Origin of the sequence: Arthrobacter sp. NPDC057388 (assembly GCF_042668165.1) — a bacterium.
Classification (GTDB): domain Bacteria; phylum Actinomycetota; class Actinomycetes; order Actinomycetales; family Micrococcaceae; genus Arthrobacter.
In genome coordinates this window covers 64045-106289 of sequence record NZ_JBHVBL010000013.1, presented here as the reverse complement: position 1 = coordinate 106289, position 42245 = coordinate 64045, and the positions used below count along the sequence as shown (strand labels likewise).

At 65.5% G+C, this 42245-nt stretch carries 37 protein-coding genes; 26 read left to right on the top strand and 11 right to left on the bottom strand.

Features of this window, described 5'->3' with window-relative positions; genetic code table 11:
- The first annotated feature begins 149 nt into the window (after nucleotides 1–149).
- From ACFUTU_RS08920 to ACFUTU_RS08895, 6 genes are all read left to right on the top strand, one after another.
- Nucleotides 150–1397 (top strand): S1C family serine protease, encoded by a 1248-nt coding sequence (locus ACFUTU_RS08920; protein ID WP_377963296.1) that lies wholly within the window; start codon nucleotides 150–152, stop codon nucleotides 1395–1397.
- Nucleotides 1398–1552: 155 nt separating this feature from the next.
- On the top strand, nucleotides 1553–2143 hold the full coding sequence (locus ACFUTU_RS08915; RefSeq protein WP_377963294.1) for a hypothetical protein: 591 nt from the start codon (nucleotides 1553–1555) through the stop codon (nucleotides 2141–2143).
- Nucleotides 2144–2394: 251 nt separating this feature from the next.
- Nucleotides 2395–3387, top strand: coding sequence for a hypothetical protein (locus ACFUTU_RS08910; RefSeq protein WP_377963292.1), 993 nt, complete (start codon nucleotides 2395–2397; stop codon nucleotides 3385–3387).
- A 234-nt stretch (nucleotides 3388–3621) separates the two neighbouring features.
- A complete protein-coding gene (locus ACFUTU_RS08905; protein WP_377963290.1) occupies nucleotides 3622–5913 on the top strand; it encodes a bifunctional polysaccharide deacetylase/glycosyltransferase family 2 protein in 2292 nt (763 codons plus the stop codon).
- An 80-nt stretch (nucleotides 5914–5993) separates the two neighbouring features.
- Nucleotides 5994–6638 carry a LysE family translocator gene (locus ACFUTU_RS08900; RefSeq protein ID WP_377963288.1) on the top strand — a complete coding sequence of 215 codons (645 nt, stop codon included), beginning with the start codon at nucleotides 5994–5996 and terminating at the stop codon, nucleotides 6636–6638.
- A 594-nt stretch (nucleotides 6639–7232) separates the two neighbouring features.
- Nucleotides 7233–7961: a helix-turn-helix transcriptional regulator gene (locus tag ACFUTU_RS08895; protein ID WP_377963286.1), complete on the top strand. Its 729-nt coding sequence runs from the start codon at nucleotides 7233–7235 to the stop codon at nucleotides 7959–7961.
- A gap of 563 nt (nucleotides 7962–8524) precedes the next feature.
- Here the strand turns inward: ACFUTU_RS08895 and rox are convergent.
- Nucleotides 8525–9958: a rifampin monooxygenase gene (gene rox / locus ACFUTU_RS08890; RefSeq protein WP_377963284.1), complete on the bottom strand. Its 1434-nt coding sequence runs from the start codon at nucleotides 9956–9958 to the stop codon at nucleotides 8525–8527.
- Between the two features lie 196 nt (nucleotides 9959–10154).
- Between rox and ACFUTU_RS08885 the strand changes: the two genes are divergently transcribed.
- Nucleotides 10155–10751, top strand: coding sequence for a TetR/AcrR family transcriptional regulator (locus ACFUTU_RS08885; RefSeq protein WP_377963282.1), 597 nt, complete (start codon nucleotides 10155–10157; stop codon nucleotides 10749–10751).
- Nucleotides 10752–10774: 23 nt separating this feature from the next.
- On the opposite strand, the gene ACFUTU_RS08880 is transcribed toward ACFUTU_RS08885, so the two are convergent.
- Nucleotides 10775–11185: a hypothetical protein gene (locus tag ACFUTU_RS08880; RefSeq protein WP_377963280.1), complete on the bottom strand. Its 411-nt coding sequence runs from the start codon at nucleotides 11183–11185 to the stop codon at nucleotides 10775–10777.
- Between the two features lie 158 nt (nucleotides 11186–11343).
- Nucleotides 11344–11763, bottom strand: a complete 420-nt coding sequence (locus ACFUTU_RS08875) for a hypothetical protein (protein WP_377963278.1) — start codon at nucleotides 11761–11763, stop codon at nucleotides 11344–11346.
- Nucleotides 11764–11942: 179 nt separating this feature from the next.
- Between ACFUTU_RS08875 and ACFUTU_RS08870 the strand changes: the two genes are divergently transcribed.
- The 7 genes from ACFUTU_RS08870 (at nucleotide 11943) to ACFUTU_RS08840 (ending at nucleotide 17149) form a co-directional block, all read left to right on the top strand.
- Entirely contained in the window at nucleotides 11943–12872 is a 930-nt protein-coding gene (locus ACFUTU_RS08870) for an ABC transporter ATP-binding protein (protein ID WP_377963276.1), read from the top strand.
- A gap of 79 nt (nucleotides 12873–12951) precedes the next feature.
- A complete protein-coding gene (locus ACFUTU_RS08865) occupies nucleotides 12952–14142 on the top strand; it encodes an ABC transporter permease (RefSeq protein ID WP_377963302.1) in 1191 nt (396 codons plus the stop codon).
- Between the two features lie 100 nt (nucleotides 14143–14242).
- Nucleotides 14243–14815 (top strand): GNAT family N-acetyltransferase, encoded by a 573-nt coding sequence (locus ACFUTU_RS08860; RefSeq protein ID WP_377963274.1) that lies wholly within the window; start codon nucleotides 14243–14245, stop codon nucleotides 14813–14815.
- 80 nt (nucleotides 14816–14895) lie between these two features.
- A complete protein-coding gene (locus ACFUTU_RS08855) occupies nucleotides 14896–15246 on the top strand; it encodes a metalloregulator ArsR/SmtB family transcription factor (RefSeq protein ID WP_377963272.1) in 351 nt (116 codons plus the stop codon).
- The gene (locus ACFUTU_RS08850; RefSeq protein WP_377963270.1) at nucleotides 15243–15959 is read left to right on the top strand and encodes an aquaporin; all 717 of its coding nucleotides are present in this window, start codon (nucleotides 15243–15245) and stop codon (nucleotides 15957–15959) included. Before ACFUTU_RS08855 ends, ACFUTU_RS08850 begins: the two co-directional genes overlap by 4 nt.
- Nucleotides 15956–16366, top strand: coding sequence for an arsenate reductase ArsC (locus tag ACFUTU_RS08845; RefSeq protein WP_377963268.1), 411 nt, complete (start codon nucleotides 15956–15958; stop codon nucleotides 16364–16366). The genes ACFUTU_RS08850 and ACFUTU_RS08845 overlap by 4 nt, the downstream gene beginning before the upstream one ends.
- Nucleotides 16367–16726: 360 nt before the next feature.
- Nucleotides 16727–17149: an Hsp20/alpha crystallin family protein gene (locus tag ACFUTU_RS08840; protein ID WP_377963266.1), complete on the top strand. Its 423-nt coding sequence runs from the start codon at nucleotides 16727–16729 to the stop codon at nucleotides 17147–17149.
- Nucleotides 17150–17237: 88 nt separating this feature from the next.
- Here ACFUTU_RS08840 and ACFUTU_RS08835 read toward each other — a convergent pair whose 3' ends face one another.
- Complete coding sequence (locus ACFUTU_RS08835; RefSeq protein ID WP_377963264.1) at nucleotides 17238–20450, bottom strand: bifunctional cytochrome P450/NADPH--P450 reductase; 3213 nt, start codon at nucleotides 20448–20450, stop codon at nucleotides 17238–17240.
- A 415-nt stretch (nucleotides 20451–20865) separates the two neighbouring features.
- Between ACFUTU_RS08835 and ACFUTU_RS08830 the strand changes: the two genes are divergently transcribed.
- From ACFUTU_RS08830 to ACFUTU_RS08795, 8 genes are all read left to right on the top strand, one after another.
- Complete coding sequence (locus ACFUTU_RS08830; protein ID WP_377963262.1) at nucleotides 20866–22503, top strand: M23 family metallopeptidase; 1638 nt, start codon at nucleotides 20866–20868, stop codon at nucleotides 22501–22503.
- Between the two features lie 592 nt (nucleotides 22504–23095).
- Nucleotides 23096–23269, top strand: a complete 174-nt coding sequence (locus tag ACFUTU_RS08825; RefSeq protein ID WP_377963260.1) for a hypothetical protein — start codon at nucleotides 23096–23098, stop codon at nucleotides 23267–23269.
- Between the two features lie 98 nt (nucleotides 23270–23367).
- Nucleotides 23368–24648: an ABC transporter substrate-binding protein gene (locus ACFUTU_RS08820; RefSeq protein ID WP_377963258.1), complete on the top strand. Its 1281-nt coding sequence runs from the start codon at nucleotides 23368–23370 to the stop codon at nucleotides 24646–24648.
- Between the two features lie 80 nt (nucleotides 24649–24728).
- Entirely contained in the window at nucleotides 24729–25616 is an 888-nt protein-coding gene (locus ACFUTU_RS08815) for a carbohydrate ABC transporter permease (protein ID WP_377963256.1), read from the top strand.
- A complete protein-coding gene (locus ACFUTU_RS08810) occupies nucleotides 25616–26566 on the top strand; it encodes a carbohydrate ABC transporter permease (RefSeq protein WP_377963254.1) in 951 nt (316 codons plus the stop codon). The genes ACFUTU_RS08815 and ACFUTU_RS08810 overlap by 1 nt, the downstream gene beginning before the upstream one ends.
- A gap of 84 nt (nucleotides 26567–26650) precedes the next feature.
- Complete coding sequence (locus ACFUTU_RS08805; protein ID WP_377963252.1) at nucleotides 26651–27703, top strand: LacI family DNA-binding transcriptional regulator; 1053 nt, start codon at nucleotides 26651–26653, stop codon at nucleotides 27701–27703.
- A gap of 60 nt (nucleotides 27704–27763) precedes the next feature.
- Nucleotides 27764–29344: a glycoside hydrolase family 32 protein gene (locus tag ACFUTU_RS08800; RefSeq protein ID WP_377963250.1), complete on the top strand. Its 1581-nt coding sequence runs from the start codon at nucleotides 27764–27766 to the stop codon at nucleotides 29342–29344.
- Between the two features lie 23 nt (nucleotides 29345–29367).
- On the top strand, nucleotides 29368–30708 hold the full coding sequence (locus ACFUTU_RS08795) for a right-handed parallel beta-helix repeat-containing protein (protein WP_377963248.1): 1341 nt from the start codon (nucleotides 29368–29370) through the stop codon (nucleotides 30706–30708).
- A gap of 51 nt (nucleotides 30709–30759) precedes the next feature.
- Here ACFUTU_RS08795 and ACFUTU_RS08790 read toward each other — a convergent pair whose 3' ends face one another.
- The 3 genes from ACFUTU_RS08790 to ACFUTU_RS08780 all read right to left on the bottom strand — a co-directional run bounded on the left by ACFUTU_RS08790 (nucleotide 30760) and on the right by ACFUTU_RS08780 (nucleotide 34471).
- Complete coding sequence (locus ACFUTU_RS08790) at nucleotides 30760–31623, bottom strand: IclR family transcriptional regulator (RefSeq protein WP_377963246.1); 864 nt, start codon at nucleotides 31621–31623, stop codon at nucleotides 30760–30762.
- 174 nt (nucleotides 31624–31797) lie between these two features.
- Nucleotides 31798–33069, bottom strand: a complete 1272-nt coding sequence (locus ACFUTU_RS08785; protein ID WP_377963244.1) for an aminopeptidase P family protein — start codon at nucleotides 33067–33069, stop codon at nucleotides 31798–31800.
- 37 nt (nucleotides 33070–33106) lie between these two features.
- Nucleotides 33107–34471 (bottom strand): MFS transporter, encoded by a 1365-nt coding sequence (locus tag ACFUTU_RS08780; RefSeq protein WP_377963242.1) that lies wholly within the window; start codon nucleotides 34469–34471, stop codon nucleotides 33107–33109.
- 428 nt (nucleotides 34472–34899) lie between these two features.
- Between ACFUTU_RS08780 and ACFUTU_RS08775 the strand changes: the two genes are divergently transcribed.
- On the top strand, nucleotides 34900–35457 hold the full coding sequence (locus tag ACFUTU_RS08775; RefSeq protein ID WP_377963240.1) for an NADPH-dependent FMN reductase: 558 nt from the start codon (nucleotides 34900–34902) through the stop codon (nucleotides 35455–35457).
- 38 nt (nucleotides 35458–35495) lie between these two features.
- Nucleotides 35496–35966, top strand: a complete 471-nt coding sequence (locus tag ACFUTU_RS08770; protein ID WP_377963238.1) for a hypothetical protein — start codon at nucleotides 35496–35498, stop codon at nucleotides 35964–35966.
- Nucleotides 35967–36339: 373 nt separating this feature from the next.
- Here ACFUTU_RS08770 and ACFUTU_RS08765 read toward each other — a convergent pair whose 3' ends face one another.
- The 4 genes from ACFUTU_RS08765 to ACFUTU_RS08750 form a co-directional block, all read right to left on the bottom strand.
- Nucleotides 36340–36468: an FAD-dependent oxidoreductase gene (locus ACFUTU_RS08765; protein WP_377963236.1), complete on the bottom strand. Its 129-nt coding sequence runs from the start codon at nucleotides 36466–36468 to the stop codon at nucleotides 36340–36342.
- A gap of 50 nt (nucleotides 36469–36518) precedes the next feature.
- Nucleotides 36519–36962, bottom strand: coding sequence for a universal stress protein (locus ACFUTU_RS08760; RefSeq protein WP_377963234.1), 444 nt, complete (start codon nucleotides 36960–36962; stop codon nucleotides 36519–36521).
- 80 nt (nucleotides 36963–37042) lie between these two features.
- Nucleotides 37043–37738 carry a maleylpyruvate isomerase family mycothiol-dependent enzyme gene (locus tag ACFUTU_RS08755; RefSeq protein WP_377963232.1) on the bottom strand — a complete coding sequence of 232 codons (696 nt, stop codon included), beginning with the start codon at nucleotides 37736–37738 and terminating at the stop codon, nucleotides 37043–37045.
- A 171-nt stretch (nucleotides 37739–37909) separates the two neighbouring features.
- The gene (locus ACFUTU_RS08750; protein ID WP_377963230.1) at nucleotides 37910–39487 is read right to left on the bottom strand and encodes a PucR family transcriptional regulator; all 1578 of its coding nucleotides are present in this window, start codon (nucleotides 39485–39487) and stop codon (nucleotides 37910–37912) included.
- A gap of 133 nt (nucleotides 39488–39620) precedes the next feature.
- On the opposite strand from ACFUTU_RS08750, the gene ACFUTU_RS08745 reads away from it, so the two are divergent.
- On the top strand, nucleotides 39621–41153 hold the full coding sequence (locus ACFUTU_RS08745; RefSeq protein WP_377963228.1) for a purine-cytosine permease family protein: 1533 nt from the start codon (nucleotides 39621–39623) through the stop codon (nucleotides 41151–41153).
- A 29-nt stretch (nucleotides 41154–41182) separates the two neighbouring features.
- The gene (locus ACFUTU_RS08740; protein ID WP_377963226.1) at nucleotides 41183–42151 is read left to right on the top strand and encodes a polysaccharide deacetylase; all 969 of its coding nucleotides are present in this window, start codon (nucleotides 41183–41185) and stop codon (nucleotides 42149–42151) included.
- Nucleotides 42152–42245: the final 94 nt, after the last annotated feature.

The following is a 42245-nucleotide window of genomic DNA, read 5'->3' as shown; positions in this document are numbered from 1 at the left end:
GCCTCTGTCCTCATCTGCTTCTGTTGAGAATGCCGGGCCGGCCTTCACAGCTTCATCACAGCATCGGGACAGACGGGCGAAAGGCCCCGTGGACAGGATGGGAGGAACGCTCCGGGAAACGCCGGAGCACACCGCCAGAGGAGCCACCCATGCACACGGACACCCGCCCCACGCCCGCCATCCCCGCCGCAGCACCCGCGGTCCAGGCGGCTCCCGAGGCCGGGCCGCGGGATCGGAAACAGGGGGACAGGAAGCGGGTGGGTCCGGGCGTCTTTGTCACATGCCTGGTGGCGGCCGGGCTGCTGGGCGGCGGCGCGGCCACCGGCGTTGCGGCCCTGTGGCCCGGCGCGCCGGAGCAGACCACCACCACGGCGCAGGCCGCGATCAGCCCGGTCATCGTCAACAACACGGAGAGCGTCAACGCCGTCACGGCCGCGGCGCAAAAGGCTTCGCCCAGCGTGGTGACCATCAGCGTCAGCTCAGGCAGCTCAGGCGGCACCGGCTCGGGCATCATCCTGGACGCCGAAGGCCACATCCTCACCAACACCCACGTGGTGACCCTGGACGGCTCGGCCACGGATCCCGCCGTCGAGGTCCGGACCAGCGACGGGAAGGTCTACACGGCCACAGTCGTGGGCACCGACCCGCTCTCCGACCTGGCCGTGATCAAGATCGACGCCGAGGGGCTCACCCCGGCAACACTCGGGGATTCCGGCGCGGTGAACGTCGGCGATACCGCCATCGCCATCGGTGCGCCCCTGGGACTTAGCGGCACCGTCACGGACGGCATCGTCTCCGCCGTGAACCGCACCATCGAGACGGAGTCCTCCGCCACATCCGACGGCGCCTCCTCCAGGTCCGGCATATCCGCCTCGGCGCAGGACTCCATCAGCATCAACGTCATCCAGACCGACGTTGCCATCAACCCCGGCAACTCGGGCGGCGCCCTGGTCAACGCGCAGGGCGAAATCATCGGGGTCAACGTGGCCATCGCCTCGGCGGGATCGTCGTCCTCCTCTTCGGCGCAGAGCGGCAACATCGGCGTCGGATTTTCCATCCCGATCAACCAGTCCAAGCGGGTGGCGGAGGAAATCATCTCCACGGGTAAGGCGACCCATGGCCGGCTGGGACTGTCCGTGCAGGACAAAACGCAGGGATCGTCGTCGGACTTCACCGCCGGCGCAGAGGTGGCCTCGGTGACCTCCGGGTCCGCGGCGGACAAGGCCGGGCTGCAGGCCGGCGACGTGGTCACCGGCCTGGCAGGCCGCACCGTCACCGACGCCTCCGAACTGACGGCGGCCGCGCGCGAACAGGCCGCCGGATCCACCGTGAAGATCACCTTCCAGCGGGACGGCCAGGAGCAGTCCGCGGACATCACGCTGGACGCCGCGTCCTAATCCGCCCCCCGAAGCGCCGGGCGCCGTTCCATGGGGGAGCGGCGTCCGGTTCCTCCGAATAGTCTGTGAAACCACTGCCGCGTGTAGCGCGCCCGGGCGGCCGACTGTACCGTTCATTGTGGGTCCACAGCAGCGGTGGAAGAGGCAGATGCCCGATGCGCAAAATGGCGGTGCTGGCGGCGGGGGTGTTTTCCCTGGTCCTGGCCTCCGCCTGCGCGCCGCCACCGCCGCAGCCATCGGACGAGAAAGTTGTGACCGACGCGTACATGACCGCCTACACATGGTTCGACAACACGCCCCCGGGTTCCCTCGAGATCAGCAACCCCGTCTTGCACGCGAAGGCCGGGGGGACCGGGACGTACGAGGATCCGGTGACCATCGCCGTCGGGCATTCATTGGAAACAGGGAAGGATGTCCTGGACATTCCCGCCGGCACGCGGATTTATGTCCCGAACGTGCGGCGGTACTTCATCGTGGAGGACACCTGCGGTGACGGACCCACCCCGGAGAACAAGCCCTGCCATTCCAGGGCAAAGGCGCAGGACGGAGCGTCGATCTGGGTGGACCTGTGGATCGGCGGCGAGGGCGGAACCAAGTCGTCCACCCGGCGGTGTGCGCGGAAAGTGACCACCGTGGGGACTGCGGTCTTCAACCCCCGCCCGGACTACGCCGTGGCATCCGGAGGCGGCGTCATCCATGGCGGCAAGTGTGACACTGGCTATGGGAACGAACTGCTGACGAAGTAGCCGGTTCGCGTAACCACACCTTCCATGCCGCGGGGGCGGGGCACGCCGTGAATTGGCGCCCCGCCCTGCCAACAATGTAACGTTTGGGTCACCGGTCGGCGCACACGCCCCTTAGAACGCCCTGAATTCTGTTTCGTGTGGTAAGTCCCTCGACGGCGTTGCTTTGCTATGCCCCAGACCGCGACCCCGTCGGGCAGGACCTGGTTCGCATCGGACTGCCCGTTTCGCACGCCCGAAGAGGATTTAGTTCCATGCGCAGGAAATATCTGCCGTCCGCCGCCATGCTCTCGGTTCTGCTCGTCACGTCGGCGTGCGGGACTGCAACCGTCGCCCCGACGGCATCGCCGCAGGCTGCGGGTCTGGCAACCGCCGGCGTTGAGGCCGGCTTCGGCAGCGGACCGGAAGTCGGCGTCTCGCAGCGGGTGGCAGCTGAGAACCTCAAGGCCGCCAAAGCTGCCAAGGTTAAGGCCGCGAAGGCAGGAGCGGCAGCCAAAGTCAAGGCCGCCAAGACCAAGGCAAACGCAGCGGCCAAGGCAGCAGCATCCAAGGCGGCCGCGGCCGGGAAAAAGGCCGCGGCTACGTCCGCCGCAGCCGCGTCCGCGGCGGCCAAGCAGAAAGCCGCAGCCAAGCAGAAGGCGGAGCAGGCTGCGGGGAAGGCGGCCGCGGCCGCCCGCAAGCATGTGGCGCCAGTGCCTGCCGTTCCGAAGCCGGCCCCCGCACCGGTCCAGACGTCCTCGGAAAAGATCGTCAGGACTGCCTACACCACGGCTTACACCTGGTACGACAACACTCCGCAGGGGTCGGCGTCGATCAGCCATCCGGTGCTGCACAAGACCGCGGGCGGCACCGGCACCTACGCGGACCCGATCACCATTGCCGTGGGACACTCCCTGGCATCCGGCCAGGATGTTCTCGACTTCCCGGCCGGCACCCGGATCTACCTGCCGGACGTACGCCGCTACTTCATCGTTGAGGACACCTGCGGTGACGGCAATGATCCGGAGAACGGCCCCTGCCACCAGGGCACCAACGCGGAGGGCACCAACTCCACCATCTGGATCGACATGTGGATCGGCGGCCAGAGCGTGGATTCCGACGGCGCCGACGAGTGCGCCAGCCGGGTGACCGACGTGCACACGGCGGTCTTCAACCCGGCGGGCAACTATGCGGTGGCGCCCGGTGCAGGGGTCATCCATGACGGCAAGTGCGACGCCGGATACGGAGACTCCCTCGTCAGGAGGTAGCCCGTCAGGAAGTAGCCGCCGGGGGGCAGAATGAACCCGCTCGGAGTCGGGTAGACAAGTATCCGGCAGGCAGCGGAATTGAGTAGGCACCACTCGTGCGCTCCCGGCCCGGGATTCATACTCTCGTAGGATGCAAGGCCGACATGTGTCGGTTCAGCGGCTGAGGCTGGGTGGGCCAACCGGAACTCACGTTCCGGAACCATCAATACCGGAACTCGTATTTTGGGTACGCGCATGTCAGAGCCGACTTCGCAAACTATCCGTGCTTCAGCCCCAGTCTTCTTCGATGCCAGCGGCAAACGGTGGCGACGAATCCTGCAGTGCCTCGCAGCAGCGATTTTGGCTGTCTCGCTGGCCGTGGCCTGGGTCCTGCCGCAGGCCACGTCTCCGCTGTGGCAGCCGCAACTGAACCAGTCGGCCAAGTACCCGCGCAGGCTCCTGGCCACCGGATACCGCCACAACATTCCGGTTCTGGGCGATGACACGGATTTTGCCTTCGACCGCATTGCACTGGTGGAGCGCAGCGGGAACAGGGTCCTGCTCAAGGATCCCTTCAGCGAGACCGTGTACCGGGAGGCCACCGACGACGAAAAGAAGCTGATCGAGAACCGCTCCTTTGTCATTGACAAGTACGGAAAGCCGGCAGACCACCAGCTGATGCTGACCTTCGACGACGGGCCCGATCCTCGCTTCACGCCGGAACTGCTGGACCTGCTCTCCAAGGAAAAGGTGCCGGCGACGTTCTTCATGATCGGAGAGGACGTGGTGAAGTTCCCGGACGTTTTCAAGCGGGTCATCCGTGAGGGCCACATGGTGGGCAACCACACCATGTTCCATTCCGACTTCTGGGCGCACGACGACTACTACAACCGGGAAGCGATCATCGGAACCGACCGGGTCATGCGCGCAACCGACAATTACGCCACCCGGCTATTCCGGATCCCCACCGGTGACCCGGAAAACAACACACTGGCCCTCCTTCAGGCCCAGCAACTGGGCTTCCTGCACGTCGACATGGACCTGGACACGCTGGATTGGGAACGCGCGCCGGGAGAACCGGTGCCGGTCCCCACCCTGGACGGCAAGGGCCACATCGTCCTCCTGCACGACGGCGGCGGCGACCGGAGTGCGACGATCAACATGCTGAAAACCCTGATTCCCCGGGCAAGGGCACTGGGTTACACGTTCAGCACCGTCCAGCCGCTGCTGGCCGGTGAATACGTGCCGCAGCGGACCACGCCTGAGGCAGACGACTACCTGACCCTGACCACCTATACCGCCGTTCTTGTGGCCCCCGATGTGGTCATCACCTGGCTGTTCTGGTTCGGCATCGGGTCCCTGACGGTCCTGACGTTCCTTTACGTGGTCCTGGCAATGGTTAACAACCGCCGCCAAAAACGCCGCCGCTGGGACGCCATTCCCGAGGAGGACTGGCCGTTGGTCAGTGTGGTCCTGCCCGTGTACAACGAGGAACGCGTCGTGGAAAAGACCCTGGCCGCCCTCCAGGTCAGCGACTATCCGCGTTTCGAGGTGGTGGCCATCAATGACGGATCCACGGACAACACCCTCGCCGTCCTCAGGGACTATGCGAGCACGTGGCCACAGCTGAAGGTGCTGGACCAGCCCAACGGGGGCAAATCCGAGGCCAGCAACAATGGCATTTCGCACTCCCGCGGCGACGTTGTGGTCACCCTGGACGGCGACACCCTGTTTGAGCGGCAGACCATCCGGATGTTCGCCCGCCATTTCTGCGTGGACGACGGCGGCAAGAAGCTGGGTGCCGTTGCCGGCCACGTGAAGGTGGGCAACAGGCGCAGCCTGCTCACTTCCTGGCAAAGCCTGGAATACCTGTCCGGGATCTGTGTCACCCGCATGGCGGAAGGACTGATGGGGGCGATCTCCATCGTCCCCGGCGCCTGTGCCGCGTGGCGGAGGGACGCGCTGATCCAGGCAGGCGGTTACTCCACGGACACGCTCGCCGAAGACGCCGACCTGACGCTGTCCCTGCAGCAGCTCGGCTACAGGATTGTCCAGGAGAACAAGGCGGTTGCGTGGACCGAGGCTCCGATGACCGTGGCGGGACTGGCCAGGCAGCGGCTCCGCTGGACCTACGGCAACATCCAGACGATCTACAAACACCGCCGCATGATCGGCAATGCCCGCTACGGGGCGCTGGGCCTGCTCACCCTGCCCTACGCGCTGCTCTCGGTGATCGTGCCGCTGATTTTCATGCCCATGACCATCGTTGTGGCTGCCGTGGATCTGTCCCGCGGCGAATGGCAGGCCATCGCCGTCTTCGCGGTCTTCGTCGCGGGCACCCACATGGTCATCTCGACCGTGGCCGTCATCATGGTGCGGGAAGACCCCAGCCACCTGCTCATGGTCCCCATCTACCGGCTGATCTACGAACCGCTCCGTGCCTACGTGATTTTTGGCGCCACGATTCAGGCCCTGCGCGGGCGGGTTGTGGGCTGGTACCGGCCGGAGCGCACCAACAGTGTCCTGCTCGCCGTCGCCACCGAATAAGAGGGTCGCCGGCGAATAGGAGGGCCGCCGCCGAACAGGGCGGCAGGAACGCTCCCTGGCTTTCAGGGATAATCGTTCCCATGACCCTCGCCTCACTCGCCGCCTTTGCGGGACTGTGCCTCATCCTGTCCCTGACGCCCGGACCGGACACGTTCCTGGTGCTCCGCATCGCCCTGAACCGGCCAAGCGCCGGGATTGCGGCTGCGGCGGGCTCGGCGCTTGCCGCCATCGCCTGGGCGGCCCTGGTCGGCGTCGGGCTGGCCGCGGTTCTGGAGCAGTCCGCGGAGGTGTTCCGCTGGCTCAAGATCGCGGGCGGCCTGTACCTGCTGTACCTCGGCATTTCGTCCTTCCTGAAGACGCGGAAGGCAGCCAAGGAGGGCCTGGCGGGCGGCGGCGAAGAAGCAGCCGCGCCGCGGCACAGCAACCTGGCCGGCCTCGGCGCAGGGGCGCTGTCCACGCTGCTCAACCCGAAGGTTGGCCTCTTCTTCCTGGCGGTGGTTCCCCAATTCATCCCGCCGGGCGGCGACACCATGGCCACGGCGATGGTCCTGGGTGCGGTGGAAGCGGTCATCGCCTTTGCCTACCTGGCCGTCGTCGCGCTCATTGCCTACAAGGCGATGGGGTGGCTGCGGCGCCCCAAGGTGAGCACCGCCGTCGAACGCGTCAGCAGCGGCATCATCGCCGGCCTCGGCGCCGGCGTCATCGCCTCGAGCGCGAACAGCTAACTAGCCGCCGCGAGCGCGAACGTGCAGTTGTGGCCCCAAATCCGCGTGGAATTGGGGCCTCTAGCGGGCCCCCAATAGCCGCGGAATTAATTCGCCGGAATTTCCAGAGCTCTGGCGCTCCGCCGAGGGGTGTGGTGAGAAGTTTGTCGACGCCTGTCTGTACCGGTTCAGTGCCCGCCACTGCGGCAGAGTCAGGTGCACTAAGCCGGATCCCGCCGGCGTACGGCTGCATCACCGCGCACAGCATGACGACCGCCAGTTGCATTGATACCCATCGCGTTACGAATTTGGTGCTCCTTGCGGCGGGTATGTGAATGCTGTGCTGATTAAAGTCAGACATCGCGACCCTGATTCTGAATGTCGCGGGGCCTCCCCCCAAAAGAGAACCGCGTGATTATCGGTTTGTTGAGGCCCCGCGAGCTACAGTGCCGCGAAAAATCCCGTGCATGCGATGCGGGAAGTTCTCAGCTACATCCTCCCGCCGGCCCAGAAGGGCGTATATACGCTCTTGTACGTAGAGGCACCCAGCCCTAACCTTCTTCTACACACGGGTGAGAAACGCCGTACCTCACCTAGCCGCTCTCAAGGGATGTCATGGACCCTGCAGCCGAATTTGCAGCGAATCTCCACGGTCTGGTCAACCGTAAGGCCTACCTGGACGCAGCCAGCCAGCTGCTTCTGAGGCTTATCCCGTCAGACCACGCAGCCTGGGGTTCCTTGGACGTGGAATCCGGCACGGCAGAGGTTGTGCCCTACCCTTACGAATCCCGCGCCGATGTGTCCAAGATGATGCTCGAAATGTATGGTGAGCATCCGGTCATCGGCAGTCTTCGAACCGGCAATACAGGCAGCGACCTGCAACCCCTTCGCCTCAGCGACTACATTTCCGACCTGGAATTATACGAAACCCGCACTTTCCAAGAAGGGCTCTCGCTCCTCGGCGTGAATCGGCAGCTCCTGCTTTTCACGGTCGGAAGCCGCTCTGACTTCTTCCACTGCTGGAGCCTGAACCGCTGGAACGATGACTTCAACGACACCGAGGTCGCACTCGTACAGCAGGTCCAGCCCATACTGCAGCTGCTCGACGTTGCGTACGCAGGAACTCCGCAACAGGCAGTGCATTCGGCCAATGCAGATGCCTATTCCCTGACCGCACGCGAACGAGAGGTGATGCGCCTGCTGGGTCAGGGGCTCAAGGTGACTTCGATCGGACGACTGCTCGGGTGCAGCCCGAGGACCGTTTCAAAGCACATCGAGCACGCCTACTCCAAGCTCGGGAGCAACAACCGCGTTGACGCTCTCCGACGCCTTAGGGGCGAGTGACCACAGCCATTGGGCTGGACTGCCGTCTTAGTGTCACGCGCTCCCCGGGTTGCCGCACCAGGAGAAACGGATGCCGGCAAACATTGTTTTCGAGGGGTTGTCCGCCGGGTCCGTAATGCAAGGGGGGAATGCGTTCCGGACCCGGCGATCTGAAGCGAAGGTTCGCGGCTACCTGTGCTTCAGCGACAAGATGAGTGTGCTGGGTGCGCATTGTGAAAAGCGGGGTGCACCTGAGAGCCTGCCTTCGGTTTAACCCCCCATTTGAGGGGTCAGACCGGCTTTTCCAAGGTTTAGAGCGGACCATCAGCTCACAATGATTGGGGTGGGGCGTTAGGACCTCATACATCGCTCCCCGCCTGGAGGTGTAGATCTGATGTTCAAAGCCCTGTTATGCAAGCTGAACATTCGCCACGAATGGCACGTCGAACATACCGAAGACGGAAGTCTCTATAAGCGCTGCCGTCGCTGCGGGAAAGACGATGACCGAGGCGGGGGCGGGACCGGTGCTCCCGGCGCCTGGGCCGGACCGGCGGGGATGGGATGACCTGATAGCGGCCCGGTCCTCAGTCGCCTGCCGAGGCTGCACCGAACCATCTCGGCAGGTGCCGGACCAGATCGTCCTGGTCGTCACCGATCCAGGCGACGTGTCCGTCCGGGCGGAGCAGGACCGCGGGCGCGTCCAGTTCCGCGCCCGTGTCCGCAACGTAGTCGACCCGGTCCGTCCACCCTTTGACCGAGAGGCTGCCTGTCTGGTCCAGCAGCAGCCCGCGGCCTTCGCGGGTGAGCTCGTAGATGCGGCTGCGTGACAGCGGGATGTCGCGCAGCCGCCTGCCGAGCAGCTCGGGCCCGCCGCCGAAGTCGTAGCGGATCCCGGTTGAGCTGATCCTCTCGGCCAGGAACCGGCTGACGCCGTCGATGTCCATCAGCTCGGCCAGCAGCCGGCGCACGGCCTGCGGCCCGGGTTCGGGGGAGATCAGCTCGCTTTGGGCGCGCGTTATGGTCAGGACATCGGCGGCCACCGAATGGCGCTCGGCGTGGTACGTGTCCAGCAGCCCCGGCGGTGCCCAGCCGTTGACCTCGGCGGCGAGCTTCCAGCCGAGGTTGAACGAGTCCTGGATGCCGAGGTTCAGCCCCTGCCCTCCCAGCGGCGGGTGGACGTGCGCGGCGTCCCCGGCGAGGAACACCCGGCCCGCGCGGTACTGTTCGGCGAGCCGGGTGGCGTCGCTGAAGCGGGTGATCCAGCGCGGTGAATGGGCTCCGAAGTCGGTGCCGGCATGGGCCCGCAGCTGCGCCTTCAGCTCGTCCAGCGACGGCGGGACCGTCCGGTCCTCGGCGACGGTCGCGGCAGGCACTACCGCGCGGAACAGCCCGTTCCCGGCCGGGCCGACGCCGAACCCCCGGTGCGTCTTGCGTACCTCGTCCACGACGGCGGCCAGTTCTTCCGGCGGCGTTGTCACCTCCATCTCGCTGTGGATCCACTCGGTGGTGGCGGGATCGCCCGGGAAACCGATGCCGAGCGTCCGGCGCACCAGGCTGCGCCCGCCGTCGCATCCCACCACCCACTTGGCCCGCACCTGGGTGCCGTCGGCAATCCCGACCGTCACGCCGTCGTCGTCCTGTTCCACCCCCGTGACCTCGCTGCCGCGGCGGATCTGCGCACCGAGCTCGGCGGCGCGCTCGGCGAGGAGCCGGTCGGTGACCGGCTGCGGGATGCCGAGGATGTAGGCGTGGGCGGTGTCCAGGTTCTCCGGCAGGGGCTTGTCGATCCCCGCGAAACGGCCGACGCCGGGATACTTCGTCCCGTGGGCGAGGAACCGGTCCAGCAGCCCGCGCTGGTCCATGATTTCAATGCTGCGCGGGTGCAGGCCGAGCGAACGGACCGCCTGGCTCGGCTGCGCGTCCTTCTCCAGCACGAGCACGTCTACGCCGTGCAGGCGCAGCTCGCTGGCCAGCATCATGCCCGTCGGCCCGCCGCCGCTGATGATTACGTCGACCATGAAAAATCCCCAATCCAAAACTGTGCAAGGCGACCCATTCTGGCGGATGGTGGGGGCCTTGCGGCAAGCCCCGGGGCAGGCGATATCCTGAAAATGCGGGGAGATGGTTTCCCTTGTCGAGGCCGAAATGAGGCAGGTCCGGAGCGTCAGACAGAACGTTCTGTCTACTCCCAGTTGCGCGATGTATGATCCGAATGTGGACACTTCAGAGGGGATCGAAAAGCAGGGACGCCCTGCGGGAACCAGCCCTTCGGAGAAGATCCTTGCCGTCGCCTACGATCTGTTCGCCCGGCGAGGGATCCGTGATGTCGGAGTGGACGAACTGATCCGCGAATCGGGCGTGGCCAAGGCAACCTTTTACCGGCACTTCCACTCCAAGGATGACGTCGTCCTGGCCTTCCTCGAGCAGTGGTACCAGGAACGCACGGCCGCGATCGAGGATGCCATCGCTCGCCGCGGGACCCTCAGCGAGGATGCCATGCTGACCATCTTCGACGTCTTTGACGACTGGTTCCGCCAGGGCGCGGTCCAGGTCAGCTCCTTCCTGCACGTGATGATGGAAATGGGCCCCGACCACCCGCTCGGGAAAGCAAGCATCCAGTACCTGGAGAAGACGCGGGAGCAGATCGCCGACCTCGCAAAGTCCGCCGGCCTCGGCAACCCGTACGACTTTTCCTGGTCCATGCACATCCTGATCAAGGGGGCCATCGTTGCCGCTGCCGAAGGCGACCCCCATGCGGCTGCCCGGGCCAAGGCCATGGCCAGCCTGCTCATGGACAGCCACCGGCAGTAGCAGGGAACCGGCGGCAGCCCGGGCTAGCTCCCGCGGGGCACCCTGTCCGGGTGCACCATGTCGCCGAAATGGTGCACCATCCAGCGGCCGTGGTCCGGGCGCCAGACGAGTGTGATCAGCAGCGGGTCGTCCAGCACTGTTGTGGGCGTGTGGTCCCTGGCTTCGCGGATAATCCGCATGTAGCAGACGTCGAGGTCGCCGTGCGCGTAGACAGCCTCCTGGAGCATGCCGGGATCTTCGATGCAGTCCAGCAGGGCGGCCGCCATTTCGAAGGATCCCCACAGCGGCCGGGACTCCGGCGTGACGATCAGGTGCAGGTCGTCCAGGTTCCGTGCCCTGTCGTGGAGCGCCCTGAAGAACCAGTAACCGATCCGGCGCGGATCGTCCGCGATTTCCTGCGTTTCTTCCGACTCCAGGTCGAAGTCCCTAGTCATGGCTCAAAGGTACTCGCGGGATCGGGCGGTGACGAGGGCTTGACTTGCCAAGCGGTTATCTGGCCGCGAGTCGGCCAATGGAATGGGGGTTTCTCCCCGACAAATCGGGCGGCTTGAAGCCCAGGCGATTTTCGGGCTGTGGGATAGGCAAGATGTGCCTAGCCGTTGCACTGCACTTTGAAAATGATGTCCGGAGAATCGGAAGAAAAGTGAAAAAGGACGCTTTGGTTGGGCGCAGCCCCCTTGCTGATCAGGGTGGTTTTTTCGTCATCGAGAGTCAAAAGTCCGGTAGAGGATCGGACCAACAGAAGGTTTAAGTGAATTACGTACTCGTTGCCCTGCGAGCCCGTTCCCGAGCCGTGAATGTTGAAGCTTGTCTTCACCGAGCCGTCGGCGTTTACCTTGTCTATGGTGACGGCGTTTCCCGTGAAAGTGACGAGCTCCTTAGCGCATGTGCTGAATAGCCCGCCCACGGCTTGGTTATGGCTTACCTCGGCCGGCGCAGCAGTTGCATGTCCGATGGGAAGGACCATGGCAGCCGCAAATGCTGCCGCGAAAAGGGATGAACTCCTCCGCATTTCAGACTCCTTGATGTGTGTGGCGCCAAGAACGAAGCCCCCGGGTCATCTGACAACGTCCGGATGGGTCCTGTACCGGCTGAATAGCAGAAAATTACTCGTGCACTGTCTGGGATGTCCATTCTTGACAAATTGCTCGCAACGCCGCCCGCCGCATCGTTTCGGCTAGGCTGACTCTTATGACGTTGGGGGACGCGGTGGAACCGCTTGTGCACATCAAAAACTTTCGGATGGACTTCGGGGAGACGACTGTCGTCAGGGACCTGTCCTTCGATGTCCGGGCCGGTGAAACCTTCGGGTTCCTGGGCAGCAACGGGTCCGGAAAGACCACCACGCTGCGGGCGCTGCTGGGCATCTACAAGCCCACCGCCGGGACCCTGCACATCGGAGGGAAGGCCTTCGAACCGCGGGACGGGGCGCGGCTGGGGTACCTGCCGGAGGAGCGGGGCCTGTACAAGAAGGAAGCCGTCCTTGACGTGATGGTCTACTTTGGCCGGCTCAAGGGCCTGGGCAAGCACAAGGCCCGGGCCTGGTCCCAGACCTACCTGGAGCGGGTAGGCCTGGCGGACAAGGCAGCGGTGCGCCTGGACAAGCTCTCCGGCGGCCAGCAGCAGAAAGTCCAGCTCGGCGTGACCATTATGAACGACCCCGACCTGCTGATCCTCGACGAGCCCACGAAGGGCTTCGACCCCGTGAACCGGCGGCTGCTGATGGACATCATCGAGGAGCAGAAGCTCGCCGGCGCCACGGTCATCATGGTCACGCACCAGATGGAGGAGGTGGAACGGCTCTGTGACCGGGTCATCCTGCTCAAGGACGGCACCGCCCGGGCGTACGGGACCGTGGCCGAAGTGCAGGACCAGTTCGGCGGCACCGTGTACCGGCTCGGCTACGAGGGCATCCTGCCGGCCTCGGACCTGTACACCGTGGTGCGTGACGGCGACGGGCAGGCGGAACTCGCCCCGTCCGCCGGGGCGGACGAAACAGCAGTGCTGCGGGAACTGATCGGAACCGGCGTCGCGGTGCGCAGCTTCGCCACGGCACGGGCATCCCTGGAGGAGATCTTCATCCAGGTGTACGGGGAACAGCACGAGATGGCGGAGGTCTAGGACAGTGGCACGCACAGTAATCCAGCAGCGCAACCCGTTCAAGCAGCACAACCTGGGCACCGTCGTCGGGTTTGAATTCATGCGGACCATCAAGAAGCGCGGGTTCGTGATCGCCACCCTGGCCATCCCCGTGGTCTTCGCAATCATCTTCGCGCTCGTTTACGCCAGCAACTCCAGCACCTCTGCCAACGCCGACGCGCAGAAGAACTCGGCGCTGACCTTCACGTACACGGACGCCTCCGGGCTCATCCCCGCGGCGCTCGCCCAGGCCGCGGGCGGGACTCGGACCAGCGATCCCGGCGCAGCGCTGCAGGCGGTGAAGAACGGCAGCAGCGAGGCGTACTTCGCATACCCGGCCAACCCCGCCACGGAGCCGGTCAGGGTCTACGGCGCGGACAAAGGCATGTTCGAGAACGGCAAGTACGAGGCCGTGGCCAAGCATCTGCTGGTCACCGCGGCGCAGTCCAGGGTTAATTCGCCGGAAGTCACCGCTGCCCTGAACGGGCAGGTGAAGTTCGACGCCGAGGCGTACGGGGACGGGCGGGTTTCCGGAGGCATCGGCTCAGTCATCCCGCCGCTGATCTTCCTGGTCATCTTCTACGTCAGCATCATTCTGCTGTCCAACCAGATGCTCAACAGCACCCTGGAGGAAAAGGAAAACCGGGTCACGGAGATGATCCTGACCACCCTGAACCCCACCACCCTGGTGACCGGCAAGATCATCTCCCTGTTCGCCGTCGGACTTCTCCAGATCGCGGTGTTCCTGACCCCGATCGCGGTCGCCTACCTCCTCTTCCGCGATTCAGTGTCCCTGCCCGACCTCGACCTGTCCGCCCTGGTGTTCGAGCCCGTCCCGATGATCACCGGGGCGCTGCTGCTGCTGGGCGGCTTCACGCTGTTCACCGGCGTGCTGGTGGCCATCGGCGCGATCATGCCGTCTGCCAAGGAGGCCGGGACCATCTTCGGACCGCTGATGGCGCTGATTTTCGTGCCCTTCTACGCCGTTAGCCTCATCATCAGCGACCCCACCGCCCTGATTGTGCAGGTGTTCACCTACTTCCCGCTCACCGCCCCCGTCACCGCACTGCTCCGCAACGGCTTCGGAACCCTGGGCCCGGTGGAATCGGCCATCGTGATCGCCGAGGCGTTCGTTCTCGGGATCCTCGTCCTGCGCCTGGCCGTGCACCTGTTCCGCTACGGCTCCATTGAGTACGGCCGCAAGCTTTCCATCGCCGGGACGTTCCGCCGGAAGGAGCTGACGGCCAAGTAGCCCAACTGACTCGCAGTAGTTGTCGTTATGAGCCCTCAAAACGACAACAACTGCGAGCTACTTGGGCCGTCAGCGCCGGAACCGGTGCGAGAATGCCCGCATGCGCATTTTCCTGGCGACCGAGCGGCTGGTGCTGCGGCAGTTCACACCCGATGATGCGGACCTGCTGGTGGAGCTCGACGCCGATCCGCGGGTGATGCGGTACATCACCGGCGGCGCGCCAACGCCCCGGGACGAGGTTGAAAACGACGTGCTGCCGGCGTTCCTTGGCTACTACCGGCAGTTCCCCGGCTACGGATTCTGGGCCGCGGTCGAAAAATCAGGCGGAGATTTCCTCGGCTGGTTCCACTACCGGCCCGCCCCCGGGGATCCCCTCGACCAGCCGGAGCTGGGCTACCGGCTGCGGTTCGGAGCGTGGGGAAAGGGGTACGCCACCGAGGGTTCCCGTGCGCTGATCGCCAAGGGCTTCACGGAGTTCGGTGTGCAGCGGGTCGTTGCGTCCACCATGGCGGTGAACACGGCCTCGCGGCGGGTCATGGAGAAATCCGGGATGCGCCTGATCCGCGAGTTCGTCGCGGACTGGAAGGTGTCCATTCCGGGCGACGAGCACGGGGACGTCGAGTACGCGATCTCCCGGAGCGAATGGCTTTCCAGGCCCGGCGCGTCCTCCTGACGAGACCGGACGTTCAGGCAGGCACTGCTTGGGCCCGTCTTGCTTCAGACATAGATGAGTGTGAATATTTATAGGTGTCTATGTCTTTCGAGCTGACCCCGGTCCAGACGGTGGCGTGCTGCTCGCCGCTGGCAAGGGAGCCCTTGTCCGAAACCGAGGCGGTCCAGATCGCCCCGCTGCTGAAGGCTCTGGCCGACCCGGTCCGCCTGCGGCTGATGTCCCTGGTGGCCTCGCACGAGGGCGGCGAGGCGTGCGTCTGCGACCTGAACGATGCCTTTGAGCTGTCGCAGCCCACGATCAGCCACCACCTGAAGCTCCTGCACGAGGTTGGTTTGCTGGACCGGGAGAAGCGCGGCGTCTGGGTTTACTATCGTGCCCGCACCGAGGCGCTGCGGAACCTGGCCGCCCTGATCGGGGGACAGGCCGAGTGAGTGTCCTGGCGCGCCGCGTCGTCGCGGAGTTCATCGGTACAGCCTTTCTGGTGATGGCCGTCGTCGGGTCCGGTGTCATGGCCACCCGGCTGTCCCCGGACGACGTCGGGCTGCAGCTTTTGCAGAACAGCCTCGCCACGGGCGCGGCCCTGGTGGCGCTGATCCTGGCCTTGCAGCCGGTCTCGGCGTCGTTCAACCCGGTGGTGACCCTGGTTGAGCGGGCCCTGGGCATGCTCGACACCAGAACCGCGGCGGGCCTGATCGGTGCCCAGTTCGCCGGCGGGCTGGCCGGCGCTGTGGCGGCGAACCTGATGTTCGGCCTGGATGCGGCCGCTGTCTCGATGCATGAACGCACGGGCGCGGGGTTGTGGCTGGGTGAGGTGGTTGCCACGATCGGGCTGCTGCTGGTGGTCTTCGGCACGGTGCGGTCCGGACGGGCGGACCGCGTCGCGTTCGCCGTCAGCGGGTACATCACGGCCGCGTACTGGTTCACCAGTTCCACCAGCTTCGCCAACCCGGCGGTGACCATAGCCAGAACTGTCACTGACAGCTTTGCCGGCATCGCGCCGTCGTCGGCTCCGCCCTTCATTCTGGCGCAGCTGGCCGGCGGTGCCGCCGGCTTCCTGCTGGTCCGGTTCCTCTACCCGACCCTCGCTGCTTCCTCCGCCGTCGCGGCCGACCGGGCCGCAGCTGACCGAAAGGTGCTCCCATGAGCCAGAAGCCCTCCGTCCTGTTCGTCTGCGTCCACAACGCCGGCCGCTCCCAGATGGCCGCGGCGTTCCTCACCACGCTGTCCCGGGGCGGGATCGAGGTCCGCTCCGCCGGATCCCAGCCGGCCGACAAGGTGAACCCGGCCGCGGTGCAGGCCATGGCTGAAGTAGGCATCGACATGTCGGCCGAAACCCCCAAGGTCCTCACCACCGAAGCCGTGAAGGACTCCGACGTGGTGATCACCATGGGCTGCGGCGACGAATGCCCCTACTTCCCGGGCAAGCGCTACGAGGACTGGGTCCTGGAAGACCCGGCGGGCAAGGGCGTCGATTCCGTCCGGCCCATCCGCGACGAGATCAGAACCCGGGTCGAGGCCCTGATCGCCTCGCTGACCCCGGCCAGCGCATAACCACACCCGGCAGGGGAGGGGGTGACACACATGAGAACCGGCTGCTGCGACGACGACTGCTGCAATGACAGTTGCTGCGAGGACGGACAGGGCTGCTGCTGACCCTCCGCGTCCCGCCCCGCCCAACTAGCTAGCAGAAAACGTCGTTTTGGGCCCTCAAAACGGCAACAACTGCGAGCTAGTTGGGCAGCCACTCCCTTGCATCGCGCCACACTCCGCGCCGGCGCCACATGACGGGCCTCCGGCTCCAATGCCTCTTGCGCCTACTTGTGGAACGTGTTATAAAAAATATGTATCCGCCACCATAGATCTGTGGGAGCGGATCGCCGGTACAAACTACAAGCTGAAGGAGTGGGAATCATGTTGATGCGCACGGACCCGTTCCGTGAACTGGACCGCCTGACGCAGCAGGTCTTTGGCACGGCGGCGCGTCCGGCCGCCATGCCGATGGATGCATGGCAGGAGGACGGGGAGTTTGTGGTCGCCTTTGACCTGCCCGGCGTCTCGCCGGACACCGTGGATCTGAACGTGGAGAAGAATGTCCTGACGGTCCACGCCGAGCGCCGTGACCCGACACAGCCAAACGTCGAGTTGGTGGTCGGCGAGCGTCCGCGGGGCGTCTTCAGCCGCCAGGTGATCCTTGGTGAAACCCTTGATACGGACAACATCAAGGCGAATTACGACATGGGCGTGCTGACCCTGCGGATCCCGGTCACGGAGAAGGCCAAGCCACGCAAGATCGAAATCGAAAGCAAGAGCCTCCAGCAGCAGATCGAGAAGTAACAGCGCAGCTGCTCAGCCCTGGCTTTTCCAGCGGGACCTGCCGGCCGAAAGGCGGCAGGTCCCGCTGTTTATTCAGGGTTCCGCTGCCTTAGGTGAAGATGTCCGCCACGTACCTGCCGTGGGTGCGCTCCACCTCGTCCATCCAGGCATCGGCGTCCGCATCGGATGCGCCGGTGGCCTCCTGGTAGATGCGCTCACAGGTCTCGCGGACCTCCGGGGCCATGTTCTTTCCGTCGCCGCAGACGAACACCGTGGCCCCCTGCCGCACCAGTTCCTTGACGTCCTCGCGGTCCGCCCACAGCCGGTGCTGGACGTACCTCTGCCCGTCGGAGGACGCCTTCGAGAACACCGGCCGCAGGTCCAGGTTGGCCTGCTCCGCCCAGGATTCGAGTTCCGTCCGGTAGAGGAAGTCGGTGTCCGGGGCCCGGCAGCCGAAGAACAGCAGCGACTTCGCGGGTTTGATGTCCTCGGCCTGCGCCCGCAGCGCACGGTCCTGCACGAAGCCGCGGAACGGCGCCAGCCCTGTCCCGGCGCACACCATGATGACCGGCATGGCCAGGGACTCCGGCGGATGGAAGGCCGCGTTCGACGGCCGCACCGTCACCGCCACCCGCGATCCCGGCCGCGACTGGGCCAGGTACGTGGATGCCGCCCCCTCAAACGTGCCGCGCCCGGACAATGCCGGGGCCTGGACGACGGCGAAGGTCAGGGTCGCATGGTCAGGGCTCCAGAGCGGCGACGACGAGATCGAGTACCGGCGCGGGGTGAGCTGGGTGAGCAGCTGCAGGAACGACGTGAACGGCAGCTGGCACGACGGGTACATCTCCAGCAGGTCCAGCAGCGAGACGCGCCTGTCCACGATCTCCCGTGCGTGCCGCTCGCGGTCCTGCGCCAGCGCCTCCAGTTCGGCGCGCTCGGCCGGGTCCGCCGCCACCTCGGCCAGCTGCTCCACCTGCGGCCGCGTGGCCGGAACCGCCAGTTCCACGTAGCTGCTCAGCAGCTCGCCCACGGCCACGGGCGTGCCGGTGGGCAGGAACGTGTCCCCGTGCTCCATGGCCAGCACCACGTGGGAGTCATAGTCCAGGTTCAGGCGCGTCAGGGCCCGCTGCACCAGGTCGGCCGGGTTCAGCGGCAGTACCGCAAGGTAGTCGCCGGCCCGGTAGCCCATGCCCTCTGGCAGTGCGATCTCCACGTGCCGCTTGGACCGGGCGCCGGGTTTGGTCAGGTCCACCAGTTCCCGGTTTACGACGACGGTCCCCACCGCCAGGTCATTCTGCCGCAGGTACGCGTCCCGGACATTGCCCACGAACTGGACCTCCAGCTGCGGTTCGCCGGTGGGCGCGCTGGTCTTCTGCCCGAGCGCGGCGTCCACCGCAGGCCAGAACCCCGCGTACCACTCCTCGAAATCGCCGAAGAAATCCCCGCGGGCGTTGGCCTCGCCGCGTTCGTAGACCCGCTCGGCGCCGGCGTCCGCGAGCCGGGCGTCGATAGTCTTGGGCACTTCCTGGTAAGTCCGCGCCCAGTCCCGGTTGCCGTTGCCGAACACCGTGTAGCGCACGCCCTTGAGGCTGCCCGGCTGCAGGGTTTCGGTCCAGGTCATGAACCGCTTGGCGTTGTCCGGCGGCATCCCCTCGTAGGAGGACGCGACGACGGCGACCAGCCCCACCGTGGGCAGCCCGCCTGCCGCCTCGTCCAGGGAGGCGATGGTGGGGCTGTAGCCCCGCCGCCCGGCGTCGTTCGCGATCCGCTGCGCAAAGTCACGGGACGTGCCCGCGTTGGACCCGTACAGCACGCGCACCGGGACGCCGTTCGCGGCGGCGGGCGCCGCCTTTTCCTGTTCCCTTTCTGCCAACCCTCGGGCTGCCTGCCCGTTGTCTGCCTGTCCGACGGCGGCACTTGCCGCTGCGTCGATTCGGACGTCCCGCCGTCGGACATGGATGAAAAGCCCTTCGGGCTTCATGGTCAGGGTGTGCTTGATGTGCAGCTCATAGTTGGGGTCCGCGGCCGTCATGTCGAAGCGCTGCAGGGCCTTGGCCAGGAACAGCATGGCCTCCTGCAGGGCGAACCCGCGGCCAATGCACGAGCGCTGGCCGTTGCCGAACGGCTTCCACGCGTTGGGCGGGATGGACTCGACCCGCCCGGGGGCAAACCGGTCCGGGTTGAACAGCTCGGCGTCCTCTCCCCAAGCCGCCTTGTCCCGGTGCAGGGACGGGATGAGAACCATGAGGGGCTGGCCCTTGGCCACCTCGTACTTGCCGCCGATCACGGTGTCCTCGTACGCGGCCACGTTGAACGCCGGGGCAGTGGGCCACAGCCGGAGCGATTCCTTGAGGATCTGGTCGAGGTACCCCAGTTTGGGCAGGTGCTCGAAGCGGGCGGCTTCGGTGCCCAGCACCTCGTCCACGAGGGCCTGGGCCTTCCTCATGACCTCGGGATGGCGCAGCAGCTCGTACATGGTGAAGGTGAGCAGGCCGCTGGTGGTCTCATGCCCGGCCACCAGGAAGGTGACCATCTGGTTGCGGACGTTGCTCTCCGGCAGGCGCTCGCCGGTCACCGGGTCCGCCGCGTTCAGCATGGTGTCCAGGATGTCCTCGCTGCCTTCCGGGCTGGGGTTGCGGCGCCGGTCGCTGATGAGCTGCTCGGCCACCTCGAGCATCAGCGCGTTGTCCTCCTCCAGCTGGTGCCGTTTGCGGATCATGAGCTTGTTCTGCACCGGCAGCCGGGTGGACCTGTCCCGGGACTCCATCAGGGCCCGGACCATGGCCCCGATGAAGGGGTGCATCTCGTCGCGGTAGAGGCTGTTGAACCGGTAGCTGAACGAGCACAGGGCAATGGTGTCCAGGGTCAGCCGGGTGGCGTTGTCCGCGAAGTCGATCCTCGCCGTGGGGCCCAGGCGCTCCCACTTGAGCAGCAGCTGCTCCAGGATGTCGTCCATGCCGGCGAACATCCTGGTCAGGGCCTTCGGGCCGAACGCAGGCATCAGGATGCGGTGCGCCTTCTGCCAGTTGGGTTCCTCGGTTTCGGCAGTGAACAGGCCGTCGCCGATGAAGTCCCGCACCTGGCGCAGCGAAATGCCGAGGACCTTGCCGAAGCGTTTCTCGTTGCAGATCTCGTTGACCAGCTCCTGTGAGGAGACGGCGATCATGCTCCGGTTGAAGACCTGGATGCGGACGATGGGTCCGTACTCCTGGGCCACTTCGACGATGCCGAGGATCCCCTTGGAGGAGTCGATATCGGGCAGGTTGCCCACCAGCGGTTTCGCCGGCGGCTGGGGGATGGGGGTGGTGTTCGATGAAGGCATGACCGGGCCTCCTAAGCGGTCTTCATTGACACTTCTTGTAGGTTCTGTTGTCGATCCAGCTGCCGGAAGGGGGCGCCACGCTGTGCTCTCTGGTGAACGGGGCTGGCCGGGCGCCACGGGCCGGGCGGAACACAGGATACTCCGGTGCGGTGCCGGGGACTATGGCTTATTTCTTGGGTGGCTTCAGAGGGGGTTCCCAACGCTGGGAACCCCCTCTGCTGCGGCCTGCTTCAGTGGCCGGCATTCCTCAACGTCACCTTAAGATTTGCGCAAGTTGGGGTAGGTCCCGGTCAAGATTTCCTGAGCTTATCCACATATGCGGCCGAATCGGTTCCGCGGCCTTGCCCGGCATGCTCCCATGTTAGAAGCGAGCCGCCATCGACCAGCCTCCGGCGGCCTTTCATGGGGAGAAACAATGTCAAAGCATCTGGCACCAGCCGCTGTCCGGCGGCCGCAGGACCTACGTCATGCCGTTGCTGCTCGTCCCGTTCTGAGCCGCGCCGTTCGGGTGGGCGCAGGCGCGGCATTCCTGGCTGTCTACGCCTTCGGATTCCAGGGCGCCGGCCCGGTCCTTTCGGCCGGTCTTCCGTCCGTGCCGGCCACGACGCGCAGTGACACCTCCGTCAACACGCCCCTCGGATCGGCCGTCGTTGCCCCGGCTTCGTTCGCTACGGCTTCGTTCGCTACGGCTGCGGAGGGCTCCGCGGCAGGCACCCTGGTGTCAACCGCCGGTGCCGTCTCGGCCTCCGCGGACGCGTATGTGTCCTACAGCCGGACCGTGGTCTTTACGGCGGCAAAGCCAGCGAGCAAAAAACTCCATGCGGCTTCAAGCAAGGTTCAGCGCCCTGCGGCAGGAACCCTGATGGCGCCGCTGGAGGTCCTTACCCCCACCTCGCACTTTGGGCTGCGGACAAGTCCCATCACCGGTTCGGGAGGTGAGTTCCACTGGGGTCAGGACTTCGCCGCCGCCTGCGGAACCCGCGTGTATGCAGCGGATTCCGGCGTGGTCCGGGCCGTGGGCTGGCATCCGTGGGGCGGCGGTAACAGGGTGGAGATCGATCACGGCAACGGCCTGATCACCACCTACAACCACCTTGAGAGCATCGGTGTGAAGAAGGGCCAGTCGGTCCAGGTGGGCCAGCTCATCGCCAAGGTCGGGACCACGGGGTCGTCAACCGGATGCCACCTCCACTTTGAAACCATCCTGAACGGGAAACACACGGACCCTGACAACTGGACCCTGGTGCGGCTGCGGCCCTCGGCATCGGCTGCCAAGACCAAGATGACTGATTACCGGAACGCTGGCTCCGCTGCCGAGACGCCTTCCTGGGCTGTTCCGGTGGGGGCCAGCGCCAGCCGGCACGCGGTCACGGACGACCGGCAGGCATCGTCTAACCGCGCTGTTTCGGCTGCGAGGACCTCCTACTCCTCTGCGGCTGCGTTTGTTTCCGCATCTAACACTTACCCTTGGCTTCCCGTTTGGGTTTCCGTGCCGGCAGTTGCCACGCCCAAGCCGGCAACGAACGTGCCGGCGGCTCCAGCGCCCAGGGTGTCCGCGCCGAAGCCCAAGCCGGCTCCGGCACCAAAGCCGAAGCCCAAGCCGGTGGCTCCGGCTCCAAAGCCGAAGCCCGTGCCGGTGGCTCCGGCTCCAAAGCCGAAGCCCTTGAGGCCAGCTCCGACGCCGACGGCCCCTAAGCCTCCTGTGGCTACGCCGGCTCCGGCTCCTGTGGTTGTGCCCGCTCCTGCTCCCGTGGTTACGCCGGCTCCGGCTCCGGCTGTTGAGCCGGCTCCTGCTCCCGCGGTTACGCCGGCTCCGGTTGTTGAACCGGCCCCTGCTCCCGCGGTTACACCGGCACCGGCTGTTGAACCTTCTCCGGTTCCGGCGCCGGTAGTGGTTGCTCCGGTTCCGGCGCCTGCTCCGGCACCGGCTCCTGTTGTCGATCCGGCTCCTGCTCCGGCTCCGGTTGTAAACCTGGCGCCTGCTCCGGCGCCGGTTGTCGATCCGGATCCCGCGCCTGCTCCGGCTCCCGCGGCGTCGCCTGCTCAGCCGTAACCTGGGAGCCAGGAGCGGGAGACTCAAAATAGCCACCTGCAAAGTTCCGGTAATCCCGAGCCGAGACGGCTGGAATTTCGGCGCACCAAGCCAGCGAAGACACGTCTTCGCAGCTGCCCAGCTCGCCCGCACCAACGACGCTGAAGGGATGAACCGCCCCGCGTTTACATGTGCTTGCAACCCAAATGTTGAATCCGATGTCGTTGTATGGGTGGCCGTGGGGTCTCTTGGTACCCTCCGTGTGGTGACGGGCGTCACCACACGGAGGGTGCCGACCGCCTTAACGGCGGTCAAAGCTGATTTCCTCACAGCGATGGGGGCTGAACGCTTTGTTGTGCTGTCAGTCTCCTAGCTGACGCCAATCAGGTGACGGTGCCCCGACGCACGCTGGCCGGCGTCGGGCGTGCGCCCGCCTGTGTGGGTTCGGCGCTGGCGGCTGTCATGGCTAGGGGCTGCTTGTCACTTGCTCCGACGTCGGGAATGCCCGAAGCACACTCCTGCGGTGATGTTGGGGACGGGTTTCATCTGGTTTCCTTTGAGGTAGCGACGAGTTGACCCGAGGTCACCTGACTGCGCGCGCCAAGGTTGGGAAGTGCCGGAACGCCAGGGGCTGTCTGTCGGCATCCGCATGAAGCTCCTGACAGATAAGACAAAACGATTTGTCTATAGCCGGGGCTCACTCTATGGCGGCTGGCGCGGCGCCGGCAAGGGCCCGGAAAACTTCCGAGTGACGCTTGACACGTTTCCCGCGCTGGCCCTAATGTGATGCCAAGTCGATTTGGCAAAACGATTTTTCAGCGAATTGAAGCTTTCCAGCCCCACCCAGCCCATAGATTCCGTTCAAAAGAAAGGGAGTCGACAGCGATGTCCTCTCGAACCACGATTTCCCGGATCACCGCCATTGGCGGGTTGTCCACCGCGGTGCTTCTGGCAGCAACCGCCTGCGGCGCGGGGGGCCCGGCAGCAACGCCGGGTAGCGCCGGCACCAGCACAGTCAACGTCCTCGTCGAGGCAGGCGGCCACGCCGAACTGACAGGCGTCGCCGAACAGTGCAAGAAAGAAACGGGCGTCACCGCCAATTTCGTCGAACTTCCTTACGACGGCATGTTCAACAGGCTCTCCAGCGAGTTCTCCTCCGGCAACGTCTCCTTCGACGTCGCCGCCCTGGACTCCGTGTGGCTGCCCAGCTTCAAGAATGCCGTCCAGCCGATCGATGAGCTCTTTACCGACGAGGCGAAGAAGGACATCTTCCCCGCGCTTGTGAAGGAAGCCAACGTGGACGGGCACTTCATCGGCATGCCCGCCTGGACCAACGCCGAAATTATCCTGTACCGCAAGGACCTGTTCGAAGACGCCAAGAACAAGGCCGACTTCAAGGCCAAGTATGGCTACGACCTGGCCGCCCCCACCACATGGAAGCAGTACCAGGACATCTCCGAGTTCTTCACCAAGGACGGCATGTACGGGACGGACGTGAAGGGCGGTGTGGAAACCGAGTGGCTGGCCCATGTCCTGCAGGCCGGCTCGCCCATGGTCCTGGACGGCGACAAGGTGGTTATCGACAACGCCGCGCACAAGGAAGCCTTGGACTTCTATGTCGGCCTTGCCAAGTCAGCTCCGTCCGGTGCCGCGCAGGTTGACTGGGCCGCTGCGCAGAACCTGTTCAACCAGGGCAAGACGGCGATGACACGCTTCTGGGCCCACGCTTACCGGCAGATTCCCAAGGACTCACCGGTGGCCGGCAAAGTGGGAGCGGCTCCCATGATCGCCGGATCCGCCGGCGTCGGGGCCGTTCCGGGACCCTGGTACCTCACCGTGCCCAAGGCCACCAAGAACGCCGAAGCGGCCAAGAAATTCGTCAAGTGCGCCTACGACTACAACGACAAGGGCATTGAATCCAACCTCGGCCTGGCCGCCCGGATCTCCGCCTTCCAGAAGTACCAGGACAAGGCCGGCTACGAGAGCTTCAAGCCGCTGATCGAAACCCTCAAGGGCAAGGCCACCGCGACCCGCCCGGCCACTGAGAAGTGGCAGCAGATCGTGGACACCGTGCTGGTTCCCATGCTGCAGAAGGCCGTGGCCGGCGGTGACTCGACCGCCCTCCTCGCCGATGCCAAGAAGCAGATCGAGGACCTCCTTAAGTAAGACCCCCGCGGCCGGCGCCTGCCGATGAGGCACTGCAAGTCCGGTGCCGGCCGCGGCCCCAACCAGCGGAAGAGAAAACCGTGCGCATCTCCGATCGCCGCTTCGCATTGTTCCTGATGACACCCGCGGCGCTGTTCCTGGCAGTGTTTGTGGCCTTCCCGCTGTTCCGCCTCGTCGCGGACAGCTTCTTCAAAATTTCCCCGATCGCCGGCGGCCCCCGCGACTTTGTGGGCCTGGACAATTACTTCCGTGCCTTCGCGTCCGAGGCCTTCACCGGTGCCGGGTGGCGGACCCTGGCCTACACCCTCGTCGTGGTCACCCTGGAATTCGCCCTCGGGCTGGGCATGGCGCTGCTGTTCACCACCCTCGGGCGCAGTTCCCAAATCTGGCGGACCGTGTTTATGTACCCACTGATGATCGCCCCGATCGTGGCAGGCCTCCTCTGGAAGTTCCTGATGATCGATAACTTCGGGCTCATCGGGACCCTCCTGCACCAGGCGGGTATCCTGTCCAACCCGAACCAGATCGGCTGGCTGTCCGATCCCGGCATCGTGCTCTACTCCGTTGCCATCCCGGACATCTGGCTCACCACATCATTCATGTGCCTGGTCCTCTTCGCCGGACTGCAGAACATCCCGGGGGACCTGATCGAGGCAGCACGCCTTGACGGCGCACGGGCACCGGCCCTGCTGTTCCGGATCATCCTGCCGCTGCTGCGGCCAGTCATCGCCGTCGCCCTGGTGGTCCGCGGAATCGACGCGGCCCGGGCGTTCGACACCATCCTCATCCAGACCAACGGCGGCCCGCAGTCGGCGTCGGAAACCATGAGCCTGCTGATTTACCGGACCATGATCCGCTTCGGCGATCCCGGGCTGGCAAGCGCCATGGGCACCATCTACCTGCTGGCGATGCTCGCCGTCGCATTCGTCGCGGTGGCCACCATCTGGCGGCCAGGAAAGGACAACTGATGCGCGTCGCCGAAACAAGTAAGCACGACGCCGGGATGCCGGCCGACGTGCCCGCGGAACCTTCCGTACCTGTCACCACAGCCGCGGCCCGCAGGCGCCGGGGCGTCAACCGCGAAGGCCTGGAAGCTGGCCGCCGCAGCACCCGGGCCCTGCTGTGGATCCTCCTCGCGGCAGCGATGGTGCTTTACGGTTTCCCGTTCCTGTACCTGATCTTCACGTCCTTCAAGACGCCGATAGACACCATCGCGGTGCCGCCCACCATCCTGCCCCGGGAATGGACGCTGGAGAACTACGCCAACGCGCTGGGCCGCAGCGGAGTGCCGGCCTCCTTCATCAACAGCATCCAGACGGCCGTCATCAGCACCGCGCTTTCACTCGTGCTGGCGGTACCGGCGGCCTACGGCATCACCCGGTATAAAACGCTCAGCGGCAGGATCTTCATCATGGCCGCCCTGGTCACGCGCATGGTGCCGCCGGTGGCGATCGGCATTCCGCTGGCTTCAATGATGGCGGCCGCCGGCCTTTCAGATACTCCCGTCGCTCTGTCCATCGCCCACACCACCATCTCGCTGCCGCTCTCGATCTGGCTGATGTCCAGCTTCTTCGAGGCGGTGCCGAACGACCTGGAGGAAGCCGCGACTGTGGATGGCTGCAGCAGGCTTGGGGCCCTGTGGCGGGTGGTGATCCCGGTGGTTTCCGGCGGCATCGCCGTCACCGCGATCTTCGCCTTCCTGGCCTCCTGGAACGAGTTCCTCTTCGCACTCCTGATGACTGCGATCCGCTCGCAGACCACGCCCGTGGTGATCGCGAACTTCCAGACCCAGTTCGGCCTGGACTGGGGGTCCATGACGGCGCTGGCCGCCGTCTACTCCATCCCGGTCATCCTCCTGACCCTGCTCTTGCAGCGCAAGATCGTCGCAGGTATGACGCTCGGGGCAGTCAAGGGCTAGCGCCGTCAAGGGCTGGACCACAATCAGCCAGTAGCCTACTGGTAGCCCCTGGGGCATCACCAACCATAAGGACGTGGGAGACAGATGAGCAACAAGAACATCGGTATCAAGGACGTGGCCGTTGCCGCCGGCGTGTCCGTGACCACCGTCTCCCACGTCCTCAACGAGGTTTCCTACGCCCGGGTCAGGCCGGAAACCCGCGACAAGGTCAGGGCCATTGCGGAGCAACTGGGCTATGGCCCCAACCGCCTGGCGCAGGCCCTGCGCACCCAGCGGACCGGCATGCTGGGGCTGGTCAGTGAGGACATCGCCACCACACCCCACGCGGGCCGGATCATCCTCGGCGCTGACGAGGCCGCCAAAGCCCGGGGGTACAACCTCATGATCATCAACACCTCCGGCTCCGCCAGCCTCGAATCCCGGCAGGCCGACGTCGAGGCCCTCCTGGAACGCCGGGTCGACGGAATCCTCTACGCCACCATGTACCACCGCAACGTGGAGCTGCCGGCCAACCTGGGTAGCGTGCCTTCCGTCCTGGTCGACTCGGTGGCCACCGGCGGAAACATCACAGCCGTGATCCCGGACGAGGAAGGCGGTGCACGCGCTGCAGTGGGCGCGCTCCTCGAGGTGGGCCACACCCGGGTGGGCTTCCTCAACAACACCGACGATGTCCCCGCAACCCGCCAGCGGCTCCGGGCCTTCCGGGCCACGCTGACCGATGCAGGGCTCGACGGCGACGCGGCACCAGTCGAGGCCGCGGCCTCCGAGGTGCAAGGCGGCTATGAGGCGGCCCGGCGGATCCTGTCCCGGAAGGATCGTGCCGATATGCCTACCGCATTGTTCTGCTACAACGACCGGATGGCGATGGGAGCCTACCGGGCCGCTGCGGAGCTGGGACTCACCATCCCCGATGACCTTTCAGTCGTCGGTTTTGATGACCAGGAACTGATCGCCGCGAACCTCCACCCGGGCCTCACCACCGTGGCCCTGCCCCACTACGAGATGGGTGCCTGGGCCACCGAGCACCTGATCGACGCCGTCGAGGGGAAGACCGACCTTTCCCTGATGGCAATCCACCCGACCATCCTGGGCTGCCCCCTCGTGGCCCGAGATTCCATCGCGGCTCCCCGGCAATAGGCAGTTAGCCCCTGCCGCTTTCCAACCAGCCCCGCTACTTTCCAAAGAGGAACGCCACACATGTCCAGCTGCCTTGATGCCGCACGCCCGGAACCAGCCCCGCCCGGAACCTCCAGGTTCCGGCCCGCCATCCACTTCACGGCACGGGATACCTGGCTGAACGACCCCAACGGCCTGGTTTTCCACGACGGCCTGTACCATCTCTTCTTCCAGAACAACCCGTACGACAACGTCTGGGGCAACATGTCATGGGGCCACGCGACCTCCCGTGACTTGCTGCACTGGACGGAACACCCGGTTGCCATTGCCTGCGACGAGACAGAGGACATCTTCTCGGGGAGTATCGTCGTCGACCACGGCAACACGTCCGGTTTCGGCACGGCGGACGGACCTGCCCTCGTAGCCATCTACACCAGTGCCTACAAAGCCGGGTCCGAACACAGCGGAACGCAGGCCCAGTCCCTGGCCTACAGCACGGACGCAGGAATGACGTGGCGGAAATACGAAGGAAACCCTGTCCTCAGCAGGAACTCCGCCAACTTCCGTGATCCCAAGGTCTTCCGCTATCAGGGGGACCACGGGGCTTGCTGGGTCATGGTCGCCGTCGAAGCACAGCACCAAAAGGTGGTCTTCTATCGTTCGGAAGACCTCAAATCCTGGGACTTCCTGAGCGACTTCGGCCCGGCCAACGCCGACGCCGGCGAATGGGAGTGCCCCGACCTCTTTCCCCTGGCGGTGGACGGGGACCCGGACAACGTCAAATGGGTGCTGATCGTAAACGTCAATCCCGGCGCCGTGGCGGGAGGTTCCGGCGGCCAGTACTTCATCGGGCATTTCGACGGCGTCCGGTTCCGCCCGGACGCCGGTTCACTCGCGGCGCCAGACGGGCTAACCTCCCTCCCCGGCCCCAATGAGGCCGACGCCGCCCTGCAGCAATGCCTGTGGCTGGACTGGGGACGCGACTGCTACGCCTCCGTATCCTTCAGCAACGCCCCGGACGACCGGCGCATCATCATCGGCTGGATGAGCAACTGGGACTACGCCAACGAGTTGCCCACCGCCCCCTGGCGGTCGTCGATGACCCTCGCCCGCGAAGTGCGGCTCACGGCAGTCAACGGCTCCGCCCGGCTGATCCAGGAACCGGTCCTGGCGGGCGTCCGCGCAGTCGAAGAGCTGCCTATTGGGGGCCAAATGAACAAAGACAACCTTGAGCTGAGAAATTCAGCCCTCCGGTTGCCGGATGCGGTACCCGGTGCTGCCCAAATCATCGCGGCGGAGATACGGCCCGGAAGCGCCGAACGTTTTGGTTTCCGGCTTTTCGGAAGCGGTGACGGGAGCAAGGGCACCGTGCTTAGCTACGACACCAGAAGCGGGCAGCTCATCCTTGACCGCAGGCAATCAGGAAACACCAGCTTCCACGGGAAATTCGCCTCGGCCGAGGCAGTACCGGTTGAGCTGGAAAACCGTGTGCTCAAGCTGCTCATCGTCGTCGACCACTGCTCGGTTGAAGTATTCGCCCAGGGCGGCAAGGTGGCCATGACTGATCTCATCTTCCCCGATGCCGGAAACCAGGAGAACTGGCTATCGGCGGAGGGCGGCTCAGCAACAATACTGAAGCTTGCGGTCTCAACACTCGCCTGACCGGGACACCAAGGAAGGAAGCTATGTCAAGCAACAACTACTACGACGTGACTACGTGGCCGGTCGGCAATCCGTCCAAGGATGTCGGTGAAGTCATCAACAGCATCATCGCTGACATCAAGGACCGGCAGACCGTCACCGATGCGGACAACGGAGGAAAGCCGGGCGCGGTGATCTACATTCCGCCGGGGGACTACCACCTCCGCACGCAGGTGGTGATCGACATCAGTTTCCTGAGAATCGAGGGCTCGGGACACGGCTTCACGTCCTCGAGCATCCGGTTCAATGTTCCCGAGGACGAGTGGCCGGACCTGCATGAGCTGTGGCCGGGAGGGAGCCGCATTATCGTCGACATTCCCCTCGGCCAGGACGGGGAGGAATCCAAGCGGGCGGCCTTCTACGTTGAGCGAACCGGCAGCCCGCGGATCAGCTCGGTCGAGTTCTCCAACTTCTGCATCGACGGGTTGCACTTCAACGCGGATGGCACCGGGATGCATCCGGAGAACACCTACGTCAACGGCAAGACCGGTATCTATGTGGCGAACGCCAATGACTCATTCCGCGTAACCGGCATGGGGTTCATTTACCTTGAGCACGCCCTCACGATCTACAACGCGGACGCGCTTTCGATCCACGACAACTTCATCGCTGAATGCGGAAGCTGCATCGAGCTGCGCGGGTGGGGGCAGGCATCAAAGATCACCGACAACCTGATCGGAGCAGGCTTCAAGGGCCACTCGATCTACGCCCAAAACCATGGCGGCCTCCTGATAACCGCGAACAACATCTTCCCCCGCGGTGCGAGCAGCGTTCATTTCGACGGCGTCACGCGTTCCAGCGTCACCAACAACCGCCTGCATTCGTTCTACCCGGGGATGGTGGTCCTGGCAGCGAACAGTTCGGAAAACCTCGTGGCGACGAATCACTTCTTGCGTGACCATGAGCCGTGGACGCCCTTCCTGGGAGTCGACAACGGACTGGACGACCTCAACGGACTTCTCTGTGTCAGCGGCAGCAACAACTCTGTCATCGGCAACCACTTCTCCCAGATCATCGACTCACAAAGCATCCGGCCTGCAGGTGCGACGCCCGTCGTCATCCGACTGAAGGCGGGGGCCGGCAACTTCGTCTCCAACAACCACGTGGTGGCGATGGACGTCCGTTCCACCTCAAGTGACTCCTGCTTCGCGGCACAGGTGGACGCCCTCTTGACCACCGGGGTCTCGGACGGCCTCGCCGTCACGGCCGTCATAGTCGATTCCGGATCGGTCCGGAATACCATCCTTGATTCCGGAAGTGACGCCCAAGTTGTCGCAGACAGGGCTGTTAACGCCGTTCGGGCCACACCCGCGGTCGGCTTCTAGGCGGCACAGAGGTCAGCCTAGGCGCGGCGCAGCCTAGGCATAGGGTGCAGCTTAGGCGCTGCGGCGCTGCTTCGGTGCCACGCCGCCGAGGCGCTGCGTGACCACCCGGGCCGCGCTGGCGCAGGCTTCGCCGAGGCTTTCCAGGGTGTCGGGGGAGACCCGGAACCGGGGTGCCGGGATGAGGACGGAGGCAACGATGTCGCCGCGGTGGTCATAGACGGGGGCTGCGATGCCGACTTCCTCGATGGAGGTCTCGCCGTAGTTGATCGCCCAGCCGCGCTCGCTGACTTCCTCCAGCCGCTGCAGGTACGCCTCGACCGAGTGCTCGTCCAGGCCAGGGAGAGAGATGGTGCCGTTGCGGAGCAGGGTGCCGACCCGCTCGGGCTGTTCGGCGGCGAGGAAGATCTGGACCGAGGCGCTCAGGGCGTCGTTGTAGCGCGCACCCAGCGGGGTGGTGTGCTTGACCTGCTGGCGGCTGGCGATCTGCTCCACGCACATGGACTCGCTGCCGTTCCACACCATGAGCGCACTGGTTTCACCGGTGCGTTCGGTGAGTTCGCGCAGCACGGGGTAGGCCACACGCCGTTCCTCGAGTTCGGCCAGCAGCGGCCCGGCCACCGCGATCAGGCCCAATCCCAGCCGGAAGCGCCGCGTGTCCGGATCCCGCTCCACCAGGTGCTCCTGCTCAAAGGTGGCCAGGATCCGGGACACCGTGCTCTTGTGCAGGCCTACCCGGCTGGCGATCTCGGTGACGCCGAGCATGGGCTCGTCGGCCGTGAAACTGCGCAGCACCGCTATGGCGTTGACGATCACGGAGGCGCCGCGGGCATCGCCGTTGCCTGCGTCTTTGCCCGAATCCGGGCCTGCCGGTTTGGCGGCCGCGTCTCGGTTCGCTGGGGAAGCCGGGGGAGTCATGGTGTTCACTCTATGTCTTTGCTGTATCGGTTCGCCGAAACGACGGCGGGCATGCCCTCCCAGCCGCCCGCCGCCGTCGTACTTAACCCGAAGCGGTTAATTCGCGACTGTTGGCTGAAGGCCTGTGGGCCCGGCGGCGGGGAGGGCATGCCTGCTGGTGGTTACCGGGGGACGCTACGCGCCGATGATGTTGTGCTCAGGGCCGAACGGGAACTTGGTGATGTTCTCCGCGCCGTCCTCGCCCACCACCAGGATGTCGTGCTCGCGGTAGCCGCCGGCGCCGGGCTGGCCCTCGAGGACGGTGATCATCGGCTCCATAGAGACCACCATGCCCGGCTCGAGCACGGTTTCGATATCCTCGCGCAGCTCGAGCCCGGCTTCGCGGCCGTAGTAGTGGCTGAGGACGCCGAAGGAGTGGCCGTAGCCGAAGGTGCGGTTGGCGAGCAGGCCGTGCGAGATGTAGATCTCGTTGAGCTCGGCGGCGATGTCCTTGCAGACGGCGCCGGGCTTGATGAGCTCCAGGCCGCGCCGGTGGACCTCGACGTTGATGTTCCACAGTTCCAGCGAACGGGCATCGGGTTCGCCGTAGAACAGCGTCCGCTCCAGGGCCGTGTAGTAGCCGGAGGTCATGGGGAAGCAGTTCAGGCTCAGGATGTCGTGTTCCTGGATCTTCCGCGTGGTGGCCCAGTTGTGTGCGCCGTCGGTGTTGATGCCCGACTGGAACCAGACCCAGGTGTCGCGGATCTCGGAGTTGGGGAAGGTGCGGGCGATCTCGTGCACCATGGCCTCGGTGCCGATCAGGGCAACCTCGTACTCGGTGATGCCGGCGGTGATGGCGTTGCGGATGGCCTCGCCGCCGAGGTCGCCGATGCGTGCACCGTGCTTGATGACCTCGATTTCCTCGGCTGATTTGATCATGCGCTGGCGCATCGCGGCCTGCGCCACGTCCACCAGGGTGGCTGACTCGAACGCGGCCTGGATCTTGTTGCGGTTGTCCAGCGGCAGGGAGTCGTCCTCGACGCCGAGCCGGCGGACATTGATGCCGCGGGTGCGCAGTACTTCCTGGATTCCGTGGATGAAGTTGTCCCGGCGCCAGTCCGTGTACACGAGGTTTTCGCCGTAGCTGCGGCGCCAGGGCATCCCGGCGTCGATGTTTGCGGTGACGGTGACCGTGTCCTCCTTGGTGACCACCATGGCGTAGGAGCGGCCGAAGTAGGTGAACAGGAAGTCGGAGTAGTACTTGATCGAGTGGTAGCTGGTCAGGACGACGGCGTCCAGGTCCTTCTCGGCCATGATGCTGCGGAGGCCGGCGAGGCGGCGCTCGAACTCGGCGTCGGAGAAGGTCAGGCTGACTTTTTCGCCATTGTTGAGGACCTTGAGGCGCTCGAGCTTGGCGACGTCGTTGACGGTGTTGTCCGGACGGGGGAGGTTCTCGGTGATGGTCATGCTGTTCTTTCCTTTTCTTTCTGGGGTGGGTGTGGTGTCAGTGCTGCTGCAGGGGCTTCTTGGAAGTCTCCGTGGCGAACAGGACTGCGATGAGGGAAACCAGTGAGGCGGCCACGAGGTACCAGCCGGGGGCCAGCTTGTTGTGCGTGAGGCCGATCAGGAGGGTGGCCATGAACGGGGCGGTGCCGCCGAACAGGGCGTTGGAGAGGTTGAAGCTGACGGCGAAGCCGCTGTACCGGGTCTTCGTGGGGAAGAGTTCGGCCAGGAAGCTGGGCAGCGTGCCGTCGTTGAGGGTGAGCATGCCGCCCAGGAGGATCTGGACCAGGACGATCACCAGGAAGTTGCCGGTGTCTAGGAGCATGAACGCCGGGACCGTCACCAGCATGAACAGCACGGACGCGGTGAGCAGCATGGTCTTGCGGCCGAACCGGTCCGAGGCCATGCCCGTGAGGAAGATGAAGCCGATGTAGCTGGCCAGGGCGATGGTGGTGGCCAGGAACGATTCGCCGGCGCCGAAGCCCAGTTCCTCGGCGAGGTAGGTGGGCATGTAGCTGAGGATGACGTAGAAGCCGACGGCGTTCAGCAGCACCGCGCCGGTGGCGATGATGAGCTGCTTCCGGTTGTTGCGGAACATGTCCCTGGCGGGCGCCTTTGTTCCTTCCTTGTCCTCGGCGAGGGCGCGGAAGGCGGGGGTGTCCTCGAGCTTGGTGCGGATGTACCGGCCGATCAGGCCCATGGGAGCCGCCAGCAGGAACGGCAACCGCCAGCCCCAGTCGTGCAGCTGGCTTTCGCTGAGTGTTGCGGTCAGCAGTGCGGCCAGCAGGCTGCCCAGAAGCAGGCCCGCCGCGGTGCTGGCGGGTACGACGGCGGCATAGAGTCCGCGCCTTCCTGCGGGTGCGTACTCCACCAGGAAGGCGGAGGCCCCGGCGTATTCGCCCGAGGCGGAGAAGCCCTGGACGACGCGGACCAGCAGGAGCAGGACCGGCGCCAGGATGCCGATGGTGCCGTAACCGGGGATCAGGGCAATGCAGAACGTGGCCGCGGACATGATGACGATCGAAAGTGACAGGGCCTTCCGCCGTCCCAGCCGGTCGCCGATGTGGCCCCAGAAGAAGCCGCCCAGCGGACGGACGAAGAACGAGATGGCGAAGACGCCGAAGGTTGCCAGCAGTGCCGTCTGGCGGTCGGCCTCGGGGAAGAAGACCGACGAGATGATGCCGGCCAGGTAGCCGTAGACGGCGTAGTCGAACCATTCGACAAAGTTGCCGATGAAGCTCGCGGTGACCACCCGGCGCCGGGTGTCCTTGCTGACCTCGTCACCGGAGGGGGTTGCTGTTGCGCTGCCGGGCAGCTGCGCTGCTGCTCCGGGCGCTTCGGAAGATTGAGGTGTCGGGGGTTTCATGTGTCCACCAATAAAATCTCGGGTTGCCTGTGTTGCAACGCTGTTGCACCAGAGTAGGTGTGATCCAGCTCATCCGTCAATGGGTGGTTTGAGCCGATTCTTTTTCCATCAGTTAGGGGGAGGGGGAATGGCCGGGCCCGCAAGCGTCATTCATGGTTGCTTTGAACGCAACTTAGTTGCCTTATGAGCTGCAAAGATCTCGCCGGACTTCCAGCGCGTCCTCACCTCCCGTCGCCCTATCCCTGACGCGTCCTCACCTCTCGTCAGGTTGGCCGGGACGCTTCCTCACCTTCCAAACCGAGGTGAGGAAGGGCTGGGGGAGAGGCGACGGGAGGTGAGGAAGCGTCTGGGACTAACGGCGCCGCCGTCGGGGTTGTACCTAATGGCGCGGAACCAGGGGATCACCTCAAAGAACGGGAGCGTAAAGCATGGTCAGGATTGCAGTGGTTGTCGGCAGTACGCGTCCGCAGCGCCGCAGCCGGCAGGTGGCGGAGTGGGTGCATTCACGGGCCACTGCCCGCGGAGGTGCGGACTTCGAGTTGCTGGACCTGGCGGACTACAACCTTCCGCTGCTGGATGAGCCCATGCCGCCGTCGATGGGCCAGTACACCCACGAGCACACGAAGGTCTGGGCGCAGGCCGTTGCGCGGTTTGACGGCTTCATCTTTGTGACCGCCGAATACAACCACTCCGTCCCGGGGGCCCTGAAGAACGCGCTCGATTACGTCTATGCCGAGTGGAACAATAAGGCCGCCGGATTTGTCAGCTATGGAAGCGCCGGGGGAGTCCGGGCTGTTGAGAACCTGCGCCTGATTGCCGCCGAACTGCAGATGGCAAGCGTCCGCGCCCAGGTGGCCTTGCCCTTCGCGTCGGAGTTTGCGAACTACACCGTCTTCACGCCGAGTGAGGACGCCGAGGAGGCTTTGAAGCCCCTCCTGGACCAATTGATTTCGTGGTCCACCGCGCTCAAAACGCTGCGCACCTGACAGCGCCTATGCTTGGGACCCAAGGATCGCCGTCGAACTTGGGGGTAAACATGATGCGCCGGGGTGCTTTGGTTGCTGCGGTTTCCGCTGTTTTTTTGCTTGCAGGATGCTCGACGCCGCAGGTGAAGCCCGTGGTCTCGTCGCCTACATCGTCCGTCCAGCCGAACATGCCGACGGCGGTGGTACAAAGCGCCGGGGGCAAGAATGCCTTGGTGCACGCGGGCGTGTCGTCGGTCCCCGAGGAAAGCGGCCAGCTCCTGGGCACTTTGGCGGCGGACGGCGCAGGCTGCGTCGTGGTGCGGGCCGGCGACGGCGAAATGACGACGCTGATCTTCCCGCAAGGCACCACGTTCAAAGGGGAGTCACTTGCCCTGCCAGACGGTTCGTCACTGTCCGAGGGGGCCAAGGTGGCGTTGGATGGGGCACGTGTTCCGGCCGACGAGAAACTGAGTGTGTGCCCGAATTACTTCAGGCTTTTCTCGGTAGTGAAAGCCACCGTCACCCCATAGCGGCAGGATCTGCGGGAGCGTCGGGGTGGAGGCGGCAGGATCTGAGGGGGCGTCGGGGTGGAGACGGCATGGACCCGTGCGAGGGTCCATGCCGCCGTCGCGCCTATTCTGTCGGCCTCAGGGAAGCCCGAATCAGCGATACAACCCGTTCGGCCTCGGTGTGGGTTCCGTGCGTGCCGGCGGTCTCCGACGTGTAGTCGCCGGCGAAGTGCAGCGATCCGGGCCAAGCAGTGCTGCCAGGTCTGGGCGTGGACGGCGAGGACCCGGCCGCGCAGCTGGGTCGCCACCGTGTACACGTCCTCCATCCACTGCACGACCCTTTCCTCGTCGTCGCCAAATCCTGGTAGGTGGCCCGAGGAACTTCCGTAGCAGGTCAGCTGTGGGACCGGCCGCCGATGTCGTGGCCGGACTCCAGGATGAGGACGTTCAGCCCTGAGTCCCGAAGGTAGTACGCGGTGCCCAGTCCCGCGGCACCGCCGCCAACATTTACTACGTCATGCAATCTGGTCTCCTAGTGAAAAATCAGTGTCCATACGTCGACACAACGTCGTTTTAGTCGTCGTAGGTGTTGGCTATGTAGACGTCGCAAGGTGCGTTGTGGGCGACGCTGTTGGCTACGCTGCCCAGTGCGCAGCCGATGCCGCGCATCCTGCGGTTGCCCACGACGATGAGGCGGGCTTCCTTGCTGAGTGCTTCCCTGATGAGAGCGTCCGCAGGCCGGCCGGAGGCTGCGGCGTAGGTGATTTTGATGTCCCCGCCGAGGGTCTCGGCGACGGCCCTGGCGACGTGTTCGGCTTTGTCGGCGTCGGAGACGAGCCATTTGCTGCTGGCGGTGCCGAAGACGTCCGAGCGGTCACTGTCGAAGGCCGACACGACATGGAGGGTGGCGCCAAGTGCGGTGGCGAGGTCTCGTGCAGCCTCGGCTGCCTTTCTGGCCGTGGCGCTGCCATCGACTCCGACTTTAAGCGCAGCCGGGCCCTTTCGACGCCCTCTCACTTCCTGCCGCGTTTCCCCAGACGCGTCCTCACGTCCTGCTGCCTCGAGCCCAACGCTTCCTCAGTCCCGGCGTCGTCCTTTTACGGTGTGAGCGGACCGTGGATGACACGCAGCGCGAGGTCGGTGTCGCCGTCGATGACCGCTTGGTCTGGCAGGCTGGACCGGCCCCAGAGGCCCAGGTACATTTCCTGCGGCACTGCAGCGACCGATGCCACTATTTCGCCAGCGCCGACTATCCAGGTTGTGCCGCCGTGGACCCGGAAGGCGACCGCTCGTCCCGGGTCGGCCATCCGCTCCAGCCGGATCTGCCGCGGTGCGAACATGGCCAGCGCTTCGTCGATGCCGTCGACCAGGAAGTCTTCTGCGAACTCTGGGTCCGGAAGGCCTGATGCTTGGTGGGCGTCGACGAGGTGGATGGCGTGTTCGTGCGCCTGTCTGCGGAGCCAGAAACCGGCCGTGCGTGGCGGAGGGCCGAAGTTCCAGCACGGCGCCGCAGGGTTCAGTGAAGTCATAGTGGCTAGAAACTGGGGTATGCCGTCGAGGAACCAGGCTGCTGCGTTCTCCTTCGGTGGGGCTGCAGCTTGGACCTGCTCGCCGGAGCGAACCACCGCCGCAGCCCATCGTTCTATCGAACCGAGGTGGCCGCAAAGCTCGTTGAGCGTCCATCCGGGACAGGCCGGAACCGGACTTTCCAGTGTGCTCTGCGGCTGACGGGCAAGTACTTCGAGTAATTCGAGGCTATGCGTGAGTTCGGCGAGGTAGCGGTCGGGCAACATGACTCGAGCGTATCCGGACGGGAGGTGAGGACGCGTTGGGTTTGCAGCGACGGGAGGTGAGGACACGTTGGGGTTTGGGCGGCGGGAGGTGAGGGCGCGTTGGGTTGGAAGCGGCGGGAGGTGAGGACGCGTTGGGTTTGAAGCGACGGGACGTGAGGAAGGGTCGTGGGGCTAGGGGAGGGAGGCCAGGCGGGTTGCCAGGTGGAGGCTTGCCAGGCAGCCGGTTCCGCGGGGGTCGCCGCCACAGAGGTCGAAGATGCGCTGCAGCCGGTGGTACATCGACTGCCGCTCCAGGTGCAGCTCGCGTGCCGCCTGCGCGGTATTGCACCCGGAATCGAGCCATACCGCCAGCGTGTGCAGCAGCTGGGAATTCCGTTGCTCGTCGTGCTCGAGGACCGGGCCCAACGCCCGGCGGACGAAGTCGCGGCGGGCAGCGGCGTCGATACTTTCGGCAGCCAGCCGCTCGGCACTGAACGCATCCGCATCCCTGACCTGCGCGGAACCGCCTGTAGATCGGCCAGCCCGCGGGGCCAGGTCAAGCGTCCGCCGCGCCTCCGCCATGGACCAGGCAGCCTCACCAATGCCCTGCCCCAGGGGGCCGACGGCGATCGCCGAACCTTCCGGGACCTCCAGGCTCACCAGCCCCTCAATCAGCGACGACCGTGCCGAACGGGTTCCCTCCCGGGGAAGACCGGCCAGCGCGATGAGTTCCAGCTTGTCGGCATAGCTCGCCGCGCGCGGAACCGACACCGCAAGGACCGAGTCCAGTGCCGGGCGCAGCCGGCCGGAGGCAGCGGAACGGATCATGACGGCGGCCACCGGACCGTCGACGGCGAATCCCGCCGCCGCCCCCAGCTGCTCGAGGCGCCACGGCTGGGCGCCCGAATGGACGGCGCGCATCAGTTCCGCGCCTGCCAGTTCCTTCAGGCCCGGCGGCATCCGCTGCAGCAAAGCCAGACCGAGGATGTCGACGGAGCGTTCGCCGGCCACCCGGATGAAGGTCGGGTCGACCCCCTCGGCGAGCTCCAGCTCCAGCCGGGCTGCGAGCACGCCGCGGACCGGAACGTCGACCGCCGTCGTACCCGCCGCCGTCGTCCCCGGAACTGTTGTACGAACCATCCCCGAACCGCCGGTTCCACTCACTCCGATAGCAGCGCCGCCGTCGGAAGTCCCGCCCTCCGAACCGCCACCAACACCCGCGCTCCCCAGCGTCACCCCCGCCGGAGACACCAGGCGGACCCCGGTCCCGGTCTGCCCGGCGAGCACGGCGAGCACCTCGTCCAGCCCGCCGCCGTGCGCGAGTTCGGCGGCCATGGCGTGGCTGATTTCGTCCCCGCGCTGGAGCAGCTCCACGGACTGGCCCACCAGGATCGAGTTAATGTCCTGCATGATGCCCACGAAGGGCGCCACCTTGCGGAGCTCGAACAGCGGCAGGCCGTTCGACTCGGCCGCCACCAGCATCGACTCCGGAATGTCGGGCAGCACGGACCCGGTCTCGATCGCAACAGCCGCGACGCCGCGGCCCGCAAGCTCGCGCACGTAGTCCACCCGCCGCCGGTCGGTGGCCGTGGCCAGGGCCTGCCCGCCGCTGAGCAGAAGCTCTCCGCCGCGCAGCAGGGGAGCGATGTCCAGCACCTCGCTGGAGTGCACCCACCGCACCTGCCGGCCGGCCACAGCAGAGGCGGCGGCGCGCAGAAGCGGCTCAGCCGCCTGGAGGCTCCGGTTCTTCAGGACGTCTTCAAGGAACACTGATCTGACACTCCGTCATAGGCAAGTGAATTCTGCTAGACAGATCGTACCTTGTTGGTGTGATGGGCCCCACATAGGCTTAATTCATCCCTTCTTCACGGAGGCTCTTCTTCCTCACACGGAGGCTTTTCCGATGCACAATCCCTCAACACCCCAGTCCGGGCCCGCAATGGAGCAGGCCGAGGACTTCGAAGCCTGGCTCCAGCCCATCCCGGAAACCGCCCGCACCCGCAAAGTGTCCGGCCAGTTCTGGATCTGGGCCGGCGCAAACCTCGCCCCGATCAACTGGGTCCTCGGCGCCCTCGGCATCAACCTGGGCCTTGGCTTCGCCGACACCGTCACCGTCCTGGTCCTGGGCAACCTGATCGGCATGCTGCTGTTCGGCTGCTTCGTCCTGCTGGGCCAAAAGACCGGGGCCACCGGCATGGTCCTGGCCCGCGCCGCGTTCGGCCGCCGCGGCAACTACCTCCCGGCCGCCATCCAGGCCCTGCTGGTGGTGGGCTGGTGCGCCGTCAACACCTGGATCATCCTCGACCTGGTCATGGCGCTCTTCGGCACCCTCGGCTGGGTGGATCCCGCAGCCCACAACTACGCCTGGAAGATCGGCGTCGCCACGTTCATCATGGCCGCCCAGGTGGCCATCGCCTGGTTCGGCTACAAGGCCATCGCGGCCTTCGAAAAATGGACCGTGCCGCCCACCATCATCATTCTGGTGGTCATGTCCGCCGTCGCCTGGTTCGGCCTTAAGATCGACTGGACCTACGCCGGCCCCGCGGGCAACATCCTCGAAGGCTCGGAGCGGATCGCCGCGATGAGCGCGGTGATGACGGCCATCGGCATCGGCTGGGGCATCACCTGGTTCACCTACGCCGCCGACTACTCCCGTTTCGTCAGCAGGACCGTGCCCAAGAAAAAGGTCTACCTCGCCTCCGTCCTGGGCCAGTTCATCCCGGTCGTCTGGCTCGGCGTCCTCGGCGCAAGCCTGGCAACCAACAGCGGCGAAGTGGACCCCGGCAAGCTCATCGTCCAGAACTTCGGTGCCCTGGCGCTGCCCGTGCTCCTGATGGTGCTCCACGGCCCCATCGCCACCAACATCCTCAACATCTACACGTTCTCCGTCGCCACCCAGGCGCTCGACATCACCGTCAGCCGACGCAAGCTCAACCTCTTCGTGGGCGTCTTCTCGCTCATTGCCGTCATCTACTTCATCTTCCAGGAGGACTTCGCCGCGGTCCTCGACGCCTGGCTCATCGGCCTGGTGGCATGGGTGGCAGCGTGGGGCGGCGTGATGCTGGTGCATTACTTCTGGCTGGAGAAGCGCTGGCCCGGCAACGTGGAGCGGCTGTTCGACGGCGTGGGCACCCGCCGCCTCCCCGTGGTCAACTGGGCCGGCGTCACGTCGCTGCTAGCCGGGATCGTGGCCACCTGGCTGTTCATGTACGGGCTCATCCCGATCATGCAGGGCCCCATCGCCGTGGCCCTGGGCGGCTGGGATCTCTCCTGGCTGGCCGGCGGACTCACCAGCGCAGCGGTTTACGCGGTACTCGGCCCCCGGCTGCACCGGCCATACGTGACGGTGACGTCCGACGGCGGCACCACCGCCGCCGCTGTCAGCGCACCTGCCGCCGGGCAGGCACCCCAGCCCGTTCCCGCCGTCGAACTCTAACCACTCTTACTACGAAAGGAACCCACGGCATGAGCCCCAGCGCCTTCCCGGATTCCCAGCACCCCATCACCTGGCCCGCCGGCTACACCGCCGCTGCGTCTTTCACCTTCGATGTCGACGCCGAATCCTGCGTCATCGCGCACGATCCCGGCAGCACGCGGCGCATGTCGCTGATGAGCCACCAGTCGTACGGGCCCAAGGTTGCCGTGCCCCGGCTGCTGCAGATCCTGGCGCGGCAGGAGGTCCGCGGGACGTTCTTCATCCCCGGGTTCACGGCGGAAAGCTACCCGGATGTGGTGCGGCAGATCGTCGACGGCGGGCATGAGGTGGCGCACCACGGCTACCTGCACGAGCCGATGCAGGGAATCGACGCCGCGACCGAGGCCTCCTATATCGACCGCGGGCTCGAGGCGCTGGAGAAGGTCGCCGGGATCCGGCCGGTGGGGTACCGGGCGCCGTGGTGGGAGCTGAACTGGCACTCCCCGGCGCTGCTGGCGGACCGCGGCTTCCTCTACGATTCCAGCCTGCTCGACGGCGACGCGCCGTACCGGATGGCTGTTTCTTCCGGTGCTGGTTCCTCCGGTGACACCCGCGACATCGTGGAGATCCCGGTGGACTGGACGCTGGACGACTGGGAGCAGTACGCGTTCTACCCGGGGGTGACCGGCAGCGGCGTGATCGAAAGCCCGGCGAAGGTGCTGGAGATGTGGACGCTCGAGGCACAGGCGCACCACTCGCAGGGGAGTTGCTTCGTGCTCACCAACCACCCGTTCATCTCGGGCCGGCCGTCCAAGGCGGTGGCCCTTGAGCAGCTGATCGAGCGGGTCAAGGGCATGGACGGCATGTGGGTGACAACGCTGGAGCAGATCGCCGAGCATGCCAAGGCCACTGTTGCCGAGGTCCACACCCACGCCCGGATCGAGGTGCCTGTTGCCCCGGGTTTCGGAGCCCGCTTCAAGCCCGGCCAGGTGCAGGTACCCGCGCCGGCTCTGGGCTAGCCCTTTCCGGGTTGGCGCGAACGGACACTTGAGGCCCTTCACACGAGCGCGAACGGACACTTGAGGCCCTTCACAAGAGGGCGCAGGTGTCCGT

What these genes read in the sequence shown, in the direction of transcription:
- ACFUTU_RS08745 (WP_377963228.1), top strand. Translation starts at nt 39,621, where the DNA reads ATGCACAATCCCTCAACACCCCAGTCCGGGCCCGCAATGGAGCAGGCC.
- ACFUTU_RS08780 (WP_377963242.1), bottom strand. Translation starts at nt 34,471, where the DNA reads ATGAAACCCCCGACACCTCAATCTTCCGAAGCGCCCGGAGCAGCAGCG.
- ACFUTU_RS08900 (WP_377963288.1), top strand. Translation starts at nt 5,994, where the DNA reads ATGACCCTCGCCTCACTCGCCGCCTTTGCGGGACTGTGCCTCATCCTG.
- ACFUTU_RS08805 (WP_377963252.1), top strand. Translation starts at nt 26,651, where the DNA reads ATGAGCAACAAGAACATCGGTATCAAGGACGTGGCCGTTGCCGCCGGC.
- ACFUTU_RS08920 (WP_377963296.1), top strand. Translation starts at nt 150, where the DNA reads ATGCACACGGACACCCGCCCCACGCCCGCCATCCCCGCCGCAGCACCC.
- ACFUTU_RS08795 (WP_377963248.1), top strand. Translation starts at nt 29,368, where the DNA reads ATGTCAAGCAACAACTACTACGACGTGACTACGTGGCCGGTCGGCAAT.
- ACFUTU_RS08810 (WP_377963254.1), top strand. Translation starts at nt 25,616, where the DNA reads ATGCGCGTCGCCGAAACAAGTAAGCACGACGCCGGGATGCCGGCCGAC.
- ACFUTU_RS08800 (WP_377963250.1), top strand. Translation starts at nt 27,764, where the DNA reads ATGTCCAGCTGCCTTGATGCCGCACGCCCGGAACCAGCCCCGCCCGGA.
- ACFUTU_RS08755 (WP_377963232.1), bottom strand. Translation starts at nt 37,738, where the DNA reads ATGTTGCCCGACCGCTACCTCGCCGAACTCACGCATAGCCTCGAATTA.
- ACFUTU_RS08830 (WP_377963262.1), top strand. Translation starts at nt 20,866, where the DNA reads ATGTCAAAGCATCTGGCACCAGCCGCTGTCCGGCGGCCGCAGGACCTA.
- ACFUTU_RS08855 (WP_377963272.1), top strand. Translation starts at nt 14,896, where the DNA reads ATGTCTTTCGAGCTGACCCCGGTCCAGACGGTGGCGTGCTGCTCGCCG.
- ACFUTU_RS08790 (WP_377963246.1), bottom strand. Translation starts at nt 31,623, where the DNA reads ATGACTCCCCCGGCTTCCCCAGCGAACCGAGACGCGGCCGCCAAACCG.
- ACFUTU_RS08775 (WP_377963240.1), top strand. Translation starts at nt 34,900, where the DNA reads ATGGTCAGGATTGCAGTGGTTGTCGGCAGTACGCGTCCGCAGCGCCGC.
- ACFUTU_RS08915 (WP_377963294.1), top strand. Translation starts at nt 1,553, where the DNA reads ATGCGCAAAATGGCGGTGCTGGCGGCGGGGGTGTTTTCCCTGGTCCTG.
- ACFUTU_RS08840 (WP_377963266.1), top strand. Translation starts at nt 16,727, where the DNA reads ATGTTGATGCGCACGGACCCGTTCCGTGAACTGGACCGCCTGACGCAG.
- ACFUTU_RS08905 (WP_377963290.1), top strand. Translation starts at nt 3,622, where the DNA reads ATGTCAGAGCCGACTTCGCAAACTATCCGTGCTTCAGCCCCAGTCTTC.
- ACFUTU_RS08835 (WP_377963264.1), bottom strand. Translation starts at nt 20,450, where the DNA reads ATGCCTTCATCGAACACCACCCCCATCCCCCAGCCGCCGGCGAAACCG.
- ACFUTU_RS08820 (WP_377963258.1), top strand. Translation starts at nt 23,368, where the DNA reads ATGTCCTCTCGAACCACGATTTCCCGGATCACCGCCATTGGCGGGTTG.
- rox (WP_377963284.1), bottom strand. Translation starts at nt 9,958, where the DNA reads ATGGTCGACGTAATCATCAGCGGCGGCGGGCCGACGGGCATGATGCTG.
- ACFUTU_RS08785 (WP_377963244.1), bottom strand. Translation starts at nt 33,069, where the DNA reads ATGACCATCACCGAGAACCTCCCCCGTCCGGACAACACCGTCAACGAC.
- ACFUTU_RS08845 (WP_377963268.1), top strand. Translation starts at nt 15,956, where the DNA reads ATGAGCCAGAAGCCCTCCGTCCTGTTCGTCTGCGTCCACAACGCCGGC.
- ACFUTU_RS08870 (WP_377963276.1), top strand. Translation starts at nt 11,943, where the DNA reads ATGACGTTGGGGGACGCGGTGGAACCGCTTGTGCACATCAAAAACTTT.
- ACFUTU_RS08895 (WP_377963286.1), top strand. Translation starts at nt 7,233, where the DNA reads ATGGACCCTGCAGCCGAATTTGCAGCGAATCTCCACGGTCTGGTCAAC.
- ACFUTU_RS08875 (WP_377963278.1), bottom strand. Translation starts at nt 11,763, where the DNA reads ATGCGGAGGAGTTCATCCCTTTTCGCGGCAGCATTTGCGGCTGCCATG.
- ACFUTU_RS08910 (WP_377963292.1), top strand. Translation starts at nt 2,395, where the DNA reads ATGCGCAGGAAATATCTGCCGTCCGCCGCCATGCTCTCGGTTCTGCTC.
- ACFUTU_RS08865 (WP_377963302.1), top strand. Translation starts at nt 12,952, where the DNA reads ATGCGGACCATCAAGAAGCGCGGGTTCGTGATCGCCACCCTGGCCATC.
- ACFUTU_RS08860 (WP_377963274.1), top strand. Translation starts at nt 14,243, where the DNA reads ATGCGCATTTTCCTGGCGACCGAGCGGCTGGTGCTGCGGCAGTTCACA.
- ACFUTU_RS08880 (WP_377963280.1), bottom strand. Translation starts at nt 11,185, where the DNA reads ATGACTAGGGACTTCGACCTGGAGTCGGAAGAAACGCAGGAAATCGCG.
- ACFUTU_RS08740 (WP_377963226.1), top strand. Translation starts at nt 41,183, where the DNA reads ATGAGCCCCAGCGCCTTCCCGGATTCCCAGCACCCCATCACCTGGCCC.